The following is a 55,937-nucleotide window of genomic DNA, read 5'->3' on the forward strand; positions in this document are numbered from 1 at the left end:
GATGGCGATCCGGCACGCCCGCGAGCAGGGATCGAAGGTGCTGGCGATCTGCAACACCAACGGCTCCACGATTCCGCGCGAGTCGGACGCGGTGATCTATACCCACGCCGGGCCGGAGATCGGCGTCGCCTCCACCAAGGGGTTCCTCACCCAGGTGCTCGCCTGCTATCTGCTGGGGCTCTATCTGGCCCAGGTCAAGGGCACCAAATATGGCGATGAGATCGCCACGGTGATGGCCGAGCTGGAGAACATGCCGGAGCTGATCCAACGGGTGTTGGACAACCAGCAGCAGGTGCACGACCTCGCCGAGGAACTGGTCGACCAGCCGTCGGTGCTCTTCCTGGGCCGGCACGTCGGCTATCCGGTGGCGCTGGAGGGGGCGCTGAAGCTGAAGGAGCTGGCGTACATCCACGCCGAGGGGTTCGCCGCCGGCGAACTCAAGCACGGCCCGATCGCGGTGATCGACCAGGACCTGCCGGTGTTCGTGGTGGTGCCGCCGCGCGGCCGGGACATGCTGCACGACAAGGTGGTTTCCAACATCCAGGAGATCCGGGCGCGGGGGGCGCGTACCATCGTGCTCGCCGAGTCCGGCGACGACGAGGTGGCGCCGTTCGCCGACGTGCTGATCGGACTGCCCAAGGTGCAGACCCTGCTGCAGCCGCTGCTGGCGACCATTCCGCTGCAGGTGTTCGCCTGCGAGCTGGCGACCCGCAAGGGCCATGACGTGGACCAGCCGCGCAACCTGGCCAAGTCCGTCACGGTGGAGTGAGCGAGGCCGGCTATCTGACCCTCGCCCCCGGGTGTACGCCCGGGGCGGAGATCGAGGTGAAGCGGTCGCGCTTCCTGGCCGTGCTGCGCCGGGTCTCCGACGAGGAGGCGGCGCGTGTGGTGATCGAGGAGGCGCGCCGGGCGCACCGGGATGCGCGGCACCACTGCACCGCGTTCATCCTCGGGCCGGAGCCGGCCATCGAGCGCTCCAACGACGACGGTGAGCCGAGTGGCACAGCCGGGGCGCCGATGCTGGAAGTGCTGCGTGGCAACGAAATCTCCGACGTGGTGGCTGTGGTCACCCGCTGGTTTGGCGGCACCCTGCTGGGCACCGGGGGACTGGCGCGGGCGTACGCCGACGCGGTGCGTGAGGCGCTGGCCGGTGTACGCCTGGTGCGCCGCAGCGAACTGTCGCGGGTGGACTTGGCTCTGCCGCACGCCGACGCCGGCCGGATCGAGACGGACCTGCGCGCGGCCGGGGTGCAGGTGATCGGGGCCGACTACGGAACGCTGGTACGCCTGCGGCTCGCCACCGGTGACCCGGCCGGGCTGGCAGCCCGGATCGCCGAGCTCACCACCGGAGCGGTCGTACCCACCGCGGCCGGCACGGTGTGGGTCGACCTGCCGGTTTGATCGGAATGGGGGCTGAGCCTGTCGGAATGGTGGCTGAGCCTGTCGGAATGGTGGCTGAGCCTGTCGAAGCCACCTCACTCGGTGAAGCGCAGACCGAAGCTGCCGAAGCGGCCCCACTCACCGGTGATCGACTCACCTGGGGCGACCGGCATCGGGTCGATGCACACCCCGGTGGTGACGAATTGTCTTGCCTGGACGCCGATCCCGGCGGCCGACAGCTCGTTGACCAGCCAGGTCAGCGCCACCCGCGGATCACCCATCGCGTTGCCCCCGCGCCCCTGGTGCACGGTGCCGTTGCTGTTGGTGGCGCGCACCTCGGTGCCGGGGAGGTCGGCCTCGCGCCAGCCCTGGTCCGCGGCTGGCGCCAGCGCGAGCTGGTGCGCGCACGCGTTGTCCAGGATCAGCGGCACCGCCCCCACCGTGGCGGGGTCGGCGAAGCGGGTGCTCGGAATTTCCCACGACAGCAGCAGATCCCCGGTCCCGGTCAGCACCTCCTCCAGCGAGTAGTCGCCCTCTCGCGGGGGCAGGTCCTGGATCAGTCGGAACGCGAACTCCAACTCGGCCAGGCGCATCCGGTTGCCGGCCAGGGAGACGGGCTCCCCGGGCTCGAGCAGCATCGCCTCGGTCAAGCACCCCGCCAGTGGCCCGTCCACCCGCAGGTGCCGCTGACCGGCGATCGAGGTTGCGGCGATCTTCCAACCGGCGACCGGCGCGCCGTCCGCCCAGGCGCGTTGCCGGGCGTACGCCCCGACGCGTGAATCCGGCACCGACCCCTCCGGCAGTCGCTCCACCGGTGATTCGTCACGCACCGCGGCACGCAACAGCTGTACAGCGTCCATGCTCCGACTCTAGGCCCGGCCGGGCCGGGGAGAATCCGGTCTCAGCCGCGCCGCGCCAGTCGCCGGCTCGCGCTGTTGGTGTTCCGGGTGACCGGCTCCACACCGAGCGCCCTGCCCAGCCCGAAGGCGGGCATGTTCACATACACCGCCTCGGCCGACCCGGGCTGGATCGTAAAGGTCTCGTGCCAGATGCCGACATCGCCGGAGTTGCCGATCTGCCGGTTGAAGCCGCTCCAGGCGGGGCGGTGGCTGGCGTCGGGGGAGGCGGCGTACCGCATCAGGTGCTGGGGGCTGCGCCAATAGCTGACCAGCATCGTGGTCCGACCGAACCACTGCTGATAACCGAGCAGACCGAGCTCGGGATTGCGGGAGAGCTCGATCAGCATCGGGGGCATCCGGGAGGCGGTCCACAGCACCTTGCCGAGCTTCCACCACCGATTGGCGCGCATGCCGATCAGGAAGACCGTGATCGGCTCCTCGAGGTGTGCGTGCGTGAATCGTCCGGTTACAAAACAGTGTTATGCAATACTGGGGAAATGGCAAGGCGCAAGGTGCACGATGCCGAACTGGCCGACCGGCTGCTCGACGAGGCGGCGGTCCTGGTGTCCCGAGAGGGCCCCGAGGGGCTCGGCCTGCGCGGACTCGCGCGGGCGGCGGGGACCTCGACCACGGCCATCTATTCCCTCTTCGGAAGCAAGGAGGGATTGCTGCATTCCCTGTACGAGAAGGTGTTTCGCAGTTTTGGGGACAGTCAGCTGTTGCAGCCCAGCGATGATCCGGAGGCGGATCTGCTGGTGCTGGGGGAGGGTTATCGGCGCTGGGCCAGGCAGAATCCGCAACTGTTCCCGCTGATGTTCGACTGCTCGGTGCAGCGCACCACCACCGAGGCGGACGCGATCGCGGCCGGCACGCGGGAGCCGCTGCTGGCAGCCGTCGGTCGGGCCCAGGCCTCCGGGGTGATCGACTCGTCCCACGATCCGGAACTGGTGGCGCTCTCGTTGTGGGGTCAGGTCCACGGACTGGTCTCCCTGGAGCTCGGCGGCCTGGGTCTGGACCCCGAAGCCGCCGAAACCGCCTATCGAGCCTGTCTGGCCGCGGTCGTCCGCGGCTGGGCGCCCGGCCGTTCGCAGCAGGGGCGGCGATGATCATCGGGATCGGGGTCGACGTGTGCGAGGTGGCTCGCTTCCAGCGGGCCTGCGAGCGGCGCTCCGGGTTCGCGCGCCGCTTCCTCACTGAAACCGAGGCCGCGCTGCCGGTCGCGTCGATGGCCGCCCGGTACGCCGCCAAGGAGGCGCTCGCCAAGGCGCTGCGGATCGAGCGCGGGCTCGGCTGGCAGGACGCCGAGGTGGTTGTCGACGAGTTCGGCCGTCCCGACTTCCGGATCCGGGGCTCCGTCGCGGCGCGCGCCGACGAACTCGGGGTGCGCGCCATCCACCTGTCGCTGTCCCACGACGCCGGCATTGCCACCGCATTCGTCGTCTGCGAGGGGTGACCTGGCCCGAAGGTTTGATAACGTCGTTTTATAACAACGTTACCAACCCTTGGAGGGGACAAGCACGCCCTGGCTGGCTTCGTCGCCAACCTGCGGGTGGATCTGCACGGCACCGGGGTGAGGGTCACCGAGGTCGCCCCGGGGCCCGTCCGCACCGGCTTCGACGCTGCGGCCGGACTGTCCGACGGAATGGACACCGGGCTGCCCGAGTCCGTGGTGATCGACGCGGAGCAGTGTGCGCGGGAGGCCATGGCCGGACTGGAGGCCGGGGCGCCGCTCGGGTGGCCGGGGAGAGGCTACCGGGCGCTGATGTGGGTCACCCAGTGGCTGCCGCGCCCGCTCGCCCGGGCGATGTTCGCCAGCTCCGGCCGCACTGCGGCGGACCATTGAGCGCGACAGGCGGACCGCGCGACGACGGTCTCGGCTCCTTCGTAGTCTGTTCCGCATGAGGTCTGCCTATTCCGCCCCCGCAATCCGCGCGGCCGAGGAGCGCGCGATGGCCGAGGTCGGTGACGGGGTGCTGATGCAGCGCGCTGCCGCCGGGCTCGCCGTGGTGTGCGCGCGACGGCTCCGAGAGCGTCGGGGTCGGGTCTCCGGGGCCCGCATCCTGGTGGTGACCGGCCCCGGCAACAACGGTGGCGACGGGTTGTACGCCGCCGCGCGGCTCGCCCGGCGCGGCGTGCGGGCGTACGCCTGGCTGGTCACCCAGCAGGTGCACTCCGCCGCCTGGCGCGCCTTCGAGCGCGCCGGCGGTCGCCGGCTCGAGCTGGGCGTGGTCCTGCGCGAACTGGCCGCCGAACGGTTTGATCAGGTGATCGACGCCGGCTTCGGAATCGGTGGCAGGGAAGGGGTTTTCGGAGACCTCGCCCGGATCGCCCGGGGGGCCCGCGGTCACGCCGACGTGGTCGCGGTCGACCTGCCCTCGGGGCTCGGCGTCGACACCGTACGCCCCCGCCACGACGTGTTCACCGCCGATGCCACCGTCACCTTCGGCGCCCGGAAACCGTGTCTGCTCACCGATCCCGGCCGATCAGCCGCCGGCCGGGTGGAACTGGTCGAGATCGGCCTCGAGCTCGGTGAACCCGACCTCGCCCAGTGGCAGGCCAGCGATCTCGCCACTCACTGGCCGTATCCGCACGCCTCCAGCGACAAGTACGCCCGCGGGGTGGTCGGTGTGGATGCCGGCTCGGCGCGCTATCCGGGAGCCGCCGTTCTCGCGGTCGGGGGAGCCGTCCATGCCGGTGCCGGGATGGTCCGGTTCATCGGCGATGAGCAGGCGGGATCCGCTGTGGTGCAACGATTCCCGAACGTCGTCCCGAGCTCGGGGCGCTGCCAGGCATACCTGCTCGGATCAGGCTGGGGAAACCGACCGGACGCCCGCACCACGATCGAGTCGGTGGCCGCCACCGGCCTGCCCGTGGTGGTCGACGCCGACGGCCTGCAGCATCTGCCCGATCGGCTCTCGCCCCGCTTCCTGCTCACCCCGCACGCCGGCGAACTGGCCCGGCTGCTCGGCACCGAGCGCGACCAGGTCGAGGCCGACCCGGTCGCCGCGGTCCGCACGGCGGCCGAGCGCACCGGCGCCACGGTGCTGCTCAAGGGCGCCACCCAATACGTCGCCGAGGCCGGTGAATCGGTTGTCCGGTTGGCCGTCGGAGGTCCCGCCTGGACCGCGCAGGCCGGCTCCGGGGACACCCTGGCGGGGGTCTGTGCGGCCCTGCTCGCGGCCGGGCTGCGGCCGCGGGATGCCGCCCTGGGCGGTGCCAGCCTGCAGGCGGTCACCGCCACCCGACACCCCGGCCCCTTTCCACCGCAGGAGCTCGCAGAGTTCTTCCCTGAAACGATTTCTGCCCTCGAGGAGCTGCTCCGTGGCTGAGCACTCGATGATCGACCCGGCCACCGCGAGCGCCGAGGTGGACCTGGCCGCCTATCGGCACAACCTCACCGCGATCGCCGAGCTGGTCGCCCCGGCCGAGGTGATGGCGGTGATCAAGGCCGACGCCTACGGGCACGGGATGCTTGCCTGCGCCCGGGCCGCCCGCGCAGCAGGCATTGGCTGGCTCGGCGTGGTCACCCTGGCCGAGGCGTCTGCGGTGCGCGGCGACGGCGACTCCGGTCGGTTGCTGGCCTGGATGTTTGGCCCCGATGAGGACCTGGCCCCGGCCGTCGCCGACGACGTCGACCTCGGCGTACACGATGCTGACCAGCTGAACCGGGTGGTGGCCGCCGCCGCGACCTGCGGGAAAACCGCGCGGATCCACCTCAAGGTCGATACCGGACTCTCCCGCAACGGCTGCCCGATCGCGAGGTGGCCGGCCCTGTGCGCCGCGGCCGCCGAGGCCGAACAGGCCGGGGCGGTCGAGGTGGTCGGCGTCTGGTCACACTTCATCGCCTCCGACGACCTCGAGCTGTCCGCCACAGCCGACCAGCTCGTCTGCTTCGAACGAGCCGTCGAACAGGCCCGGCAGGCGGACCTCGAGCCGATCCGGCACCTGGCCAACTCCGCCGGGGCGCTTCAGGTGCCGGAATCCCGGTTCGAGCTGGTCCGCGTCGGCATCGCCTCCTATGGGGTCGATCCGGGCGAGGAGATCGCCGCGGCCCACGGCGTACCCCTGAAGCCGGTGATGCGGCTGCGCGCCCAACTGGTGAACGTCAAGCGGGTGGGAGCCGGCACCGCCGTCTCCTACGGCGCCACCTGGACCGCACCCGCTGACACCGTGCTCGGTCTCGTCCCGCTCGGGTACGCCGACGGCGTACCCCGGCACGCCAGCAACCTCGCCGAGGTCGAGGTGAACGGGCGCCGCTGCCCGATCCGCGGCCGGATCTGCATGGACCAGTTCGTGGTCGACCTGGGGCCGGGGGCGAGTGATCAGGTGGGTGACGAGGTGACGTTGTTCGGCGGGTCGTCGAGCCCCTCCGCCGAGGACTGGGCCGAGGTGTGTGGCACGATCGGCTATGAGATCGTGACCCGGGTCGGGACGCGCGTCCCACGCAATCATCGCGGCGGCGAGCAAGGAGGTTGAGCAGGTGAGTCCGGCACGCCGTGACCCCTCCCGGATGGCGCAGGGCTTCGGCCTGGTCACCGGAATCGCCGCGCTGGCCGCCGGTGCCGTGGCGACCGGCTGGGAGTTGGAGCGGCGGCTGGTGGCCCAGCGGTTCAAGCGCCGTCGCGAGCTCCCCGGTGAGGCGTTCTTCACCCTGCGGGCACCCGGCCCGGAGGTGGTCACCTCCGACGGCGTACGCCTGCACGTCGAGGTGGACCCGCCGCCGAAGAGCGACGCCGGGGTGACCGTGGTGCTGGTGCACGGCTATGTGCTGTCGCTGCACTGCTGGCACTTCCAGCGCAAACACTTCCGTGGTACCCGCAAGGTGGTCCTCTATGACCAGCGCAGCCACGGCCGCTCGGGGCGTTCCAAGGCCCGGTTCTGCCGGATCGACCAACTCGCCAAGGACCTCAAACGGGTCCTCGACGCCACCACCGAACCCGATGAACCGGTGATCCTGGTCGGGCACTCGATGGGCGGGATGACGATCCAGGCGTTCGCCCGGCAGTACCCGAAGCTGATCGGCACCAAGGTCGTCGGCGCGGCCCTGCTGGCCACCTCGTCGGGGGATCTCAAGGACCACTCGATCATCCCCGGGGTGTCGGGCGAGGTGTTCCCGATGCTGGCCCAGCCCGTGCTGTCCGCGGCCAACCGGGTCCCGGCCCTGGTCGAACGATCCCGCCGGGTGTCCACCGACGTGTCCTTCGTGGTGACCAGGCGGATGTCGTTCGGCTCGGATGTACCGGCGGAATATGTGCACTTCATGAGCGAGATGGTGGCGGCCACCCCGATGGAGGTGGTGGGCGACTTCTATCCGACCTTCGCCGAATTCGACGGGAGCCGGGCGATGCCGATCCTGGGCCGGATCGAGATGGCCGTGATCGGCGGGGCGTCGGATTCGATCGTGCCGGTCGAGCACACCCAGGCGATCATCGACCAGCTACCGGGGGCGGACGCGCTGATCGTTCCTGAGTCGGGCCACATGGGGATCATCGAGCACCATCAGGCCTACGACGAGGTGCTGGATCACCTGGTCGAGCGCGTCGAGCGTCACCTCTAGGGCGTACGCCCGGAGGTCCGGCTCAGGCGGCGGCGTAGTAGACCGCGTCGATCGCTTCCTGGTAACGCAGCACCAGGTCGGCGCAGGTGCTCTCCCAGGTGCGGTGCTCCACGGCCTCGCGCGCCTTGCGGGCGAAGATGCTGCGCTTGAAGTCGTCGCCCAGCAGGTCACGGACGTGTGCCCGCATGCCCGCCAGGTTGCCCGGCTCATACAGCCAGCCGGTGTGCGACGGGTCGATCAGGTCGATGGGGCCGCCGCGGGCCGGCGCGATCGCGGGTACGCCGGAGGCCTGGGCCTCCTGGATGGTCTGGCAGAACGTCTCCAGCTCACCCGGTGCGACGAACAGGTCGAAGCTGGCCATCGCCCGCGGCAGGTCGTCGCCGGTGAGCTGGCCGAGGAAGATCGCGTGCGGCAGGATCCGCTGCAGCTCCTCGTGGCGCGGGCCCTTGCCGACGATGACCGTGCGGGTGTTGGGCAGGTCGGCCAGCACCTCGAGGTCGTCCACCTGCTTCTCGGTGGCCAGGCGGCCGACGTAGCCGATCACCTTTTCGCCGTTGGGCGCCCACTGCCGACGCAGCTCCTCGTCGCGCTTGCCGGGGTGGAAGCGGACCGAGTCGACCCCGCGGCCCCACAGCCCGACCCGCTGGACGCCGAGCGAGATCAGCTGCTGGCGGGCGTAGGTCGAGGGGGCGAGGGTCATCGTGGCCAGCTGGTGCACGTTGCGCACCCACTTCCACAACAGCTGTTCGGCCTGCGGGATGCCGTAGCGGGTGACGTAGGTGGGCACCTCGGTCTGATAGATCGCGACCGTCGGCAGGCCCATCCGGTGGGCCGCCAGCCCGGCCCGCTGACCGAGCGCGAACGGGGCGGCCAGGTGCACCACGTCGGGGTTGAAGTCGGCGAAGATCCGCTCGAACCGCCACTGCGGGGTGGTGGCGAGCTGGACGTCGGAATAACCGGGCAGCGCCAGCGAGGTGACCGGGACCACCGGGAACCCCTCGTATTCCCGCGGGGCGCGACCGCCGTGCGCCGGAGCGATCACCAGGGCCTCGTGGCCGGTCGCCCGGAGGTGCTCGAGGACCCGCAGCACGGAGTGGGTGACTCCGTTGATCTGCGGCAGGAAGGACTCGGTCACGATGGCTACCCGCACATCCCCAACGTAGCCGGGCCCGGGCAAAGACTCGTAACCCTCGAGTCGTCGTGTCCGCCAACAGAAGGTGACGAATCGGTGCACACGGGCGAACCCGAGGGGTCAACCGCACAACTCCGGTGTCACGCCGTGACCCCGACGAGGGGACGCGGGCCTGCGCGGCGCCCCCGCCAATGATCAAGGAATTCTGCGGTTGGTGCCCGGTCACGGAGCGGTCTCCGGCTGCTGCGAGTGCCCGGCGGCCCTCCGGGGGAGCGCGAGCATCGCCACCGCGGCCAGGAGATAGGTGGCGATCTGCCACGGCAGCACCTGCATGAGGGCGTGACCGAACACCTGCTCGGCCGTCCCCGGTGGGTGCGGAGCGGCCGACGAGTGCAGCGCCTGGAAGAAGATCGTTGCCAGGACGGCGATCCCGACCGCACCGCCGATCTGGTTCACGGTGGAGAGCACGCCGCCCGCCGAGCCGGCGTCGCCTGCGGGAACCCCGGCCAGGACCACGTTGACCAGGATCGGCGCGCCCAGTCCGAGCCCCAGGCCGCCGAGCAGCAGCACGCCGGCCAGCGGCCAGTAGCCCGGTGTCTCACCGTCGCGCAGAAGCCACCACAGCAGCCCCTGGGAGGCGGCCAGGGTCAATGACCCGGTGATCACCAGCGCGCGACCAGCCTTGGCCGCCAACGCGACGCCGGCACCGGAGGTGATCATGGAACCGATCGCATACGGAAGGATCACCAGTCCGGTTTCCCAGGCCGTTCGCCCGGTCCCGGCCTGCAGGTAGATCGACAGCACGAGGAAGAACGACGCCAGCCCACCGAAGAAGAGGGTGGCGGCGACCAGGCCCGCGGCGAAGGGCCGGATCGACAGCAGCGCGGGATCCAGGATCGGTTGGCCACCTCGCCGGGCGAGTCGCGTCTCGTGCCACAGGAAAACGGTCAACAGGACCACGCCCACGGCCAGCACCACCCACCCCCAGACCGGCCATCCCCAGTCACGGCCCTGGACCAGCGGCAGCAGTATGAACACCACGCCGACGGCGGCCAGGGCCGCGCCGATCACGTCCGGCCGGGCTCGAGTGCCGGCGTGCGACTCCGGCAGCATTCGCACCCCCAGAATGAGCGCGACGGCGGCGACCGGCACGTTCAGCCAGAAGATGGTGCGCCAGCCCAGACCCCCGAGATCGAGATCGACGAGCGCGCCCCCGAGCAGGGGTCCAGCGACCGATGCCAGGCCCTGGACCGCGCCGTAGGCGCCGAAGGCCTTCGCCATGGCCGCGGGCTCGAAGGATGATCGGATGATGCCGAACACCTGCGGGACCATGAAACCGCCGGCGCACCCCTGCAGCACCCGAAGCGCGATCAGTGTGCCCGCGGACGGAGCCAGTGCGCAGGCCGCCGAGGCGAGGGCGAAGGCTGTCAAGGAGATGAGGAACACCCGGCGCCGGCCCGCCTGGTCGCCGACGCGACCGCCGGTGATCAGTCCCGATCCGAGCGCCAGGACATAGGCGGCGAGCATCCACTGCAGCTGCGCCTCGGAGGCCTGCAGATCAGCGGCGATGGCCGGGGCCGCGACCGCGATGATGGTGACGTCGAGCAGGTCCATGAACGAGGCGAACAGCACGACCAGCAGGGCGAGCGAGGCTTGGCGTCCGGCCACCTTCGGCTCGTCGGCCGAGGTGGCGGCTTTTGCGGTTGATGAAGTCATGAAATCACCGTGTCGCAGGTGACGGACACCGAATGGCCGCTATTTCTGACAAAGTCGAAAACGTGGCAGACACCTCGGCACGCGCGCTCCGACTGTTGTCGCTGCTCACCGCGCGCGCGGTGTGGTCCGGCGAGGAGTTGGCCGACCGCCTCGGCGTCTCCGCCCGGACCCTGCGCCGCGACGTCGACACGCTGCGACAGCTGGGTTATCCGGTGCAGGCGATCAAGGGTCCGGCCGGGGGATACTCCATCGGCTCTGGGGGAAAGCTGCCGCCCCTGGTCCTCGACGACGACCAGGCGATCGCCATCGCGTTGGCTCTGCAGACCGCCCCGTCGACGGTGCGAGGCATCGAGGACGCCGTCGGCCGGGCGCTGACCACCCTGCGCCAGGTGATGCCGGCGCGGCTGAGGGCGGCCAGCGAGGCCTTCGTGGTCACCAGCCTGCGCAACTACTGGGAGTTTTCGGCACCCCCGATCGATGTCGCGACCCTGCAGGCAGTCGGGACAGCCATCCGTACCAGCCGCACCCTGAGATTCGACTACGCCTCCATCGACGGGCACGTGCCCGCCCCCGGCGATCCCGACTTCCGAGCACCCCGCGAGGTGGAACCGCACCAGCTCGTCGTCTGGGCCGGCCGGTGGTACCTGATCGCCCGGGAACCGCGTGAGCACTCCTGGCAGACCTTCCGCGTCGATCGCGTGCACCCCAGGAGCCCGACCGGGCGCCCCTTCGTCGCCCGACCGCTGAACCCGGACGACCTGACCCGACTCGTCATCCAGAACCCTGATCGCGGGGACACGCCGGGCCAGTGGCCGTGTGTCGGGTCGGCCACCTTGCCCCTGCCCGCCGACGTGGTCGCCCGATGGGCGCCGGGTGGCTCGGTCGTCACCCCCATCGATACGCGACGCTGTCGGCTGACCATCGGGGGATGGTCGTGGGCCGGTGTCGCGGGACTGTTCATCACCTTCGACTCAGAGCTGGATGACGTCAGCCCGGGGGAGCTGGCCGCCGCCTTCGCCACCATCAGGGAGCGGCTCGGGGGATGACCACCCGCACAACTCCGGTGTGACGCCGTGACCCCGACGAGCGGACGCGGGCCTGCGCGGCGCCCACGCCAATGATCAAGGAATTCTGCGGTTGGCGGTGGCACTGCTAGACTTTCCCCTTGCGATCGGGCGGTACGCCGACCCGGTTCCCCGGCTGCGCAGCGCAGTGCGGGACAGGGGTCACCCCGACACAGCCGTGCGGGGGCCCGAGGTTCGTCTTCCGACACTCTTCCACCAACACGCAGAACTTGTTGGTGCCGCCGGCCAGGTCCGGCGCCAAGGGGCCGCTGACGTACCTGACAGCGGACCACGAGGTCCAGAGATGAGTGTGTCGTGTCCAAGCGCCCAGTCGCCAAGATCCGGAGCAAGGCCGCCCGGCCGAAGAGCTTCAAGTCCGACGGTACGCCGAAGAAGCGGTGGAGCTCCGCCGAGCGCGCCGCCAAGGGGCACTCGCCCCGTCGCAGCGGCGGCCGTGCGCGCACTGAACGCGAGCAGGAGGGCCGGTTCGAGGGCCGCCCCGAGCGCACCGAGCGGCGGACCGATTCCCGTGGTCGTTCGTTCGCCCGCGTCCAGCCCGAGCGGGACGACCGCGACCGCGGTGGTCGCGAGGACCGGTATGAGCGCGGCGGTCGCAACGACCGCTTCGAGCGCAGGGACCGCAACGATCGCAGTGATCGGTTTGAGCGCAAGGACCGTTTCGACCGCAACGATCGCAACGATCGGTTCGAGCGCAACGATCGGTTCGAGCGCAGGGATCGGTTCGAGCGCAGGGATCGGTTCGACCGCCCGCAGCGCGCCGACCGGAATGACCGATTCGACCGCCGCGACCGCGACGACCGCCCCCGCGGTCGCTTCCAGAGCGATGACCGTCCCGAGCGCGGAGACCGGTTCGGCCGGCCCCAGCGCAACGATCGCTACCAGCGCGATGAGCGCCCGCAGCGCAACGATCGCTTCGACCGCAACGATCGCCACAACCGTGAGGACCGCAACGAGCGCCCCCAGCGCGATCGGTTCGAGCGCGATCGGTTCGAGCGCGACCGGTTCGAGCGCGACGACCGTCCCCAGCGCGACGACCGTCCCCAGCGCGACGACCGTCCCCAGCGCAACGACCGGTACGACCGCAACGACCGTCCCCGCGGTGCCGGCCGCAGCACCTCCCGTGGCTCCGATCGCTTCGGCGCCGGCCACCACCGCGAGGATCGGCACCGGGTCGAGCGCCGCGAGCGGGAGCGTCCGGCGTACGCCGAGGACGACTTCGAGCCCGCCGACACCATGGAGTGGCAGGCCGCCGAGCTCACGCCGACCCACGCCGAGCCGGAGCAGACCGCCGCGCACGAAGGACAAGGGCACGAGGGCCCCGGGTTCGCCGAGCTCGGCCTGCCGCAGCCGCTGGTCGACGCGCTGAGCGGGCAGCAGATCACCACCCCGTTCCCGATCCAGGCCGCCACCATCCCCGACGCGCTGAGCGGGCGCGACGTGCTCGGCCGCGGCCGTACCGGCTCGGGCAAGACCCTCGGCTTCGGCCTGCCGCTGCTCAGCCGGCTGGCCGCCGGCGACGCCGACCCCCAGGGCCGCCCCGGCGCGGTCGTGCTGGTTCCGACCCGCGAACTCGCGCTGCAGGTGGCCGACGTGCTGGCCCCGCTCGGCAAGGTGCTCGGCCTCAGCGTCACCCTGGTCGCCGGTGGCATGGCGTTCGGCCCCCAGCTGAAGGCGTTCGACCGCGGTGTCGACGTCGTGGTCGCCACCCCGGGCCGACTGATCGACCTGATGGACCAGGGCGCCGCCGACCTCACCCAGGTGCAGATCACCGTGCTCGACGAGGCCGACCACATGGCCGACCTGGGCTTCCTGCCCGAGGTCACCACCATCCTCGACGCCACCCCGGCCGGCGGGCAGCGGCTGCTCTTCTCCGCCACCCTCGACCGCGGCGTCGACCGGCTGGTCCGGGCCTATCTGAACGACCCGGTCACTCACGAGGTGGACGAGGCGAAGGCGTCGATCACCACGATGGAGCACCAGGTGCTGCACGTGCTGCCGCACGACAAGAACGCCACCACCGCCGCCATCGCCAACCGCGACGGCCGCACCGTGGTGTTCGTCCGCACCCAGCTCGGCGCCGACCGCGTCGCCGAGCAGCTGCGCGAGGCCGGTGTGATGGCCGGTGCCCTGCACGGCGGCCTGACCCAGGGCGCCCGCGCCCGCATCCTGGCCGCGTTCAGGGAGGGCAGCCTGCCCACCCTGGTCGCCACCGACGTCGCCGCCCGCGGTATCCACGTCGACGACGTGTCGCTGGTGCTCCAGGTCGACCCGCCGATGGGCCCCAAGGACTACCTGCACCGCGCCGGGCGGACCGCTCGCGCCGGCGGCAAGGGGGTCGTCGCCTCGATCGTGCTGCCGCACCAGCGCAAGCTGATGCGCCGGATCACCGGCCAGGCCGGGGTCCGGGTGGAACCGGTGGAGGTACGCCCGGAGGCGACCGAGCTCGGTGAGCTGACCGGTGCCCGCACCCCCAGCGGCGAGGCCGTCTCCGAGCAGGCGTACGCCCAGCTCGTCGCCCCCCGCCACGAGGCCAAGGGGCCGCGCAAGCGCAAGCCGGCCTGGGGTCGCGAGGGGGACCGGCACGGCAACCGTGGCCGTCGCCCGCGCGGTAACGGCGGACCCGGCCGCGGCCCGCGGAACCGGAACGAGGGCTGACCTTGGCACGGCCGCAGCAGCCCGACCCCGCCGACCCGGTGCTCGACCTGGCCGTGGTCGAGGTCGCCGACGCCGCCGGGGTGCTCGAGGTGATCCACGCCGCCTTCGGCGCGCGGGCCGAGATCGACCCGCCGCCCCCGGCGCTGTCGGAGACCGCCGAGTCGGTGGCCGCCGAGATCGCCCGTGGGACCGGCGTCGTCGCCCGCGTCGCCGGCCGGGTGGCCGGAGTGATCCTCCTCCCGCCGCCCGACCCGGAACGCCCGGCCACCACCCGGCTGCAGCGGGTGTCGGTGCATCCGGCCTATCAGCGCCACGGGGTCGCCACCGCCATGGTCGAGGCGGTCTGCGAACTGGCCACCGAACTCGGCAACCACCGGGCGGAACTCTTTGCCCGCAAGGAGTTCCCGGAGGTGGTGGCCTGGTGGCAGCGGCGTGGGTTCGCGATCAGCACCGAGCTGGAGCACGGCTTCGACCTCGCCCGCGAGCTGCCGATCCGGTTGCTGGTGCCCGACGCCGGGGCGATGCAGGCCCTTGGCGTACGCCTGGCCGCGGCCCTGCGCCCCGGCGACCTACTGCTGCTGACCGGTGAACTGGGGGCCGGCAAGACCACCCTCACCCAGGGCATCGGCGCCGGCCTCGGGGTCGACGAACCCGTCGTCTCGCCCACCTTCGTGCTCTCCCGGATCTATCCGACCGCCGAGCAGCGCCCGGACCTGGTGCACGTGGACGCCTATCGGCTCGGCAGCGCCGACGAGCTCGACGACCTCGATCTGGACTCCGGCGCCGACCGTTCGGTGACCGTGGTCGAGTGGGGCGCCGGGGTCGCCGAACAGCTCGCCGACGAACGACTCGAGATCGAGATCCGCCGCGGTGCGACCGAGCAGGGGGAGACCGGCGATACCCGCGAGGTCTGGCTGAGCTGGATCGGCGCCCGCTGGTCCGCCCTGCGCGGGCTGCTGGGGGAACCCCGATGACGGGCCACCCTGACCAGGGCCGCGTCCTCGCCATCGACACCTCGACCGACGTCCGGGTCGGGGTCGCCGTCGACGGCACGATCGTCGCCCGCCGCCACGTCGCCGACACCCGCCAGCACGTCGAACAGCTCACCCCGCTCGTCGCCGAGGCGCTGACCGAGGCCGGCCTGCGACCCGATGAGCTCGACCTGGTCTGCGTCGGGCTCGGCCCGGGGCCGTTCACCGGGCTGCGGGTCGGCATCGTCGCGGCCCAGCTGCTGGCCGGGGTGCACGACGTGGCGCTGCACGGCGTGTGCAGCCTCGACGTGCTCGCCGCCCAGGCCCTGCGTACGCCCGGATTCTCCGCCCCGCAGGGATTTCTGGCCGTCACCGACGCGCGCCGCAAGGAGGTCTACTGGGCGGGGTACGCCCCCGACGGCAGCCGCCGCGAGGGCCCCACTGTGAGCGCTCCGGACCAGCTGCCCGCGTTGCCCGCGGTCGGCCCCGGTGCCGCTCTGGTCGGTCGGCAGTCGCCGATCGACCACGTCGACGCTGGTCTGCTCGCCCAGCTCCACCGCGCCATCCCCGACGCCGGTACCGAACCGCTCTATCTGCGCCGCCCCGACGCGGCCGTCGCCACCCGGCGCAAGTCGGCGCTGCCCACCTCGCGGCCCAGGTTGCGACGGCGATGAGCACCTCGCGACCGGCGACAGAGACCGACCTGCCCCGGATCCACGAGCTGGAAGCCGCCTTCGTCGAGCGCGAACGGTGGAGCCGGACCGCGTGGGCCGACGAGCTGGCCGCCGACAACCGGATCGTGCTGGTCGCCGGCGACCCCGTCTCCGCGGTCGCCACCGTGCAGCACGTCGGCGAGGTCGCCGAGCTGAACCGGATCGTGGTCGACCCCGCCGCGCGCCGCCGCGGCCTCGCCTCGACGCTGCTGGAGCAGGGGATCGCCGCCGCCGAACGGCTCGGCTGCACCGAGCTGCTGCTCGAGGTACGCCACGACAACACCACCGCGCTCGGGCTCTATGCCCGGCACGGGTTCACCGAGATCGCCCGCCGCGCCGACTACTACGGTCGGGGCGTGGCCGCGGTGATCCTGCGACGACCACTCGACCAGACACCGGAGGGACCATGACCGAACCGTTGATCCTGGGCATCGAGTCCTCCTGCGACGAGACCGGGGTGGCCCTGGTCCGCGGCCGCGAGCTGCTGGCCAACGAGGTCGCCTCCTCGGTCGAGCAGCACGTCCGCTTCGGCGGGGTGGTGCCCGAGGTGGCCAGCCGGGCGCACCTGCAGGCGATGCTGCCGACGGTACGCCGAGCGGCCGAGACCGCCGGGGTACGCCTGGCCGACGTCGACGCGGTTGCGGTCACCGCCGGCCCCGGGTTGATGGGTGCGCTGGTGGTCGGCATCTCCGCGGCCAAGGCGCTGGCGTTCGCCCTGGACAAGCCGCTCTACGGGGTGAACCACCTCGCCGCCCACTGTGCGGTCGACCTGCTGGAGCACGGCGAGCTGACCCTGCCGACGGTGGCGCTGCTGGTCTCCGGCGGGCACACGTCGCTGCTGCGGGTGGACGGGATCAACGAGATCACCCAGCTCGGCGCCACCATCGACGACGCCGCGGGCGAGGCCTACGACAAGGTGGCCCGGCTGCTCGGCCTCGAATACCCCGGCGGCCCGGTGATCGACCGGCGTGCCCGGGCCGGTGACCCGACCGCGATCCGCTTCCCACGCGGGCTGACCGCCCGGCACGACCTCGAGAAGCACCGCTTCGACTTCTCCTTCTCCGGTCTGAAGACCGCGGTCGCACGCTGGGTGGAGACCGCCGAGCGCGACGGGGTCGAGGTGCCGGTCGACGACGTCTGCGCCAGCTTCCAGGAGGCGGTCTGCGACGTGCTGTCGGCCAAGGCCGTCGACGCCTGCACCCACCTGGGCATCGACAACCTGCTGATCGGCGGGGGAGTGGCCGCCAACTCGCGGCTGCGGGAGCTGCTGGAGCAGCGTTGCGCGGCGACGGGGGTCACCCTGCGGAGGCCGCGGCCGGCCCTGTGCACCGACAACGGGGCGATGATCGCCGCATTGGCGGCCGAACTGGTCCGCCGCGGTGCGCAACCGTCGGGTCTCGGGTTCGGTGCCGACTCCGGGTTGCCGGTCTCCCGCGTCCTGGTCTGAGATGCCCACTCTCACAATCGACCACGCGTGGTCTCGACCCGCCGGTCTGCTGCCGGTCCGCGGTCCGCGGCCGAGCACGCGTGGTCGATCCGGAGAGTCGTTGGTGGGAGCCCGATGATGGACCCCGCCCTGGCTCGGCGGCTGGTCGCGGAAGAGGGTCGCGCGGCGATCGAGGCGGCCACCGCCCAGCCCGATCCCGCCTCGCTCGCCGCGGCCACCGCGCTGCGCCGCCGATTCGACCCCGAGTTGGCCGCCGCCGCGCTCGCCCAGGTGCAGCTGCGCCGCCGGGCCGTCGCCAAGTTCGGCGCCGCCGCCGAAACGATGTGGTTCACCCCGACCGGGCTCGAACAGGCCACCCGCCCGGCGGTCGCGCGCTGGCGGGCCCAGCGGCTCGTCGCCGCCGGCGTCCGCCGGATCGCCGACCTCGGCTGCGGACTGGGCAGCGACGCCCGGGCGTTGACCGAGGCCGGGCTCGAGGTGCTCGCCGTCGACGCCGACGAGGCGACCGCCGTGTTCGCCGCCGCCAACCTGGCCGGGGTCGCGGTGCGGCACGCCCGCGCCGAGCAGGTCGAGCTCGCCGAGGACCAGGCGGTGTTCTGCGACCCGGCCCGTCGCCGCGGCGCCGAACGCAGCTGGCGGGTCGAGGATTTCCAACCCCCGTGGGATTTCGTCACCGGGCTGCTGGATCGTCCCGTGGGGGCGGTGCTCAAGCTCGGCCCCGGGCTGCCGTTTCGGCTGCTGCCGCCGACGGCCGCCGCCGAGTGGGTCTCCCACACCGGTGACGCGGTGGAGGTGTCGCTGTGGTCTTCCCGGTTCGGCGAACCGGGCCGGGCCGCCACCCTGCTGCCCGGCGGAGACCGGATCGTCGCCGACGACCGACCGATCGCCGTGACCGGGGTCGGGGCCCACCTGCTTGAGCCCGACCCGGCGGTGATCCGCAGCGGCGCGGTAGCGGCGCTGGCCGCCCAGCTGGGTGCGACCAGGGTCGCTCCCGACATCGCCTACCTGAGCGTCGACAGACCGGCGCAGACCCCGTTCGCCGAAACCTTCCGGGTGCTGGAATCCCTGCCCTACAAGGAGAAGACGTTGCGGGCCTGGGTGCGCGAACACCGGGTCGGCACCCTGGAGATCAAGAAGCGGGGGGTGGAGCTCGACCCCGCCGCGTTGCGCAAGCGGCTGCGCCCCGGCGGTCCGAACGCCGCCACCCTGGTGATCACCCCCACCCCCGACGGCGCCCGCGTCCTGGTCGTGGCCCGGGTCTGACCTCGGTCCAACGGCCAGTGGATAGGCTGGGCACGTTCTCGGCAAGGAGGGGTCATGGACATCCCGAGCACGATGCGCGCGAGCGTACTGATCGCCCCGCACCAGCTCACCATCGAGGAGCGTCCGGTACCCGAGCCCGGGCCCGGGGAGGTGCTGCTCCGGGTCGAATCGGCGGCCGTTTCCGGTTCCGACGTCAACCTGTGGTCCCGCGGTCGCGGCACCAACGCCGTGCTCAGCGAACCGGTGGTGCTCGGCCGCACCGCCTCGGGGACCGTCGTGGCTAGCGGAGCGGGGATCGACCCCGGCCGGGTCGGTCAACTGGTCGCCATCGAACCCACCCTGTGCTGCCGCCACTGCACCATGTGCCACCAGGGCCGATTCAACCTGTGCGAACAGATCCGCTTCCTGGGTACGCCCGGATCGGACGGCGCCTTCCGGGAATATCTGACCCTGGCTGCCGACTTCGCCCACCCGGTCCCGGGGGAGCTGTCGGCCGATGTGGCCGCCCTGATCGAGCCGATGTCGGTCGGCCTGGCCGCCCTGCGCAAGGCCCACGTCGGCGCCGGCTCCCGCGTGCTGGTCACCGGCGCCGGGCCGATCGGGCTGACCACCGTCGCTGTCGCCAAGGCGCTCGGTGCCACCGACATCACCGTCACCGACCTGTCCGCCGACCGACTCGAACTGGCCCGGGAAGCCGGCGCCACCACCATGCTGGACATGACCTCGATGGGGGTGGTGATCCCCGAGACCCACTTCGACGCGTTCATCGAGTGCTCCGGGTCGCCGGCGGCGATGCGCCGCGGCTTCCCGGCGGTACGCCCGGCCGGGCGGGTGGTGCTGGTCGGCCGCGGGCCCGAGCAGTTCGCCGTCCCGGTCGCGCTGATGCAGAACCGCGAGCTGACCGTGGTCGGTTCCTTCCGGTACGCCAACACGTTCGCGACCGCGATCGACCTGGCCGCGGCCGGCATGGTCGACCTGGCCGGGCTGGTCGGGGAGCACTACGGGTTGGATGAGATCGAGCACTCGCTGGACACCACCCGGCACAGCAGCGGACGCAAGTCGATCGTCCACCCGGGCCGCTGAGGCGTACCAGTTCGGCAGTCTTGGCACTCGGGTTGCCCGAGTGCCAGCCGCACGCTAGATTCGGATTAGCACTCTCCCCGTGAGGGTGCCAACGGCCAGGGACGGCACCCGCGACGACGGCCCGGGCTTTGTGAGCGAATCCGAACCAAGACATTGAAAGGGGCCTGACGTGGCAGTCACGATCAAGCCGCTCGAGGACCGCGTCCTCGTCCAGCCGCTCGAGGCAGAGCAGACCACCGCCTCCGGACTGGTCATTCCGGACACCGCCAAGGAGAAGCCGCAGGAGGGCAAGGTCATCTCCACCGGCCCGGGTCGCGTCGACGACAAGGGTCAGCGCGTCCCGATGGACGTCGCCGAGGGCGACGTCGTCATCTTCTCCAAGTACGGCGGCACCGAGGTGAAGTATGACGGGCAGGAGCTGCTGCTCCTCAACGCCCGCGACATCCTCGCCGTCGTCTCCAAGTGAGCCAGGAGTAATACATGCCCAAGATCCTTCAGTTCGACGAGGAGGCGCGGCGCTCGCTGGAGCGTGGCGTCGACATCCTCGCCAACACCGTGAAGGTGACCCTCGGCCCGAAGGGCCGTTACGTCGTGCTGGACAAGAAGTGGGGCGCCCCCACCATCACCAACGACGGTGTGACCGTCGCGCGTGACGTCGAGCTCGACGATCCCTACGAGAACCTTGGCGCGCAGTTGGCCAAGGAGGTCGCCACCAAGACCAACGACGTCGCCGGTGACGGGACCACCACCGCCACGGTGCTGGCCCAGGCGCTGGTGCACGAGGGCCTGCGGGCGGTCGCCTCCGGCGCCAACCCGGTCGGCCTCAAGCGCGGTATCGACGCCGCGGTGACCGCGGTCACCGAGGAGCTGCACAAGAACGCCCGTGAGGTGCAGTCCACCGACGACATGGCCAAGGTCGCCACCATCTCCTCGCGTGACGAGGAGATCGGCAAGCTGATCGCCGACGCCTTCGACAAGGTGGGCAAGGACGGTGTGATCACCGTCGACGAGTCGCAGACCTTCGGCACCGAGCTCGAGTTCACCGAGGGCATGCAGTTCGACAAGGGTTACCTGTCGCCCTACATGGTGACCGACGCCGACCGCATGGAGGCCGTGCTGGAGGATCCCTACATCCTCATCCACAGCGGCAAGATCTCCTCGATGAACGACCTGCTCCCGCTGTTGGAGAAGGTCATCGGCGCCTCCGGCACCCTGTTCATCGTCGCCGAGGACGTCGAAGGTGAGGCCCTGTCCACCCTTGTGGTGAACAAGATCCGTGGCACCTTCACCTCGGTCGCGGTCAAGGCCCCGGCCTTCGGTGATCGCCGCAAGGCGATGCTCGAGGACATCGCGATCCTCACCGGCGGTCAGGTGATCGCTCCCGAGGTCGGCCTCAAGCTCGATCAGGTCGGTCTCGAGGTGCTCGGTCGGGCCCGTCGTGTCGTGGTGACCAAGGACAACACCACCATCGTCGACGGCGCGGGCGAGGCCAGCGAGGTCGAGGCCCGGGTGTCCCAGCTCCGTCAGGAGATCGAGCGCACCGACTCCGACTGGGACTCCGAGAAGCTCCAGGAGCGGGTCGCCAAGCTCGCCGGCGGGGTCTGCGTGATCAAGGTGGGTGCTGCCACCGAGGTCGAGCTCAAGGAGAAGAAGCACCGCATCGAGGACGCCGTTTCGGCCACTCGTGCGGCCATCGAGGAGGGCATCGTGGCCGGCGGCGGTTCCGCGCTGATCCACGCCGCCAAGGTCCTCGACGGCGGGCTGAACCTCTCCGGTGACGAGAAGACCGGCGTCTCCATCGTCAAGAAGTCGGTGGTGGAGCCGCTGCGCTGGATCGCCGAGAACGGTGGCGAGCAGGGCTATGTGGTCTGCGCCAAGGTGTCCGAGCTGGAGCCCGGCTCCGGCTGGAACGGCGCCACCGGCGAGTACGGCAACCTGATCGACGCCGGGGTCATCGACCCGGTCAAGGTCACCCGGTCGGCTCTCGCCAACGCCGCCTCCATCGCCTCGCTGCTCCTCACCACCGAGACCCTGGTGGTGGAGAAGCCCGAGGAGGAGGACGACGACCACGGTCACAGCCACTGACCTGATCAACGGAAGGGCCGCCCCGGCAACGGGGCGGCCCTTTCCCAATTGCGGGCTCCCCGCGTAGGCGACCACGGCCGGGGAGCGTCCCCTTCTCAATTGCGGGCTCCGCCCGCGAACGGTCGCTCCTCGTCGGATCGCGTCGGTCGAATCCGGGTGCGGTACGCCGACCGGTTGCAGCAGGCGTACGGATCTCTCCCTTCGGCTCCCCGACTCGGCCCAAGGGACGCTCCCCGACCGTGGTGGGTGCGCGCCTTGGGCGGAGCGCGCAGTACAACAACGCGCTAGCATCGGGCTCGCAGTCGGTGGAAGGGAAGTTGTGCAGCAGTCAACATCGGTGGAAGTCCCTGCGACGCGTCCTCCCGGGTTGTTGGCCACCCTGCGCACCCCCGGCGTACTGCTCGGAATCGTGGCCATGATCTGCGTCGGCATCGCGGTGATGACCCCCGGTTTCACCCCCAGCGGTGGCCTGGACCGGATCGGCCCGATCCGCGCGCTGCGCCAGTTGCTCCGCTTCCAGGTCGGCCGGGTGCTGATGGCGATCGGATTGGCCCTGCTGGTCTGGGCCTGGGTGAAGCTGCGCCCGGCACTGCACAAGCGGATCAACCACTCCTGGGTGCTGGTCCTGTGGAGCCTGCCGATCCTGCTGTCGCCGCCCATCTTCTCCACCGACGCGTTCCTGTACGCCGACCAGGGCTGGCTGATCCACCTGGGTCTCGATCCCTATCAGAGCCCGCTGGCCGGATCGGGCGGTCCGTTCGCGGTCAACGTGCACCACGTCTGGCGCGGGACCACCGCCATCTATCCGCCGCTGGCCCTGTTCGTGCAATACCTGGTCGTCGTGGCGACCGGCTTCCAGGGTTACCTGTCGGTGATCGCGATGCGGATTCCCGCGCTGCTCGGGGTGGCCGTGATCGCCATCTTCGTGCCGAAGGTCGCCCGCCTGCTCGGCGCGGACGTGGAGACCGCCAAGTGGTTCGCGGTGATCAACCCGCTGCTGATCATCCACTTCGTCGGCGGCATGCACAACGACACCTGGATGGTGTCCCTGGTGCTCGTCGCGGTCTGGGCGGCTCTGCGGTACGGCACCCCGGGCTCCCTGGTCGGGGCCGCGCTGGTCGGGGTCGGCGCCTCCTTCAAGCAGCCCGGCATCGTCGCCGCCGTGGCGATCGTGCTGATTCCCGTCGCGGCCCAGCTCAAGGAGATGGCGCCGGGCCGCCGCTTCCTGGTCATCGCTGGCCGCGGCCTGATCGGGGCGGTGATCGCGGTGGGCGCCTTCACCGCGGTGTCGCTGGCGATCGGGTTCGAGTTCCTCGGCTGGCGGCACGCCACCAACATCGGCGAACTGACCTGGGGGATGTCCCCGGCCAGCATCATCGAGCAGATCGTCGGCCCCCCGCTGAAGGCGCTCGGGGTCGACCGCAACCTGCTGCCGATCCTGTCCAAGCTGACCACCGCGCTCAGCCTGGTCGGGGTGGCCGTGCTCGCCTGGCGCTACTTCTTCGGTGACGTCGCCTGGCCGGGCGGTCGACCCCGCCACCACTCGGTGCGCCAACTGCCCGGGGGCCAGCAGCACGAGACCGACCGCAGCTGGCGTGACCACCCCGTCCGCTGGCTCGCCTGGGGGTTCTGCTCGATCGCCTTCGGCGGCGCCGGCTATCACGTCTGGTACCTGCTCTGGGGAGGCATCTACCTGGGCATGCTCCGCTATGGCAACCGCGTCTTCCGCGCGCTGATCGGGGTGATCATCCTCTTCCTGGTGGTCGAGGGCGGCCTCGAATACATGGGCCTGCGGCCGATCGCCGGTTATCTGGTGGGTGCGGCGCTGGCGTGGATCTTCTGGGCCAACACCACCGGGCTGCGGATCGTCCCCGAACCGGAGACCGCGACCGATCCGGTCGACGAGGCCGCGCGATGAGTCGGATCGCGATCAGCGGCGCTTCCGGGCTGATCGGCACCGCTCTGGCCACCCGGTTGTCCACCCGGCACGAGGTGGTACGCCTGGTCCGCCGGCCGGCGCGGGACACCACCGAACGCCGCTGGGACCCGGCCGCCGGTTTCGTCGAAGGACTCGGGCTCTCCGACATCGACGTCGTGATCAACCTGTCGGGGGCCGGCATCGCCGATCGCCGCTGGTCGGCCGACCGACGCCGGGAACTGCTCGGCTCCCGCCTCGAGAGCACCCGCACCCTCGCCCATCTGGTGGCCACCGAGGAGCGCCCGAGCGTGCTGCTCTCGGCGTCCGCGGTCGGCTTCTATGGCAACACCGGCGATCGCGAGATCGACGAGTCCGCCCCCGAGGGGGAGGGCTTCCTGGCCGACCTGTGCCACCGCTGGGAGTACGCCACCGCCGAGGCGGTCCGTTCCGGCGTACGCACGGTGCTGCTGCGCACCGGGCTGGTGCTGGACCGGCGCGGTGGGTTCCTGGGTCGCCAGCTGCCGCTGTTCCGCGCCGGGCTCGGCGGGCCGCTGGGTGACGGGCGGCAGTGGCTGCCCTGGATCACCCTGGTCGACCACGTCTCGGCCTGCGAGCACCTGATCGGTGCCGAGGTCAGCGGCCCGGTCAATCTGTCCGCCCCCCACCCGGTCACCAACGCCGAGCTGACCGCCGAGCTCGGCCGGGTGCTGCACCGCCCGACCCGGATCCCGGTCCCGCTGCCGGCGCTGCGGCTCGCCCTCGGCCCCCAGCTGGTCGACGAGGCGCTGCTCACCAGCAACCGGATGCTGCCGCGGGTGCTCACCGACAGCGGGTACGCCTTCCGGCACCCGAGCCTGGCCGAGGCGCTGCCCGCCGTGCTCGCCGCCTGAGCACCATCACGGCGGCGAGGGCCGCGGATTCGGGCGGTAACATGGGTCCGGTACCGCCAGTGGCCGCCCCGTGCAGGCCGCTCCCGACCCGTCGAAAGGGTGCTTCGCGTGGCCCAGGATCTGATCGCCGCCTTTGACTCGATTGCCGCTGCCAACTCCGGCAGCGACCCGCTCCAGCGGGAGCTGAGCGGTGGCGTACCGCCGAAATTCGCCGAGATCGGGCTGACCTTCGACGACGTGCTGCTGCAGCCCAACGAGTCCGACGTGATCCCCTCGGGAGCCGACACCGGCTCACGGGTCTCCCGCAACGTGAGCGTCCGGATCCCGCTGCTGTCCTCGGCGATGGACACCGTCACCGAGTCGCGGATGGCGATCGCGATGGCCCGCGAGGGCGGCCTGGGCATCCTCCACCGGAACATGTCGATCAGCGAGCAGGCGTCGATGGTGGACCAGGTGAAGCGCTCCGAGGCGGGGATGATCGACGAGCCGATCACCATCTCCCCGGACGCCACGATCGGCGAGGTGGACGAGATGTGCGGGCACTTCCGGATCTCCGGGGTACCCGTGGTGGACAGCGACCTCAAGCTGCTCGGCATCGTCACCAACCGCGACATGCGCTTCGAGACCGACCCGAAGCGCCTCGTCCGCGACGTGATGACCAAGATGCCGCTGATCACCGGCAAGGTCGGTATCAGCGGCGAGGACGCCATGTCACTGCTCGCCGCCAACAAGATCGAGAAGCTGCCCCTGGTCGACGACGACGGCCGGCTGCGCGGGCTGATCACCCTGAAGGACTTCGTGAAGTCCGACAAATATCCGAACGCCTCCAAGGACTCCCAGGGTCGGCTGCTGGTCGGTGCCGCGGTCGGCTTCTTCGGTGATTCCTGGGAGCGCGCGATGGCGCTGGTCGAGGAGGGCGTGGACGTGATCGTGGTGGACACCGCGCACGGGCACTCCCACGGGGTGACCGAGATGATCCGCCGGCTGAAGGCCGAGAAGGCGGCCGAGGGGGTCGACATCATCGGCGGCAACGTGGCGACGTACGCCGGGGCGAAGGCGCTGTGCGAGGCCGGTGCCGACGGGGTCAAGGTCGGTGTCGGCCCGGGCTCGATCTGCACCACCCGCGTGGTCGCCGGGGTCGGCGTACCGCAGGTGTCTGCGATCTATCACGCCGCCCGCGCCGCCAAGGAATACGGCGTACCGGTGATCGGTGACGGCGGCCTGCAATATTCCGGTGACATCGCCAAGGCGCTGGTCGCCGGGGCTGACACCGTGATGCTCGGCTCCCTGCTGGCCGGCTGTGAGGAGTCGCCGGGGGAGCTCACCTTCATCAACGGCAAGCAGTACAAGACCTATCGCGGAATGGGTTCGCTGGGTGCGATGGCCGCCCGCGGGCGCAAGGCGTCCTACTCCAAGGACCGCTACTTCCAGGGCGACGTCACCTCCGACGACAAGCTGGTGCCGGAGGGCATCGAGGGGCAGGTCGCCTATCGCGGCCCGCTGGCCGCCGTGGCGTACCAGCTCGTCGGCGGCCTGCGGCAGTCGATGTTCTATACCGGCGCCTCGACGATCGCCGAGCTGCACGAGCGCGGCCGGTTCGTCCGGATCACCTCGGCCGGGTTGCGCGAGTCGCACCCGCACGACATCCAGATGACCGTCGAGGCCCCCAACTACTCCACCAACTGAGCGCTCGGCGCCACCCGAGACCCGGACGAGGGACACATCCATGTATGACATCGGTCGCAGCAAGCGTGCCCAGCGCGCCTTCTCCTTCGACGACATCACCATCGTCCCCTCCCGGCGGACCCGGGGCACCGAAGAGGTGTCGCTGCGCTGGAAGATCGACGCCGTCGCGTGCGACTTCCCGATCCTTGCCGCGCCGATGGACTCCATCATGTCGCCCGAGACCGCGATCGAGATGGGCCGGCTCGGCGGGCTCGGCGTGCTCAACCTCGAGGGTGTGTGGACCCGGTACGCCGACCCGCGGCCGATGCTGGCGGAGATCGCCGGCATCGACGACCCGATCAAGGCGACCCGGCGGATGCAGCAGGTGTACGCCGAGCCGATAAAGGCCGAGCTGATCACCGAGCGGATGAAGCAGATCCGGGCGGCCGGGGTGCCGGTGGCCGGATCGCTGTCCCCGCAGAACACCGCCGAGTTCGCCGAGACCGTCGAGGCGGCCGGGGTGGACTTCTTCGTGATCCGCGGCACCACGGTGTCGGCCGAGCACGTGTCCAGCGTGCACGAGCCGCTGAACCTGAAGGAGTTCATCGGCACGCTCGACGTGCCGGTGATCGTCGGCGGCTGCGCCACCTATCAGGCGGCGCTGCACCTGATGCGCACCGGTGCCGCCGGCGTGCTGGTCGGCTTCGGCGGCGGCGCCACCCACACCACCCGCGACGTGCTCGGCATCTCGGTGCCGATGGCGACTGCCGTCGCCGACGTCGCCGAGGCGCGGCGGGACTACATGGACGAGTCGGGCGGGCGCTACGTGCACGTGATCGCCGACGGTGCGGTCGGGCGCTCCGGTGACATCGCCAAGGCCATCGCCTGCGGGTCGGACGCGGTGATGGTCGGCTCCCCGCTGGCCCGCGCCAGCGAGGCGCCCGGCAACGGCTGGCACTGGGGGGCCGAGGCGTGGCACGCCGACCTGCCGCGCGGTGAGCGGGTGCACTTCGGCACCCTGGGCAGCCTGGCCGAGATCCTGCACGGCCCGTCCACGGTGGCCGACGGTTCGATGAACCTGGTGGGGGCGCTGCGGCGTACCCTCGCGACCACCGGTTATACCGAGGTCAAGGAGTTCCAGCGGGTCGAGGTCGTCGTCAACTGACGCGGCTCACCCGACACGCTCGCAGGTGAGGGTGAATCCGTTCGCCCGCAGCCGCTCGACGAGCGCGTCGCCGAGGGCGGTGGCGGGGGTGAGTACGCCGGCCCGCTCGGCCCGACCGGTGGCCAGCAGGCGGCCGGCCTCGCCGATCATCACCGCGGTCGAGTCATAGCCGGGGTCGCGGTCGTCGGCCGCCACGCTGCGATAGCGGGCCCCGGTCGAGGTGGTCACCTCGGTCTCCATCCGGAACCTCCCGCGCTCCCGCTGCTCGGGTGACGGCCCGTCTCCGGGGGCCGGCAGCACCCGATCCAGCGCCGGGGAGAGGGCCCTGGTCGAGAAGCCGACGGTGGCCGCACCGAGGGCGGCGATCATCCCGGCGGCCCGGACCAACCCCTGCGGGCCGCGGCCGGTCGCCAGCCGCTCCCGGTGCTGCAGCCGCACGGTGCCGTCGCTCGCCAGTTGGTCGCTGCGGTGCACGAGCTGGCGGTTGTAGGGGCCCATCACGAACGGCCCGGTGTAGCCGTGGTTGCTGCTCTCCAGCAGCACCTCGCCGCGCCGCGGCGGCGTACCGGGGCAGAGGGCGTACTCGTTGCCGACCAGCCGGGCGCGTTCCGGGTCGGCGGCGGCCGCGGCGAACTGCCCGCGCATGCTGGCCAGGGTGCCGCCGGAGAACCCGCCGGCGAGCTTGGTCACGGTGAGCACCGAGCCGACCGGGTGCCCGGCGCCGTCGGCGTCGGCCAGGCCGCGGGCCAGGTGCACCGACAGGTCGGAGGGCACCGAGTCGAAGCCGCAGGAGTGCACGATCGCCGCGCCGGTGTCGTGGGCCAGCTCGTCGAAGGCGGCAATGCTGTCGGCGACGAAGATCGCTTCACCGGTCAGGTCGCAGTAATGCGTACCCGCCTCGGCGCACGCCCCGACCAGCGCCATCCCGGAGTCGGTGTAGGGCCCGACCGTGCTGAGCACCGCGGTCGTGTCACGCGCCATCGCGGCCAGCGTCGTCGGTTGGGCGGTGTCGGCGACCACCAGCGGCCAGTCCACGGCGAGCTCGCGGCGCAGCGCCTCCAGCCGGTCTCGGGAGCGGCCGGCCAGGGCGATCCGCAACTCGCCGGGGTCCGTGGCCAGGTGGGCGGCGATCAGCCGGCCGACGAAGCCGGTGGCGCCGAAGATGGTCAGGTCGTGGGTACGCTGCATGACCCCAGCCAACCACGCCCCGCTCTCGGCCGCCGGTCAACCCTTGGGCGGCAGCCGGTACCCCGGGCGCCCGGCCGTCCCGGCGGCGCGGAGCGCCGCCGCGCCGACCGCGCGCCCGAACCGGGCCAACCCCGACTCGGGCTGCTCGGTGATCGAGGGCGGCATCACCACCACCGGACAGTCGGCCGCATAGAGCAACCGGTGGGCGAACATCGGCCCGGCGATCAGCTGCCGCGGTGCGTCCACCACCAACAGGTCGGCCTCCCGCGACGCCTCCAGCAGCACCTCGAAGGTGCCCCCACGCCGGGCCACGATCTCCACCCCGTGGTCAGGCCCGAGCACCTCGGCCACGTCGGCGGCCAACTGCTGCTCGGCCGCATCCCCGACCTCGGCGGCGTTCTCCAACAGCCCCGACGGGGGACCGGACGGGGTCGCCATCGGGCTGTGCACCCGCCACGCCCGCACGGCGAGCACCCGCCCGCCGGCTGACGCCGCCTGGGCCGTGGCCCACTGCAGCGCCTGCGCCGATTTGGAGGTGGCGCTCACCCCGACGACGACCAGATAGGTGTGTTCACGCATGGAAGACTCCTGCCGGTGTTGGGTTTCCGGGATTCGATACGGGGCCGTCAGACCGGCAGCCGCGTCGACTCGTTGCCGTGTTCGTCATAGGAGCTGAGCGGGGGAGCGATCTCCTCCAGCGCCTTGCCCTCGGCGTCCACCCCCCACTTGAAGGCCACCAGTGATCCGATCAGGGTGATCACCGCCGCGGCGATGTAGCCCCAGAACATCGGGGTGCGCGAGTTCGCCTCCTTGGACGCGGTGATCAGCGCACCGAAGATCGCCGGTCCGGTCGCACCCACGCACTGGGCGATCGAGAAAAAGTAGGAGATCGCCTGGCCGCGGCACTCCAGCGGGAAGATCTCCGACACGGTGAGATAGCCGGCCGAGGCGCCCGCGGATGCGAAGAAGAACGACACGCACCACAGCGCCACGTGGCTGGTCGCGGTGAGCAGCTCGGCGCGGAACAGGAAGGCCGAGAGCAGCAGCACCACGGCCGCGATGCCATAGCAACCGCCGATCATCTTGCGGCGCCCGATGGTGTCGAAGAAGTGCCCGAGCAGCAGCGGACCGAGCAGGTTGCCGGCGGCGAACGGCAGGAAGAAGATCGCCACCACGTGCTCGGGCTTGCCATAGAAGTGCCCGAGAACCCCTTCGTAGGTGAAGAAGAACGCGTTGTACAAGAACGACTGGGTGATCATCAGCGTCACGCCGAGAACGGTCCGGGTCGGGTACATCTTGAAGAACACGTACGCCAGCTGCTTGGCGTTCAGGCCCTCCCGCCCCTTGATCCATTCAGCCTTGGAGTCGTCGAGCTTGGGCAGCTGCTTGCCCTGTGCGGTGACCTGCTCCTCGATCTCCTGCACGATGCCCTCGGCCTGCTCGGGGTGCCCGTGGGTGAGGGCCCAGCGCGGGCTCTCGGGGATGTGTCGACGCATGAAGATGATCGCGATGCCGAGCACGGGGCCGATGAAGAAGCCGATCCGCCAGCCGAGGTTGGTGTCGATCAGGTCGTGGTTGAGCAGGAAGAAGCTGGCCGCCCCGGCCAGGAAGGCGCCGCCCCAGTAGGTGCCGTTGATCGCCAGGTCGACCCGGCCGCGGTACTTGCCGGGGATCAGTTCATCGACGGCGGCGTTGATCGCGGAATATTCACCGCCGATGCCGGCGCCGGCGACGAAGCGGCAGATCAGGAAGACGACGATGCCAGGGTGCAGTCCGCCGTCGTGACCCTGGGGTGCGCTCGGTGCGAAGGCGGCCGCGCCCGAGCCGATCAGATAGATGGCCAGCGTGAGCACGAACAGCTTCTTGCGGCCGAGGGTGTCGGAGAGCCGGCCGAAGAAGAGTGCCCCGCTGACCTGGCCGAGCAGATAGACCGTGCCGGCGATGCCGACCCAGGCCTCGTCCATGCCGAGGGAGTCCTTGTAGCCGGCCAGCGAGACGAACTGAACCTCGAGCCCGTCGAGGATCCAGGCGGTGCCGAGACCGAGAATCACCATCCAGTGGAATCTCGACCACGGCATCTTGTCCATCCGTGCCGGGATCATGCTCTTGATCGGTTTGTCCTGGTTCTGCGTCGTTGCTTTCGACGACATCCGCACGTCCGGGTCAGGGTGTGACGGACGTCACTCCCGGGAAAGGTTCATTGGCTACCGGTCGACAGCCGTCGTCGTTCTGGGCATCGCGCCGCCAGCGGCGGGCCGCGGCTTAGAGTTGTGTCATGAGCAGTGACCCGTACGCCGAACTGGAGCGATTGCGCGGCAGCATCGACAACATGGACTCCGCGCTGGTGCACCTGCTGGCCGAGCGGTTCAAGGTGACCCAGCGGGTGGGGGAGCTGAAGGCCGAGCACGGGCTGCCGCCCGCCGACCCGGCCCGCGAGCAGCGCCAGATCGAACGGCTGCGGGCGCTCGCCGAGGAGTCCCGACTCGACCCGGAGTTCGCCGAGAAGGTGCTCGGGTTCATCGTCCGCGAGGTGGTACGCCATCACGAGGCGATCGCCGCCGGTAGGCGGCCGGGATCCGTTGCTGGGCGAGAGATCAGCCAGCAGCCGGCTGACAGCTCGGGCACCAGTAGCTGAGTCGTTCCTGCCCGGTGGGCCCGAACCGCTCGGTGCGCACCAGGGTTCCGCAGCGACGACAGGGTTTCCCGGGACGTTCGAACACCCAGGCCCGTTCGCCGGGTCGGGTGTTGCCGGTGGTCACCTGATAGGGCCGGGTCAGATTCGCCCGCAGCAGCTGGCCGGCCCGGGCCACCAGCCGCGGCAGGTCGCCGACCGCCGCAACCGGCGTACGCGGATGGATTCCCTGCAGGAAAAGGACTTCCGCGCGATAGAAGGTGCCGATACCGGCCAGATTGCGCTGGTCCAACAGCGCTTCGCCGATCGTGCGATCGGCCTGGGCGCGCAGCCGCCGCAGCGCCTCGTCGGCGTCGAACTCCGTCGCCAGCAGGTCGGGGCCGAGGTGACCGACCGCCTCGTCCTCGCGGCTGCTCTCCAGCAGCTCGGTGATCCCAAGCCGCAGCCCGAAGGCTGTCTGGGCAGGGTTTCCGAGGATCACCCGGATCTGGTGCGCCGGACCCGGGGACCGCTGGCCGGAACCCGTGATCCGCCAGGTCCCCTCCATCTTCAGGTGGGTGTGCAGGGTGAGCCCGTTGTCGAGGCGGGTCAGCTGGTGCTTGCCGCGGGCGACGACCTCCAGCACGGTCGCGCCGGCCAGCCGCACGGTGGCGTACGCCGGGACGCGCAGTTCGGCGCGGGTCAGCGTACGCCCGGCCAGAGCGGTGTGCAGGGCGGCGCAGGAGCGGTGGACGGTGTCTCCCTCGGGCACACTCGCAGCCTAGACCGAGCCGCGACACACCCCTAAAGAGATAGATGATTGCATCTATTGAACTAGCTGATCGAAGTTGTTACATTCGTACCCAAGCCAGGCGGAGCCATGGGTCCGTACGAGACTCAACGATGAGGAGTGAATCCCGTGTCCAAGCAACTCGACTTCCCGGTGTTCGACGCTGACAACCACATGTACGAGACCACCGACGCGTTCACCAAGTACCTGCCCAAGGAGTACGCGGGGCTGGTCAAGTACGTGCAGGTCAACGGACGGACCAAGATCGCGCTCCGCAACGTGATCAGCGAGTACATCCCGAACCCGACTTTCAACAAGGTGGCCCCTCCGGGTGCCCAGGAGCTGGAGTTCCGCGCCAAGAACCCCTCGTCGAAGCACGCCGTGGGCATGGGCGCGTTCGATCAGCGGGCCACCGACGAGGAGCGCAAACAGAACAAGGCGCTGCCACCGAAGTACATCGAGTCGCCGCCGGCGTTCTTCAACCCGGCTGAGCGGCTGGATCTGATGAACGAGTTGCAGCTCGACCGGGCCATCATGTGGCCGACCTTGGCGAGCCTGCTCGAGGAGCGCCTGGCCGACGACCCGGAGGCCACCCACGTGATGGTGCACGCACGTCCCGCTTCCCGGACATCCGGTTCATGCCGGTCGAGAACGGCTCCTCCTGGCTGAAGTCGCTGATGGGCACCATGGAGAAGGTGTACTCGCGCAACCAGAGCGCCTTCGAGGAGGACCCGCTTGTCGCGCTGAAGCGGTCGATCACTGATCCATCCGTTCTTCGGGGAGAACATCATGGGCGTGGTGGAGGCCATCGGGGTGGACAACGTGGTCTTCGGTTCGGACTATCCGCACCCGGAGGGCCTGCACGACCCCGTCTCCATCATCGACGAGATCGACACGCTGTCGAGGGAGGATCAGGCCAAGATCATGGGCGGCAACCTGAACCAGCTGATGGGTTTCCCCGCCGATGATCGGGCGCTGGTCGGCTGAGCGGCACTGACCCCGACATGACCGATCACGAGTTCATCACCACCGAGCTCCTCGACGACGGGGCGATCTGCCGGATCATGCTCAACCGGCAGCGGAACGCGCAGAACCGCGGCCTGCTGGTCGAGCTGGACGAGGCCTTCCTGGCCGCCGAACGCGACGACCAGGTCAAGGAGATCATCCTCGGCGCCGAGGGCTCGGTGTTCTCCGCCGGACACGACACGGGATCGAAGCAGTCGATCGCCGAGTTCATGCCCGGCCCGGACCAGCACCCCAGCATGACCATCAACGGCGGCACCCGACAGGCGGCGGAAAAGCTGTTCCTGCAGGAGTGGCACTACTACTTCCAGAACACGCGGCGGTGGCGCGACCTGCGCAAGATCACCATCGCCCAGGTGCAGGGGCACGTGATCTCGGCCGGGCTGATGTTGATGTGGGCCTGCGACCGGATCGTGGCGGCGCAGGACACTCGGTTCTCCGACGTGGTGGGGCAGCGACTGGGGATGTGCGGGGTCGAATACTTCGCCCACCCGTGGGAGTTCGGTCCGCGCCGGACCAAACAGCTGCTGCTCACCGGCGACTCGATCGACGCCGAGGAGGCGTACCGGCTGGGCATGCCGGCCGAGATCGCCCCCGAGGCCGAGCTGGCCGACAAGACGTTGGAGCTGGCGCGACGGGTCGCGAAAATGCCGACCATGGCCGCCATGCTGATCAAGGAGTCGGTCAACCAGTCGGTGGACAACATGGGCTTCCAGAACGCGCTGAAGGCCTGCTTCACGCTGCATGAGTTGAACCACGCGCATTGGGCCTGGGTGCACGAGGACCACTTCCCGGTGGGTCGCGCCGAGGACGGGATCATGGGCGCGGTCACCCCGCCCCACCCCGGCTATGGCACCAAGGACAAGAAGGAGTCGACCGAGTGAGCGAGCACACCCGCGCCAAGGTGTCGGTCGAACAGGTGCTGGAGGTGCTGCAACTCGAGCAGGCCGGTGAGACCACCTTCACCGGCAACTCGGTGGGCTCCGAGGGCCCGGTGATCTTCGCCGGACAGCTGATCGGGCAGTTCATCGCCGCAGCGGCAGCCGTTTGCCCGGGCAAGCACGTCACCTCGGCGCACAGCACCTTCGCCCGCGCCGGCAAGCTGGAGACGCCGGTCGAGTTCGTGGTCGACACGCTGCACGAGGGCCGTTCGTTGGCCAGCGTGTCGGTGACCGCCCAGCAGGGGGAGCGACGGCTGGCCCGTTCGCTGCTGCTGCTCGGCAACGACGAACCCGACCTGGCCCAGCACTGCAGCGACGCCCCGTCGGTGCCGGGCCCCGACGAGTTGGAATCCCTGCATCCCTTGCAGGGTTGGGAACAGCGCAAGATCGGTGACGCCGACATCATGAGCGTCGACCACGTGGGGCCGGCCGAGCAGGTGTTCTGGTCCCGCTTCGACGCCGAGGGTGCCTCGACCGAGGTGCCGCAGGCGTTGGTCAACTGGGCCAGCGTGGCCGCCTTCCTCGGCGCCTCGGTGCTCCCGCACGAGGGGCTCGGGTTGTCGCGGGCGCACCGCGACATCTCCACCGGCGTGCTCAGCCACACAGTGTTCTTCCACCGCCCGTTCGACCCGAGCGAGTGGGCGCTCTACAACGTGCAGAGCACCTTCACCGGCGCCGGCCGCGCGTTCGGTCGCGCCGAGGTGTTCGGCGGGGGTCAGCTGATCGCCAGCATCACCCAGGAGTCCATGCTCCGCCCGCTCACCGGCGGAGTCCTCTGAGCCTCTCCCGACGGCATCGCCGGGCGCGACTGGCCAGGTGGCCGAGGGTGTGTGCGCCCACCAGCACGCCGAGGGTTTGTGCGACGGCTCGGCCACGCCGCGGGCGCTGGGGTACGCCGGCGCGTTCCAGAGTGCGGGTGGCCCACCACCAGAACGGGATCACCACGGTCGGCGCCGTCACCACCCCGGTGGTATAGCCGCGGGTCAGTCCGGCCTGGCCAAGGTGACCGAAGCCGTGCATTCCGAACGCCCACAGGGAATCCTGGAAGAACTGTGAGCGGCCGCCGGAGCGTACCCCGGCCACGGCCGCCGCGGCCACTGTCACCCCGACCGCCGCGATGGCCACGGTGACGTGGGTCTGGTCCGGAGGTGGGGGAGTCGGCACCCACCCGGGCAATCGGGATCGCATCCGGCGGACGCTGTCGGTATAGGTGAGCAGCTCCTCGAGGTCGTTGGCCAGCCAGGCGAGGAGCAGCCCGCCGGTGGCGAGGGTGGTGCGATCCATCGGACGGCCTTTCGTCGGCTAGTTTCGATACCAATGGTAGCGTAACAGACCGGCGTCACAATCGCCCCCAGATCGAGGTCGTTTTCGCACTGTGCAAAGAGAGCCCCGATCTGGTCATGATCATTTCGTTGGGTGGGGTCGGGTGACGTGGCTCTAGGGTGGGGGAGTGACTTCTGCCGGTGGCCGTCCCCGTGACTCCGCGCTCGACGGCCGTGTGGTCGAGGCGACCGTGGAACTGCTGCGGGAGAAAGGATTCCGCGGGCTGCGCGTGGCTGAGGTCGCGGCACGGGCCGGCGTACCGAAGTCGAGCATCTATCGCCGCTGGCCCTCGCTCACCGAGCTGGCCGTCGACGCGATGGCCCAGACGGTGGACCATCCGGAGCAGTCGCCCGGGGACGACCCGGCGGCCGATCTCGATGCGCTGCTCGTGGCCGTGCACGCGACCATGACCGCCCCGCTGGGCCGCGCCCTGCTCCAGGTCGGGCTCGACCTGCTGGACCAGCCCGAGGTCGCGGCCGATTATCGCCGCCGGTTGGTGGATCCGTTGCGGACGTCGGCCATCACCGCGGTACGCCGCGGCAACGACCTGGGCCGATGGCAGGTGGCCGATCCCGCGCTGGCCGTGGACATGGTGGTGGGCGCGCTGGTCTATCGGCTGCTGGTGCTGCGCAGTACGCCCAGCCTGACCGAACTGCGGGCCGCGGTCCGCCAGCTCACCGACACCTGAGCGCGCGGCCAGCGGCCCGGCTCAGATAAAGTATTCGGGCTCGGCCAGCGCCATCTGGGCCCGGCTGCGCGCGGTGGCGGGTACGCCGACGGCGGTGTGCTCGGCCGGTACATCACGGGTCACCACCGCGTTCGCGCCGACCGCGGCGCCCCGGCCGACCACGACGGGCCCCAGGATCCGGGCCCCCGCGCCGACGACCACTCCGTCCTCCAGGGTGGGGTGCCGCTTCACCTTCTGCAGGGTGCGACCGCCCAGGTTGACCCCGTTGTAGAGCATCACGTCGTCACCGATTTCGGCGGTCTCGCCGATCACCACGCCCATTCCGTGGTCGATGAAGAAGCGCCGTCCGATGGTGGCACCGGGGTGGATCTCGATCCCGGTCAGCCCACGGTTCACGTGGGAAAGCACCCGCGCGGGCAGTTTGCCTCGCTCGCCGGAATGCCACAGCGCGTTGGCCGCGCGGTGCATCCAGATCGCATGCAGCCCCGGATAGGCGAGCACCAGCTCGGCGGTGGAGCGGGCCGCCGGGTCGTTGCGGCGAGCGGAATCGAGGTCCTCGGTGAAGCGGTCGGCAACCCGACGGAACAGGCCGCCGAGGCCGGGCCGAGGGCTGTCGCCCCCCGCGCCGGCCCGATCCCGGTCAGTGCGGACCCGGTTGCGGGCGGCGCTGCCGGGCTGCTTGTGCATGGTCACTCCACCAGACCCTCGAAGAGCACGGTGGACAGATAGCGCTCGCCGAAGTCGGGCACGATCACCACGATGGTCTTGCCGGCGTTCTCGGGGCGCTGGGCGACCTCGACGGCCGAGGCGACGGCGGCGCCGCCGGACAGCCCGGCGAGGATGCCCTCCTCGGTGGCGAGCTTGCGGGCATACTCCTTGGCGGCCGCCACGTCCTGCGGCACGACCTCGTCGAACACCTCGGTGTCGAGCACCTCGGGCACGAAGTTGGCGCCGATACCCTGGATCTTGTGCGGGCCGGGCTGGCCGCCGGAGAGGATCGGCGACTCCTTCGGCTCGACGGCGACGATCTGCACCTCGGGCTTGCGCTGCTTCAACACCTGGCCGACGCCGGTGATGGTGCCGCCGGTGCCGATGCCGGCGACGAAAATGTCGACCTTGCCGTCGGTGTCGTTCCAGATCTCCTCGGCGGTGGTCTTGCGGTGGATCTCGGCGTTCGCCTCGTTGGCGAACTGACGGACCAGCACCGCGCCGTCCTGCGAACCGATCTCCTCGGCCTTGTTGACCGCACCCTTCATGCCCTCGGAGCCGGGGGTCTGCACCAGTTCGGCGCCGTAGGCCCGGAGCAGCGCCTTGCGCTCGGCGGACATGGTCTCCGGCATCGCCAGCACCACCTTGTAGCCGCGGGCGGCGCCCACCATCGCCAACGCGATACCGGTGTTGCCGGAGGTGGCCTCCACGATGGTGCCACCGGGCTTCAGCTGACCGGACGCCTCGGCGGCGTCGATCATCGCCACCCCGATCCGGTCCTTAACGCTGTTGGCGGGGTTGTAGAACTCCAGCTTGGCCAGCACGGTGGCCTGGCTATCGCCGACCACTCGGTTCAGCTTCACCAGCGGGGTCCGGCCGGTCAGCTTGGTCACATCGTCAAAGATCGTCATGGCTCCATAAACAACAGCAATGGGCGGGCTATTCCGGCCCTGTCCATCATCCGGACAGTTCTCCAGGGTTGGGGCATGGCGACCTGGCAGGAACTGACCGTTGCGGCCCCGCGGATCACCGAGGGTGTCCGAGGGGGACGCGAAGGTGTGGGGCACCGTCGCCGACGTGCCGGACCGCGACCTGCACCAGCGGTTCGCCGGCGACCTGTTCGAGCGGACCGGCTTCGACCTGCGCGGTGAGTTGTTCGACCACTTCTCCCGCGCCGAACTCACCGGCGCGTCCTCGGTCGAGGTGGTCGACGATCACCTGGACGTCACGGTCTGGCGCTCCGGCGAGGCCGCCGAGCGGGTGATCCAGAAGCGCTGAGCCGCAATCGCCACGGCAGCGCTTCGCCGGTTTGCTTGACTGGGTGCGTGTCCGCCCGCCCCTCCCGCCTGCTGTTCGTGCTGCTCGCGATGGTTCTGCTGGTGGTGGCGTGCACCCCGAGCCAGCCGCCCGTTCCGCCGGATCACGGGTTGGTCGACCAGGCCACCTGGCACGCCCGGCAACGGGCGTACCTGCAGCACGCCACCCGCACGTTGACCCGTGGCAACCCGGAGAGCCTGATCGCCAACCTGAGCCGCTCCGCCGCCGAGCCGGATTTCCGGATCGACGCCCGCGAATTCACCGCCGCCGACCTGCGCGTGCAGTTGCAGCGGATCGACACCCACGTCGACACCAGCGACTTCGACCTGATGCGGTTGTTCCTGCTGTGGCGTACCCAGTCCGAACGACTCGACCCGAAGCTGTCCTTCGCGCTGCGCCAGCGACTGCTCGGATTCCGTTACTGGTATGACGATCCGCGCCCCGGGGGGATGATCGACCACAAGTGGTTCTGGTCGGAGAACCACCGGATCATCGTGCACACGCTGGAATACCTGGCCGGTGGCGCGCTGCCGGACGAGCGGTTCACCATTACCGGGCAGCCGGGCCGCGCGCACGCCGAGCGAGGCCGGCAGCGGGTGCTCGGTTGGTTGGACGAGAAGGCGCGCTGGGGGTTCAGCGAGTGGCACTCCGACGTCTACTACCCCGAGGACATCCAGGCGCTGCTGCTGCTCACCGAGTTCGCCGAGCCCGAGGTGGCCGACCGGGCGACGGCGATGCTGGACGTGTTCTTCGCCGACCTCGCCACCCACCAGCTGCGCGGCAACTTCGGCGCCACCCACGGGCGCTCCTACATGAAGGACAAGTCCCGCGCCGCCGACCAGAACACCCGCGACCTGGTGCACTTCCTGTTCGACAGCAACCCCGCCGGCTATTCCGAGCACGTCGACTTCGGCACCCTGATGCTCGCCACCGGTACCCGTTACCGGCTGCCGGTGGCGATTCAGCGGCTGGCGCACACGCCGACCGAGTTCACCGATCGCCAGCGGATGGGAGTGCCGATCGACCCGACGCTGCCGGTCAGCGCAGACCCGGTCGCACCGCCGGGCACCAGCTTCGCCAAACCCGAGGATGTCGCCTTCTGGTGGGATCGCGGGGCGATGACCGCCTGGCAGGTGGTGCCGATCTCGCTGCGGCTGATCCGGGAGCAGGAGCTGTGGCGGACCCAGCTGTTCGAGCAGTTGCGCCCGTTGTTCCGGCAACAGGGCACCGCCGACACCGAGGGGGCCCAGCACGTGGCGTACGCCCTCGGCTGTCAGGTGAACGCCGGGCTGCTCAGCGAGGTGAACACCGTCACCTGGCGCGGCCCGCGGGCGATGCTGTCCTCGGTGCAGGACTATCGCCCCGGCTGTGTCGGGCGGCAGTATCACGCCTGGCAGGCGACGCTGTCGCCGGACGCGGTGGTGTTCACCACCCACCCGGGCAACCCGGATCGCGCCCGCGCCAACGGTGGTCGCTGGGTCGATGACGACCTCTACTGGAACGGCGGGCTGACGATGCCTCGCACGGCCCAGTCGGGGCGGGCGCTGATCAGCATCTATGCGCCCCGCTTCCCGGCCGGCCGGGAAGCCGATCAGGCCGAGGCGAACTATCTGCCGATGACCCACGCCTTCCTGCCCACCCAGCACTTCGACGAGGTACGCCAGGTCGGTGGCTGGACCGTCGCGCGCTCCGGCGACGGTTACGTCGGGCTGTGGTCACAGCGCCCCACGCGGTGGGCGCCGGTCGCGCCCAACCCGGCCGGGCTGAACCGCCCCTACGACCTGGTGGCCGACGGCGGGGCGGACAACGTGTGGATCACCGAGGTCGGTTCGCGCGAGCAGTACGGATCCTTCGACGCGTTCGTGCGGGCGCTGGAGCGGGCCCGGGTCGAGGCCGTTCCGCGCGGGGTGGCCAACGGGGTCGCGCAGGGGTTCGACGTGACGTACCACTCCCCGGCCGAAGGGCGGTTGGCGTTCGGCTCCAGCGGGCTGTTCACCGTGGACGGCCGGATGGTGGACCAGCACAGCGGGCCGCGGGCCGCGAACCCGTTCGTGCGCGCCGAATCCGGCACCGGGCAGTGGCGGATCGACATCGACGGCGCCCAACTGGAGCTCGACCTGTTCCGTGGCACACGGGTCGCGCGGCTCAACTAGCGGCAATGCCCGTGACGTCTGACCTGCAGTGTGTCGGAACAGGTGTCTGCGAAACCCAGTCCCACTGGGTTTGATCATGGTCGCTCACGGAGACTGCAGGTCGCACGCCCCGCTCCACCGAGGGCATTCAGCCGCGCAGCGCGTCGCCCAGCGCCTCGCCGACCTGGCGTCCGGTGAACAGGCAGCCGCCGAGGAAGGTGCCCTCCAGGGCCCGATAGCCGTGCATCCCGCCGCCCCCGAAGCCGGCCGCCTCGCCGACGGCGTACACCCCGGGCAGCGGCGTGCCGTCGGCCCGCAGCACCTGCCCGGACAGGTTGGTGGCCAGGCCGCCGAGGGTTTTGCGGGTCAGCACGTGCAGCCGCACCGCGACCAGTGGGGAGCGGTTGGCGCGACCGTTCCGGTCGCACAGCGGGTGCGGCGGGACGATCCGCATCAGCCGATCGACCAGATAGCTGCGCGCGGCCCGGGTGGCGACCACCTGCGGGTCCTTGCCCAGCCCGCTGCGCACCTGGTCGTCGCGGGCCAGCACCAGCCGGTGCAGCCCGCCGGGATCGATCTGGTCGGTGCCGGTGAGCCGGTTCATCTTCTCGGCCAGCTCGGTCAGCGTGCCGGCGGTGAGGAAATCGGCCCCGCGGTCGAGGAACGCCTGCACCTCCTCGGTCGGCCCCGGCCGGACCCGGGTGAGCAGCTCCTTCACGTCCTTGTCGGTCATGTCGTGGTTCTGCTCCGACCCGGACAGCGCGAACTCCTTGGCGACGGTCTCCAGGTCGCACACGAACCAGGACCAGTCGTGTCCGCGGCTGGTGATCGCGCGCAGCGTGCCGAGGGAGTCGAAACCGGGATAGTTGGGGGCGGGCAGGCGTACGCCGTCGGCGTCCAGCCACAGCGAGCTCGGCCCGGGCAGGATCCGGATGCCGTGCTGGGACCACAGCGGCGAGTGGTTCTGGATCCCCTCGGGGTAGTGCCACATCCGGTCGGAGTTGATCAGCTCGCCACCGGCGGCCGCGGTGGTCTGCAGCATCCGGCCGTCCACATGGTCGGGTACGCCGGCGATCAGGTGCTCCGGCGCCGCCCCCCAGGCGGTCGGCCAGTTCTGGCGTACCAGGTCGAAATTGCCGCCGATGCCGCCGCTCGCCACCACCACCGCCTGAGCGGTCAGCTGGAAGCCGGCCACCCGGTCCCGGTTGGTCCGCCGCCCCCGCTCGGCGGCGTCGGGGGCGAGCACGTGACCGCCGACCCGCACCCCGGATTCGTTGCTGGACAGCGAATCCACGTAGTGGCGGTACCGCAGTTCGATCCGCGGCGAGTCCTGCACGTCGGCGGCGAACGGGGCGACCAGCCCGGGGCCGGTGCCCCAGGTGATGTGGAATCGCGGCACCGAGTTGCCGTGCCCACCGACCGGCTGGCCGCCGCGCTCGGCCCACTGCACCAGGGGCAGCAGTCCCACCCCGAGCTGGCGCAGCCAGGCTCGCTTCTCGCCGGCGGCGAAGTGCACGTACGCCTCCGCCCAGCGCCGCGGCCACTCGTCGCAGGGTCGGTCGAACCCGGCCGAGCCGAGCCAGTCGGCCAGGGCCAGCTCGACCGAGTCCTTGACCCCGAGTCGTCGCTGTTCGGGGGAGTTGACCAGGAACAGCCCGCCGAAGGACCAGAACGCCTGCCCGCCGAGGGATTGCTCCCCTTCGGCGTCCAGCACGAGCACCCGCAGCCCGCGCCGGGCGGCGGTGCTGGCGGCGACCAGGCCGGAGAGTCCGGCTCCGATGACGATGACGTCGGCGTCCATGGCGGCAGCCTGCCACGAGTCGGGCCGCGGCGGAAGCGAATCTGGGTCAGTCGACCAGTCCAAGCTCGGGGGCGAGCTCGTCGACGAGCCAGTCCCAGTAGGCGGAATGGGGTTCGGCGGTGCCGACCAGGTGTCCCGACAGCTCGAGGCTGAGTGTGCCCACCAGGCGGGTGAACGCCGAGACCAGGGCCAGCATGGCCGGGCCGTCGGCGGCGCCGAAGTCGGGGGCGACCCGCGCCAGATTCGCCATCAGCCGCCTGGCCGGTGCGGCCCGCGGGGCCTGGGGTCGGGCGTCGCAATCGCTCACCACCGACACCAGCGCCACGGCCACCCGGCCGGCTGGCGCCAGGGTCTCCTCCGGTGCCTGATAGCCCGGGACCGGCGAGCCGTAGAGCAGGGCCCACTGCTGCGGGTGGGTGTGTGCCCAGTCGCGCATCGCGGCGCACGCCCGACGCCACCGGGCCAGCGGTTTGCCACGAGCGGTGCGGACCGCCTCCTCCACCGCCGCGCCCACGGCGTCGTAGCTGTCCACGATCAACCGGGTCAGCAGCTCGTCACGACTGGCCACATAGCGATAGACCGCGGAGGAGGAGACGCCCAGCTCGCGGGTCAGTGCCCGCACGGACAGGCCGGCCGCGCCGACGTCGGCGAGCTGTTTCCTGCCCAGCTGGAGGATCCGCTCGTTCATCTGCTCGCGGGCGAGCTCGCGTGGTGTCGCCATGGAGCCACTCTGCCGGACCGGGAGCAGGCGACGCAATCGTGAGCAGTGCTCTTGCTCTTTCCTGGACCGGGTGCGATCGTGGAAACAGAGAGCGGTGCTCTCGAATCTTTGGAAGAGAGGCGAATGTGGTGGAGAAGCTGATCAACGACCTGCTGGCTTTCCTGGTCCGGCACGGTTTCCCGATGGGTGGAGCGGCCTGGTTCGAGGTGCGCGGGCGGCGCAGCGGTGAGCTGCGCGGGGTGGTGGTCAACCCGCTGACCCACCTTGGCCGCACCTATCTGGTCGCCCCGCGCGGGGAGACCCAGTGGGTGCGCAACCTGCGGGCGGCCGGTCAGGGTGAGCTGCGCGGGCAGACCTGGACCGCGCGCGAGCTGCCGGTCGCCGAACGCGGTCCGGTGCACCGGGCCTACCTCGCGCGCTGGTCGTGGCAGGTCAAGCGCTGGTTCACCGCGGACTCCGACCCGGCGGCCCACCCCGTCTTCGAGCTGGTTCCGGCGTGGTGCTCGGCACCGCCGCCGCGCTCGCCCGCACCGGGTCGCCGCGCACCGCTGCGGCTCACGCAATCGCCGGCTGTCTGACGATGCTGATCGCCCAACCCGCCCTCGATGCCCTCGACTGAGCCCGGTTAGGCTCAAGGCATGGCGACGATCTTCACCCGCATCATCAACGGCGAACTGCCTGGCCGCTTCGTCTACCGCGATGACCAGGTGGTGGCGTTCCTGTCCGTCGCACCGATGTCGCTCGGGCACACCCTGGTCGTCCCGGTGGCCGAGGTGGATCACTGGATCGACTGCGACCCCGAGCTGTGGCAGCACCTCAACCGGGTGGCGCTGCAGGTGGGCCGGGCGGTCCAGCCGGTGGCCGGCACCGCACGGGTCGCCACGCTGATCGCCGGGTTCGAGGTGCCGCACCTGCACCTGCACGTGTTCGGCGCCGACGACATGTCCGGATTCCAGCTCAGTCCGCAGGCCGCCAAGGAGTTCAGCGATGAGGAGCTGGACGCCGCCGCAGCGCGGATTCGAGAGGCGATCGAGTCACTAGACTGACCGCCATGTCCGTTGCTGAGCAGAACCACGACCTGGTGGTCGTGGTTGATTTCGGGGCGCAGTACGCCCAGTTGATCGCCCGTCGCGTCCGTGAGGCGCGGGTCTATTCCGAGGTGATGCCGTCCACGGCGTCGGTCGCGGAAATCATGGCCCGCAAGCCCAAGGCGGTGATCCTCTCCGGCGGACCCAGCTCGGTGTACGCCCCCGGCGCACCCCAGGTCGACCCCGACCTGTTCACCGCCGGGGTCCCGGCCTTCGGCATCTGCTACGGCTTCCAGGCCATGGCCGCGGCGCTCGGTGGGGAGGTCGCCCACACCGGACGACGCGAGTTCGGGCGTACCCCGGCCACCGTCGCCGAACCCGGCCGTCTGCTGGCCGACGCTCCGGCCGAGCTGAACATCTGGATGAGTCACGGTGACTCGGTTTCCGTTGCACCGCAGGGATTCCGCACGCTCGCCTCGACCGCCGGGGCGCCCGTCGCCGCCTTCGAGGACGTCGACCGCCGGCTCGCCGGGGTGCAGTGGCACCCCGAGGTCGGGCACAGCCAGTGCGGCCAGCTGGTGCTGGAATCCTTCCTGTTCGACATCGCCGGTTGCACCCCCGACTGGACCCCGGCCAATATCGTCGCCGACACCGTCGCCGAGATCCGCCAGCAGGTCGGTGACCGGCACGTGCTGTGCGCACTCTCCGGCGGCGTCGACTCGGCGGTCGCCGCCGCCCTGGTGCACAAGGCGATCGGCGACCAGCTCACCTGCGTCTTCGTCGACCACGGCCTGCTGCGCAAGGGGGAGGCCGAGCAGGTCGAGAACGACTACGTCGCCGCGACCGGCGTACGCCTGATCGTGAAGGAGGTCGCCGACCAGTTCCTCGGCCACCTGAGCGGCGTGTCCGACCCGGAGACCAAGCGCAAGATCATCGGCCGCGAGTTCATCCGCACCTTCGAGGCCACCGCCCGCGAGGTCGACCAGGACGCCGGGATCGACTTCCTGGTCCAGGGGACCCTCTATCCCGACGTGGTCGAATCCGGCGGTGGTGAGGGTGCGGCCAACATCAAGTCGCACCACAACGTCGGCGGGCTGCCCGACGACCTGAAGTTCCAGCTGATCGAACCGCTGCGCACCCTGTTCAAGGACGAGGTGCGCGCGGTCGGCGCCGAGCTCGGGTTGCCGGAGGCGATGGTCTGGCGGCAGCCGTTCCCCGGGCCGGGGTTGGCCATCCGCATCATCGGCGAGGTCACCCGGGAGCGGCTCGACCTGCTCCGCGAGGCCGATGCGATCGCCCGCGAGGAGCTCACCCGCGCCGGGCTGGACCGTGACGTGTGGCAGTTCCCGGTGGTGCTGCTCGCCGACGTCCGCTCGGTCGGGGTGCAGGGCGACGGGCGCACCTACGGTCACCCGGTGGTGCTCCGCCCGGTCAGCTCGGAGGACGCGATGACCGCCGACTGGAGCCGGCTGCCCTATGAGCTGCTGGAGCGGATCTCCACCCGGATCACCAACGAGGTGCGTGAGATCAACCGGGTCGTCCTCGACGTCACCTCCAAGCCGCCGGGCACCATCGAGTGGGAGTGACCCGCTCGCCCCGCTGCTGAGCGGCCCCCGGCCCCTTCCCGCCCCCTCCTCGCTCACGCTTATCGGTCAATTGTCCCGCGCACCCACTTGGGGACGCGGGACAATTGACCGATAAGCGTGAGCGGTAGGCACTGGGAGGGGGAGGGGGAGAGGAGGATGGGTCAGCGCAGGTCGTCGCGGTTGTGCAGGCCCTGGCTCTGGTTCTGGGTGCCGTAGGGCTGGCCGGCGCCGTTCTTCTTGGCCTGCTGCTCCGAATACCAGTCGCCGGCCTTCTTGCCCCAGTCCTCGGCGAGTGCCTTGCCGCCGTCGGTCGGCATCAGGATCCAGCCGAGCAGATAGGCGATCGGGCCGACTCCGGTGAACAGGATCACCGCCGCGGTGACCAGACGGACGATGGTGGCGTCCACGCCGAAATACTGGGCCAGCCCGCCGCAGACGCCTCCCAGCATCTTGTCGGACGAGCTGCGGGTGAGTCGCTTACCGGTGGTGTTCATCTTGTTCCCTTTCTGGGTGGGGTTTGGTGAGGTCTCGGGTCAGTGTCCGCGGCCGCGGATCACCAGTACGCCGGCGCCGAGCAGCACCAGCAGGACGGGAATGGCGACCCGGAGTACGCTCACGTCGAGTCGGCCGCCATAGGCGCTCCACAGCACCAGTCCGGCGACCGCGGTGCACAACGCTCCCGCCACGAAGGCGACGAGATCGGGGGTACGCCTGGCTGCCTCTGGACGGCTCATGGCCGCACCTCCAATTCTCCGACGTCGACGTGGGTCACCAGGGTCAGGGTGGGAGCGTCCGGTGGGCCCTGCTGCACCGTCACCCCGGCCAGGTCGAAACCTTCCTGGGCGCCGTCTGGCAGGTGGGCCGAGCCGACGTCGACCGACCACTCGAGCCGCACCGTGGTCCCGGGCGGCGGCAGGATCAGCAGCCTCCCGGCGTCCATGCTCACCTCGTGGCGAGTGTCGCCGCTCAGCTGCAACCGGGACAGGTCGAGCACCAGGGCACCGACATCGGTCCGGGTACCACCGGCCGGCAGTTCGGCCGCGCTCTGATAGGCGATCGTCTGCTCGGTTGGGCCGCCCACCCGCTCGTGGGTGGCGCCGCCCAGCGTCACCAGGGCGAGGAGCAGCCCCAGGGCCACCAGGCCGCGGGGACGGGGGCGCCAGGTGCCGACCAGCAGCGCTGCACCCACCCCGAGCAGGGCAGCCGCCGGATAGGCGTGTCCGGGCACCGACAACCAGATGTCGCTCACTCCCACCGCGGCCACCGGCAGCAGCACCAGGGCCGCGGTCCGCAACCGTCCACGACGGCGCGCGGCCGGGCTGGGCCGACCGCTCGGCACCACGGTGGCCGCTGCGGGTTCCGGGGCGGGCGGGTCATAGAGGCCGACCGGGTCCGGATGGGCCAGGAAGGCCTCCAGCGAATAGCCGGGGTCACCGACCGCCGACTGCCCCGCCGGCACCGACGGCTCCGCGGCGCGCGCGTGATGCTCCTGCACGCGGCGCTGCCAGGCGGCGGCCGCGTCGGTGAACCGGGTGCTCTCGGTGAACGGCGCGGGCGGGATCGGTCGGGCCGGGGCCGCCTCGGCGGCAGAGGGCTGGTCGCCGCGCGGCAACCGACCGGAGTGCTGCAGCCCCAGATAGCACATGCCGCCGACCACGATCGCCGGTCCGATCCCGAACGGCAGGATGCCGGCGAGCAGCGCGGAGGAGAGCAACGAGGCGACGATCAGCCCGACCACCCACACCGGGCGGGGCAAGCGGCGTACCTCCGGCAGGAAACCGTCGATCGGAGCACTGTCGCCACCCTGCCGCGGAACCGCCAACCACGCGGCCGCATAGAGCACCAGGCCGACCCCCCCGGACAGGGCGAGCAGCACCGCCAGCAGCCTGACCAGCAGCGGGTCGACCCGCCAACGGTCGGCCAGGGCGACACAGACACCGGCCACCTTGGCCTCTGTCGTGCCGCGGCGCAGCGTGCTCAGTTCCATGCCTCCATCGTTGCCGCTCGCCGGGAGCGCGACCATCGGGGATGTCCCCGAGAAGGGGCCCATCCTGTCCCCGAAGTCAGGGGTCGCCTCGGGGGGTTCCCGGTTGGCACCGGCCCGGGCGCGTGTGAGGCTTGAGTCATCATGACGACCGAATCGCCCGACACCGTCCCGGGCCGCCCCGGGCCGCCGGCGCCCGCGGTGCGGCCCGAACCGGGCGGCGGCGACGGACTCGACACCACCGAGGCGGCGACCCGCCCCCGCGCCACCCGGGTCACCGACGGCGCCTGGCTTGGCGGCGTGTGCTCGGGACTGGCCGCCCACCTCGGCTGGCCGGTGATGGTGCTGCGGGTCGGGTTCGTCGCGCTGGCCCTGTTGCAGTTCATCGGCGCGGTGGTCTATGCCGTGCTCTGGATCACCCTGCCCCCCGCCCAGGCCGAGCAGACCGCCCCCGGGCTGGAGTCGGCCAGCCGCAGCAACATGCGCCCCGACCAGCACAGGGGTCGCGGCCGCGGGGGCGACATCGGCGCGGTGATCGCCCTCGGGTTGTTCGGGATCGGCATGCTGTGGCTGGTCCAGGGCAGCGGGCTGGGCGTGTCCCAGAAGGTGTTCTGGCCGATCGCGTTCGCCGGCGCCGGCCTGGCGCTGGTCTGGCGTACCGCCGACAACCCGAGCCGCGGCGACTGGCGCCGGGAGACCGAGGGACGGGTCTGGCTGGCCCCGCTGGTGGCCCGCGGCCGGTTGCTGTCGGTGGCCCGGATCATCTTCGGGATGGCGATGGTCGGGGCCGCGGTCGGCATGGTGATCGCCTCCCAGGCCGGACTGTCCGAGATCCCGCGGATCCTGGCGATGGCGGGCCTGGCGCTCGCCGGCATCGGGCTGGTGCTGGCGCCCTGGGCGTACCGGTCGCGGCTGGCCCTGCAGACCGCCCGCGAGGAGAAGGTACGCGCCGACGCCCGCGCCGACATGGCCGCGCACCTGCACGACTCGGTGCTGCAGACCCTGGCGCTGATCCAGAAGCGGTCCGACGACCCCAAGACCGTCGCCACCCTGGCCCGCAAGCAGGAGCGCGAGCTGCGCACCTGGCTCTATGGCGACACGATCCGGGAACAGACGATCAAGTCCGGGCTGACCGCCGCGGCCGCCGAGGTCGAGGACGAGCGCGAGGTCCCCGTCGAACTGGTCTGTGTCGGCGATGCCGAGCTGGACGAACCGCTCGAGGCGATGCTGCGGGCGGCCCGTGAGGCCATGCTGAACGCGGCCAAGCACTCCGGCGCCCCCAAGATCGACGTGTACGCCGAGGTCGACGACGAGCGGGTGGAGATCTTCGTCCGGGACCGGGGGCGTGGCTTCGACATGGACGAGATCGGGGATGATCGGATGGGTGTGAAGGGCAGCATCATCGCCCGCATGCAGCGGCACGGCGGGACGGCCCGGATCAGGTCATCCGCCGAGGACGGTACGGAAGTGAAACTGGAGATGAGCAGATGAGCGAGCAGGCGCAACCGGACGGACTCGGCCAGGGAGGCACCGCGGCCTCACCCACCCCGAGCGGCACCGAGAAACCGCACCAGGGCCCGCTGCGGGTGGTGGTGGTCGACGATCACGGGATGTTCCGGGCCGGGGTGAAGCACGAGATCGGCCAGCACGTCGAGGTCGTCGGCGAGGGGGAGGACGTCGCCACCGCGGTCGCGGCGATTCGGCGTACCCAACCGGACGTGGTGCTGCTCGACGTGCACCTGCCCGGGGGCGGCGGGGCCGAGGTGATCAAGCAGGTGCACGCGACCGATCCGGAGCTGAAGTTCCTGGCGCTGTCGGTCTCCGACGCTGCCGAGGACGTGATCGGGGTGATCCGGGCCGGGGCCCGCGGCTATGTCACGAAGTCGATCAGCGCCGAGGAGCTGATCGACGCGATCCGACGGGTGGCCGACGGGGATGCGGTGTTCTCGCCGCGGCTGGCCGGCTTCGTGCTGGACGCGTTCTCCGGCTCGATCGACATCGCCGCTGTGGACGAGGACCTGGACCGGCTCTCCCAGCGCGAGCGGGAGGTGCTGCGGCTGATCGCGCGCGGGTACGCGTACAAGGAGATCGCCCGCGAGCTGTTCATCTCGATCAAGACCGTGGAGACCCACGTCTCCTCGGTGCTGCGCAAGCTGCAGCTGTCCAACCGGCATCAGCTCACCCGCTGGGCGACCGACCGCAGACTCGTCTGATCGGATTCCCGGTTCGGACGCGAGAAGGGCCTGCTCCCTCGGGGGAGCAGGCCCTTCTCGTTCGGGTCAGGTCAGGCGGCGGATCGGCCGCGTCCAGCAACTCGCGTGTAGATGAACAGCACGATCAATGCCCCGACGACAGAGATCAACAGTGACACCCAGAATCCGCTGTTGATCGCGAACGAGAGGGTTCCGTTCATGATGAGGTTGGTGAGGAGTCCGCCGACAAGTGCCCCGATGATGCCGAGGACCATGGTCATGAGGATGCCGCCGCCCTGTTTGCCGGGCATGATGGCCTTTGCAATGGCTCCGGCCAGCAGGCCGACGATGATGTATCCGAGAATTCCCATGCTCGAACGGTACCCATGTGTGCCGTGGGATATCCGTGTGACCCCTGTGAATAGGCCCAGAAATGGATGAGTGTTCACTTATCGACAGGTCGAGCACTGCCCGGGCGGATCAGAAGAAGGGGCTCAGCGGCCTCAGCACGGCCTCGGAGAACTTCACCATCATCGGGCGGGTGACCCACTCGTCGAGGGTGAGCTCGCGGCAGTTGGTCAGGTCGAGCGCGAACACCTCGGCCAGCTTTCCGTTCACGTCGGCGTCGGTGATCTCGAGGTTGACCTCGTAGTTGCCGATCAGCGACAGGTTGTCGAGGTTGGCCGTGCCGATGGTGGCCCAGGCGTCATCGACCAGCGCGGTCTTGGCGTGCACCATCGCGCCCTGATAGAGGAACAGGCGTACGCCACCGGCCAGCAGGCGGCGGTAGTAGCCGCGGCTGATCCAGTCGGCGACGATGTGGTTGGAGCGCTCGGGGACGATGATCCGCACGTCGACGCCGCGCTCGACCGCGCTGACCAGAGCGCGGATCATGTCCTCGTCGGGGATCAGGTAGGCGTGGGTGAGCCAGATCCGTTCGCTGGCTCGATCGATCGCCTCCAGGTACATGTAGCGGATCGGATAGATCATCTGCCGGGGCACGTTGCGGTGCACCTTCACCGGGCTGTACCAGGAGCGGGGGGCGCTGGATTCCAGGGCCGGGCGGCTGCGTCCCTTGACCAGGTTCCAGTAGTCGACGAACGCGTTGTCCAGCTCGCCCACGGCCTCACCAGTCACCCGGCAGTGCGTGTCGCGCCAGTCTGTGGCGTACAGGGCGCCGATGTTGTAGCCGCCGATGAAACCGACCTTGGAGTCGACCACCATCAACTTGCGGTGGTTGCGCCCGGAGTTGCGCGGGTGCCAGAAGTCCCAGCTGGCGGTGACCAGCGGGTGCTGCAGCACCTGCACGTGCGGTCCGAACCGGAAGAAGCGACGCGGGACGACCAGGTTGGCGAACTCGTCCACGACCAGGTGGACCTCCACCCCGCGGGTGGCCGCTCGCAGCAGGGCCCGCTTGAACTGACGCCCGACGCGATCACCCTTGAAGATGAACGTCTCCAGATAGATCGTGTGCTGCGCCTGGTCGATGGCGGCGAGCATGTCGTCGTAGAGGTCCTGACCGTAGGTGTAGACGGTCAGCCTGGAGTCGCCGACGGTCACCGGGACCGGCGCCAACTTGGGGAAGCGGACCGGCTTGCGGTCCCGCTTGCGGTGGGTGTCGATCAGCAGCAGGACCAGCATCGTGCCGAGTTGTACGCCGAAGACGGCGAGGATGGCGCGGCGTACCGCTGTGCTCAACCGGCGCCACCACATGCCCCCAATGTAGGGGGGCGCGGCAAGGCGGCTGCGGGTGGGTGTCGCCCGGGCCGCGTATCCTGCCGGTGAGATGGATGCTGCCGAAATCGATTCCCTGTTTCCCGACCTGCCCGCCGCGGGTACGCCTGCGTCGGCCGTCCCCGAGGGGGAGGGGCGTGTCGCCGCGCCAGGAAAGCGGCGTCGACCGTCGAAGGCCGAACGCGAGGCGGAGCTGTTGGAGGGGTTGAACGACCCGCAGCGGGAGGCGGTGCTGCACCACGGGGCGCCGGTGCTGGTGGTCGCCGGCGCGGGGTCGGGCAAGACACGGGTGCTGACCCGGCGGATCGCCCACCTGGTCTCGGTCCGCGACGTGCACCCGGGCTCGATCCTGGCGATCACGTTCACCAACAAGGCGGCCGCCGAGATGCGGCATCGGGTCGCCGAGATCGTCGGCAACCGGGCCAGGCTGATGTGGGTGTCCACCTTCCACTCGGCCTGTGTGCGCATCCTGCGGGCCGAGATCGCCCGGTTCGGCTATGCGCGGCAGTTCTCGATCTATGACGACACCGACTCCAAGCGGCTGGTTCAGCTGGTGTGTTCCGACCTGGAGCTGGATCCGAAGCGGTTCCCGGTGCGCACGGTGATGAACTGGATCTCCGACTGCAAGAACGACCTGGTCGACCACGAGTCCACCGGCCCGCGGGTGAACACCACCGACGACCAGTCCTTCGCGGAGGCGTACGCCGAATATCAGCGGCGGCTGCGCGCGGCCAACGCCGTCGACTTCGACGACCTGATCATGCTCACCGTGCACCTGCTGCAGGCGTTCCCGGAGGTGCGCGAGCAGTATCGGCGACGGTTCCGGCATGTGCTGGTCGACGAATACCAGGACACCAATCACGCGCAGTATGTGCTGATCCGGGAGCTGTGCGGGCAGAGTGAGGGCGTACCCGCCCCGGTTGGGGAGGCTGCGAGCGGAGTGAGTGCGGGGGTGCGCGGGTCTTCCCCCGAATTGCTCCCGATCGAGCCCGGTGAGCTGATGGTGGTCGGTGACTCGGACCAGTCGATCTATGCGTTCCGCGGGGCGACGATCCGCAACATCCTCGACTTCGAGGCCGATTTCCCCGGCGCGCGGACGATCCTGCTGGAGCAGAACTACCGCTCCACCCAGACCGTGCTGACGGCCGCCAACGCGGTGATCGCACACAACCCGAACCGGCCGGCCAAGAACCTGTGGTCCGAGGCGGGCGACGGCGACCGGGTGGTCGGCTACGTCGCCGACACCGAGCACGACGAGGCCACCTTCATCGCCTCCGAGATCGACAAGCTGGCCGACGAGGGCGCCTCGCGCTATGGCGACACGGCGGTGTTCTATCGCACCAACAACCAGTCCCGGGCACTGGAGGAGGTGTTCATCCGGGTCGGCCTGCCCTACCGCGTCGTCGGCGGCGTACGTTTCTATGAGCGCAAGGAGATCCGCGATGCAATCTCCTATCTGCGGGCGATCGCGAACCGTGCCGACGACGTGTCGGTACGCCGGATCCTGAACGTGCCGAAGCGGGGGATCGGGGACCGGGCCGAGGCGACCATCGAGGCGCTGGCGCAGCGGGAGCGGATCCCCTTCGCGGACGCGTTGCGGCGCTATGAGGAGACGCCGTTGGCGACGCGGTCGGCGAACCAGATCGCCGGGTTCGTGGAGTTGATGGAGGAGCACGAACAGCTGGTCGCCGACGGGGCGCCGGCCAACGAGGTGCTCGCCTCGATCCTGGACCGCTCCGGCTATCTGGCCGAGCTTCAGGCCTCGGAGGACCCGCAGGCCGAGACCCGGTTGGAGAACCTGGCCGAGCTGTTGTCGGTCGCCGAGGAGTTCGTGCGCAGTGCCGCCACGGTCGACCTGGCGCCGGCCGCCGGGGATCGCGCCGACGAGCTGCTGGGCGCGCCGGAGCCGGACCCGACGCTGCCGGCGTTCCTGGAGCGGATCGCGCTGGTCGCCGACTCCGACCAGATCCCCGACTCACCGGAGGGGGAGAGCGCCGGCACGGTCACGCTGATGACCCTGCACACCGCGAAGGGGTTGGAGTTCGACACGGTCTTCCTGACCGGCTGCGAGGACGGGGTGTTTCCGCACCAACGCGCGTTGGGGGACAGCAGGGAACTGGAGGAGGAGCGGCGGCTGGCCTACGTCGGGATCACCCGCGCGCGCAAGAGGCTCTATCTGTCCCGGGCGATGACCCGGACCGTGTGGGGGGCGCCGCAGCAGAACCCGGGCAGCCGCTTCCTGAACGAGATCCCGCAGCACCTGCTCGACTGGCGTCGGCTGCCGTCGGCGGTGACCAGCTGGAACAACACCTCGGCCACCTCGCAGTGGCGGGGTCGGCGGCGGGAACGGAGCGGCGCCGGTGCGGGCACCTTCGCCCAGCGCGTCGACAGCACCCGGCGCCCCAAGGAGGTGGGCAGCTTCACCGCCGGGGAAAAGGTGGTGCACGACGTCTTCGGCCTGGGCACCGTGGTCGCGGTGCACGGCACCGGTGACGCGACGCGGATCGACGTCGACTTCGGTTCCGCCGGGCTCAAGCGGCTGGCCCCGCGCTTCGCCCCGCTCGAGAAGCTCTAGGCCGGGCGAGCGGCTGGCGGCGCGCCCCCGATCTGGCGCGCTGCGCGAGCCCGGCGCATCAAAGGCGCACTCCCAGGGTGAGCAGCCAGCGGTAGGGGTCGTCGGTGACGTGGGGGTTGGTGGTGCTGGCCCCGGCGGGGTAGTGCTCGAGGTGCAGGTGCGGGCTGAAGGTGCGCCCGGTGAGGCCGACCTGGCCGATCAGCTGACCGAGGGCGACGCCGCTCGCCACGGACCGCACCGCGCTGCCGAGCGGGGCGGAGAGGTCCTGGCCGGTGTGATAGCGGGACCAGCTGCCGATCTCACCCCCGGCGGATGGCGGCTCCCTGGTTGAGCAGCGCGGTGGCGCGCGTGTCGGTGACTGCCTGCCGGGAGAACGTGTCGGTGGCGGCGGCGACCGCGTCGAGACCGGTGCTGCGGCGACTGGCGGACAGGCCGACCACCTCGCGTTCCACCGCGGCCAGCACGGAATGGCTGGTGTCCCCGCCCGCGGCTCCGAAGTCACGCTAGCACTACCCCCAGTAACTAGACGGGCTCCAGTGGCGAATGTTGCAGATGTTGCAATTGAGCAGAAACGGACAGATGAGTCTTGCCGCGGCCGGCGTTCACCCGTATGCCGAGGTGGGCCCGGACCGCGCCCAGCCTCAGAGGCGTACGCCCATCCGCAGCAGCCAGCTGTAGGGGTCGTCGGTGGAGTACACGTCGCCCGGACGAGCGCCGGAGGGGTAGTGCTCGAAGTGCAGGTGAGCACCGAAGGTACGCCCGGTCATGCCGACCGCGCCGATGCCCTGACCCGGGGTGACCATCTGGCCGGGACGCACGGAGGTGGTGGACATGTGCGCGTACAGGGTGGACGAACCGTCGGCGTGCTTGATCACCACGTGGGTGCCGGCCCAGCCGGCACCGGCGGCCGAACCCATCACGATGCCACCGGCGGCCGCGCGGATCGGGGTGCCGACGGGAGCGGGCAGGTCCTGCCCGGTGTGGTAGCGGGCCCAGGAACCCACCGCACCCCAGCGGGCGCCAAGGGTGTAGCGGCCGGGGGCGATCGGGGTGGCGCCACCGCCGGAGACGCCACCGCCGCCGCCGTCGCCGACCTGGGGGGCCGGGCCGGGGGCCGGGGCCGGGGGAGCCTCGAGGGTGCCGGCGGGCTGGCCGCCGTTGGCCTGGGCGCGCTTCAGGGCCTCTTCGGCCTTGCGCTTCTCCTCGGCCAGGCGGGCCTGTTCGCGCTTGGTGGCCTGGGCGTTGTTGACCAGGTTGGTGGAGCGGGCGTCCGCGATGGCGGCACCGGAGGTCTCGGTGGCCTTCTCACCGGTGGCGACCAGCTGGGCGCCGCGTTCCTTGGCGATCTGGTCGGCGACGGCGCCGTCGATGGCGGCGCGGACCGCGTTGCGGGAGGTGCCGTCGGCCTGCCGGGCGAAGACGTCCAGGGCGCCGTCGACGGCGTCGTTCTTGTGCTCGGTGTCCTTGGCGTCGTTGACCGCTGCGGGCTGGTTCTTCTGCTGCTGGACGGCGGCGGGCTGGGCCTGGGTCAGGTCCTGGCCGGTGGCCGCGGTTGCGCTGGCTGAGGTCTCCAGGGACTGGGCGGAGGCGGTGAGGGCAATGGAGCCGGCTACCGCGAGTCCCAGGGCCGAGATGGCCAGGGCGGCCAGGCCGTGCGTGACGAGACCCTTGACGCTCAGGTCCTCGTCGATGGTCGAGCGGTTTGCGGCGAGCGCCCCCTCGGGGGACTCGACACCCAGTGCCCGACGGGCCTTGGCCCTGCGGAACGAGCGTTGTGACACCTTGTGACTCCTAGAACCCAACTCGGTCTACGTCCAACGGACGGGACGCCTGAAGAAACATAACGGATGGATAACCGGCACTCAACCTGAACTTGGGGAATTTCCTGAAGAAATCTCAGGCACCCCCGCCCTGACTGGGCCTGTAGCCCATCCTTGTGAGAAAGCTCACTCAGTTTTTGCTTGGACTTCC

The 55,937-nt window shown here is 70.6% G+C and carries 57 protein-coding genes (1 of these 57 cut by a window edge); 36 read left to right on the forward strand and 21 right to left on the reverse strand.

From position 1 onward, the window contains the following. A protein-coding gene (gene glmS, locus CGZ93_RS05370; protein WP_094363123.1) for a glutamine--fructose-6-phosphate transaminase (isomerizing) crosses the window boundary here: on the forward strand, positions 1-769 show its 3' portion. The gene continues 1,076 nt to the left of window position 1, outside the view; the window shows 769 of its 1,845 coding nt (coding positions 1,077-1,845); the start codon falls outside the window, past its left edge; the stop codon is at positions 767-769. Then, on the forward strand, positions 766-1,401 hold the full coding sequence (locus CGZ93_RS05375) for an IMPACT family protein (protein ID WP_176451640.1): 636 nt from the start codon (positions 766-768) through the stop codon (positions 1,399-1,401). Before glmS ends, CGZ93_RS05375 begins: the two co-directional genes overlap by 4 nt. Positions 1,402-1,475: 74 nt before the next feature. Here the strand turns inward: CGZ93_RS05375 and CGZ93_RS05380 are convergent, their stop codons facing one another. Further along, on the reverse strand, positions 1,476-2,240 hold the full coding sequence (locus CGZ93_RS05380; RefSeq protein ID WP_094363124.1) for a 2-keto-4-pentenoate hydratase: 765 nt from the start codon (positions 2,238-2,240) through the stop codon (positions 1,476-1,478). Positions 2,241-2,281: 41 nt separating this feature from the next. Then, a complete protein-coding gene (locus CGZ93_RS05385; RefSeq protein WP_324252434.1) occupies positions 2,282-2,710 on the reverse strand; it encodes a DUF4188 domain-containing protein in 429 nt (142 codons plus the stop codon). 66 nt (positions 2,711-2,776) lie between these two features. Between CGZ93_RS05385 and CGZ93_RS05390 the strand changes: the two genes are divergently transcribed. The 6 genes from CGZ93_RS05390 to CGZ93_RS05415 all read left to right on the forward strand — a co-directional run bounded on the left by CGZ93_RS05390 (position 2,777) and on the right by CGZ93_RS05415 (position 7,836). Further along, positions 2,777-3,385, forward strand: coding sequence for a TetR/AcrR family transcriptional regulator (locus CGZ93_RS05390; RefSeq protein WP_229117216.1), 609 nt, complete (start codon positions 2,777-2,779; stop codon positions 3,383-3,385). After that, a complete protein-coding gene (locus CGZ93_RS05395) occupies positions 3,382-3,732 on the forward strand; it encodes a holo-ACP synthase (RefSeq protein WP_094363126.1) in 351 nt (116 codons plus the stop codon). Before CGZ93_RS05390 ends, CGZ93_RS05395 begins: the two co-directional genes overlap by 4 nt. A gap of 96 nt (positions 3,733-3,828) precedes the next feature. Further along, on the forward strand, positions 3,829-4,122 hold the full coding sequence (locus CGZ93_RS05400) for an SDR family oxidoreductase (RefSeq protein WP_094363127.1): 294 nt from the start codon (positions 3,829-3,831) through the stop codon (positions 4,120-4,122). A 55-nt stretch (positions 4,123-4,177) separates the two neighbouring features. Then, a complete protein-coding gene (locus CGZ93_RS05405) occupies positions 4,178-5,608 on the forward strand; it encodes a bifunctional ADP-dependent NAD(P)H-hydrate dehydratase/NAD(P)H-hydrate epimerase (protein WP_094363128.1) in 1,431 nt (476 codons plus the stop codon). Then, positions 5,601-6,755 (forward strand): alanine racemase, encoded by a 1,155-nt coding sequence (gene alr / locus CGZ93_RS05410; protein WP_229117217.1) that lies wholly within the window; start codon positions 5,601-5,603, stop codon positions 6,753-6,755. The genes CGZ93_RS05405 and alr overlap by 8 nt, the downstream gene beginning before the upstream one ends. A 4-nt stretch (positions 6,756-6,759) precedes the next feature. Continuing rightward, the gene (locus CGZ93_RS05415; protein ID WP_094363129.1) at positions 6,760-7,836 is read left to right on the forward strand and encodes an alpha/beta fold hydrolase; all 1,077 of its coding nucleotides are present in this window, start codon (positions 6,760-6,762) and stop codon (positions 7,834-7,836) included. Positions 7,837-7,858: 22 nt separating this feature from the next. Here the strand turns inward: CGZ93_RS05415 and CGZ93_RS05420 are convergent, their stop codons facing one another. Together CGZ93_RS05420 and CGZ93_RS05425 are read right to left on the reverse strand one after the other, a co-directional pair. After that, positions 7,859-8,986: a glycosyltransferase family 4 protein gene (locus CGZ93_RS05420; protein WP_094363130.1), complete on the reverse strand. Its 1,128-nt coding sequence runs from the start codon at positions 8,984-8,986 to the stop codon at positions 7,859-7,861. A gap of 204 nt (positions 8,987-9,190) precedes the next feature. Continuing rightward, positions 9,191-10,684: an MFS transporter gene (locus CGZ93_RS05425; protein WP_094363131.1), complete on the reverse strand. Its 1,494-nt coding sequence runs from the start codon at positions 10,682-10,684 to the stop codon at positions 9,191-9,193. A 62-nt stretch (positions 10,685-10,746) separates the two neighbouring features. Here CGZ93_RS05425 and CGZ93_RS05430 point away from each other — a divergent pair, with 62 nt between their 5' ends. The 14 genes from CGZ93_RS05430 to CGZ93_RS05495 all read left to right on the forward strand — a co-directional run bounded on the left by CGZ93_RS05430 (position 10,747) and on the right by CGZ93_RS05495 (position 27,624). After that, positions 10,747-11,730, forward strand: coding sequence for a helix-turn-helix transcriptional regulator (locus CGZ93_RS05430; protein ID WP_094363132.1), 984 nt, complete (start codon positions 10,747-10,749; stop codon positions 11,728-11,730). A 333-nt stretch (positions 11,731-12,063) separates the two neighbouring features. Then, a complete protein-coding gene (locus tag CGZ93_RS05435; RefSeq protein ID WP_229117218.1) occupies positions 12,064-14,424 on the forward strand; it encodes a DEAD/DEAH box helicase in 2,361 nt (786 codons plus the stop codon). A gap of 2 nt (positions 14,425-14,426) precedes the next feature. Next, a complete protein-coding gene (gene tsaE / locus CGZ93_RS05440; protein ID WP_229117219.1) occupies positions 14,427-15,398 on the forward strand; it encodes a tRNA (adenosine(37)-N6)-threonylcarbamoyltransferase complex ATPase subunit type 1 TsaE in 972 nt (323 codons plus the stop codon). After that, positions 15,395-16,069, forward strand: a complete 675-nt coding sequence (gene tsaB, locus CGZ93_RS05445) for a tRNA (adenosine(37)-N6)-threonylcarbamoyltransferase complex dimerization subunit type 1 TsaB (RefSeq protein WP_094363133.1) — start codon at positions 15,395-15,397, stop codon at positions 16,067-16,069. The genes tsaE and tsaB overlap by 4 nt, the downstream gene beginning before the upstream one ends. Further along, on the forward strand, positions 16,066-16,518 hold the full coding sequence (locus CGZ93_RS05450) for a GNAT family N-acetyltransferase (protein WP_094363134.1): 453 nt from the start codon (positions 16,066-16,068) through the stop codon (positions 16,516-16,518). The genes tsaB and CGZ93_RS05450 overlap by 4 nt, the downstream gene beginning before the upstream one ends. Beyond that, positions 16,515-17,555: a tRNA (adenosine(37)-N6)-threonylcarbamoyltransferase complex transferase subunit TsaD gene (gene tsaD / locus CGZ93_RS05455; RefSeq protein ID WP_094363135.1), complete on the forward strand. Its 1,041-nt coding sequence runs from the start codon at positions 16,515-16,517 to the stop codon at positions 17,553-17,555. The genes CGZ93_RS05450 and tsaD overlap by 4 nt, the downstream gene beginning before the upstream one ends. A 117-nt stretch (positions 17,556-17,672) precedes the next feature. Then, the gene (locus tag CGZ93_RS05460) at positions 17,673-18,818 is read left to right on the forward strand and encodes a class I SAM-dependent methyltransferase (RefSeq protein ID WP_094363190.1); all 1,146 of its coding nucleotides are present in this window, start codon (positions 17,673-17,675) and stop codon (positions 18,816-18,818) included. A 54-nt stretch (positions 18,819-18,872) separates the two neighbouring features. Further along, the gene (locus CGZ93_RS05465; protein WP_171195007.1) at positions 18,873-19,901 is read left to right on the forward strand and encodes a zinc-binding dehydrogenase; all 1,029 of its coding nucleotides are present in this window, start codon (positions 18,873-18,875) and stop codon (positions 19,899-19,901) included. Positions 19,902-20,070: 169 nt separating this feature from the next. Beyond that, positions 20,071-20,367, forward strand: coding sequence for a co-chaperone GroES (groES, locus tag CGZ93_RS05470; protein ID WP_094363136.1), 297 nt, complete (start codon positions 20,071-20,073; stop codon positions 20,365-20,367). Between the two features lie 14 nt (positions 20,368-20,381). After that, the gene (groL, locus tag CGZ93_RS05475; RefSeq protein ID WP_094363137.1) at positions 20,382-21,986 is read left to right on the forward strand and encodes a chaperonin GroEL; all 1,605 of its coding nucleotides are present in this window, start codon (positions 20,382-20,384) and stop codon (positions 21,984-21,986) included. A 367-nt stretch (positions 21,987-22,353) separates the two neighbouring features. Then, the gene (mptB, locus tag CGZ93_RS05480) at positions 22,354-23,904 is read left to right on the forward strand and encodes a polyprenol phosphomannose-dependent alpha 1,6 mannosyltransferase MptB (protein WP_094363138.1); all 1,551 of its coding nucleotides are present in this window, start codon (positions 22,354-22,356) and stop codon (positions 23,902-23,904) included. After that, on the forward strand, positions 23,901-24,794 hold the full coding sequence (locus CGZ93_RS05485) for a TIGR01777 family oxidoreductase (RefSeq protein ID WP_094363139.1): 894 nt from the start codon (positions 23,901-23,903) through the stop codon (positions 24,792-24,794). The genes mptB and CGZ93_RS05485 overlap by 4 nt, the downstream gene beginning before the upstream one ends. 183 nt (positions 24,795-24,977) lie before the next feature. Next, positions 24,978-26,480, forward strand: a complete 1,503-nt coding sequence (gene guaB, locus CGZ93_RS05490; RefSeq protein ID WP_094363192.1) for an IMP dehydrogenase — start codon at positions 24,978-24,980, stop codon at positions 26,478-26,480. A gap of 40 nt (positions 26,481-26,520) precedes the next feature. Then, positions 26,521-27,624 (forward strand): GuaB3 family IMP dehydrogenase-related protein, encoded by a 1,104-nt coding sequence (locus CGZ93_RS05495; RefSeq protein WP_094363140.1) that lies wholly within the window; start codon positions 26,521-26,523, stop codon positions 27,622-27,624. A gap of 6 nt (positions 27,625-27,630) precedes the next feature. Here the strand turns inward: CGZ93_RS05495 and CGZ93_RS05500 are convergent, their stop codons facing one another. Genes CGZ93_RS05500 through CGZ93_RS05510 form a run of 3 tightly spaced genes read right to left on the reverse strand, consistent with a single transcriptional unit; the run spans position 27,631 to position 30,962 of the window. After that, positions 27,631-28,812: a saccharopine dehydrogenase family protein gene (locus CGZ93_RS05500; RefSeq protein WP_094363141.1), complete on the reverse strand. Its 1,182-nt coding sequence runs from the start codon at positions 28,810-28,812 to the stop codon at positions 27,631-27,633. A 36-nt stretch (positions 28,813-28,848) separates the two neighbouring features. Continuing rightward, positions 28,849-29,391 carry a universal stress protein gene (locus CGZ93_RS05505; RefSeq protein ID WP_094363142.1) on the reverse strand — a complete coding sequence of 181 codons (543 nt, stop codon included), beginning with the start codon at positions 29,389-29,391 and terminating at the stop codon, positions 28,849-28,851. A gap of 47 nt (positions 29,392-29,438) precedes the next feature. After that, positions 29,439-30,962: an MFS transporter gene (locus CGZ93_RS05510; RefSeq protein ID WP_094363143.1), complete on the reverse strand. Its 1,524-nt coding sequence runs from the start codon at positions 30,960-30,962 to the stop codon at positions 29,439-29,441. Positions 30,963-31,087: 125 nt separating this feature from the next. Between CGZ93_RS05510 and CGZ93_RS05515 the strand changes: the two genes are divergently transcribed. Beyond that, complete coding sequence (locus tag CGZ93_RS05515; protein WP_094363144.1) at positions 31,088-31,447, forward strand: chorismate mutase; 360 nt, start codon at positions 31,088-31,090, stop codon at positions 31,445-31,447. Here CGZ93_RS05515 and CGZ93_RS05520 read toward each other — a convergent pair. Beyond that, positions 31,407-32,195, reverse strand: coding sequence for an Fpg/Nei family DNA glycosylase (locus CGZ93_RS05520; RefSeq protein ID WP_094363145.1), 789 nt, complete (start codon positions 32,193-32,195; stop codon positions 31,407-31,409). The two genes, CGZ93_RS05515 and CGZ93_RS05520, sit on opposite strands and share 41 nt — an antisense overlap. 147 nt (positions 32,196-32,342) lie before the next feature. Between CGZ93_RS05520 and CGZ93_RS19305 the strand changes: the two genes are divergently transcribed. The 4 genes from CGZ93_RS19305 (at position 32,343) to CGZ93_RS05535 (ending at position 34,956) form a co-directional block, all read left to right on the forward strand. Continuing rightward, positions 32,343-32,882: a hypothetical protein gene (locus tag CGZ93_RS19305; protein WP_229117221.1), complete on the forward strand. Its 540-nt coding sequence runs from the start codon at positions 32,343-32,345 to the stop codon at positions 32,880-32,882. Between the two features lie 120 nt (positions 32,883-33,002). After that, positions 33,003-33,200 (forward strand): amidohydrolase family protein, encoded by a 198-nt coding sequence (locus CGZ93_RS19310; protein WP_229117222.1) that lies wholly within the window; start codon positions 33,003-33,005, stop codon positions 33,198-33,200. Between the two features lie 17 nt (positions 33,201-33,217). Further along, positions 33,218-34,120: an enoyl-CoA hydratase gene (locus tag CGZ93_RS05530; protein WP_094363146.1), complete on the forward strand. Its 903-nt coding sequence runs from the start codon at positions 33,218-33,220 to the stop codon at positions 34,118-34,120. Continuing rightward, positions 34,117-34,956 carry an acyl-CoA thioesterase gene (locus tag CGZ93_RS05535; RefSeq protein ID WP_176451641.1) on the forward strand — a complete coding sequence of 280 codons (840 nt, stop codon included), beginning with the start codon at positions 34,117-34,119 and terminating at the stop codon, positions 34,954-34,956. The genes CGZ93_RS05530 and CGZ93_RS05535 overlap by 4 nt, the downstream gene beginning before the upstream one ends. On the opposite strand, the gene CGZ93_RS05540 is transcribed toward CGZ93_RS05535, so the two are convergent. Further along, positions 34,937-35,461 (reverse strand): HXXEE domain-containing protein, encoded by a 525-nt coding sequence (locus CGZ93_RS05540; RefSeq protein WP_094363148.1) that lies wholly within the window; start codon positions 35,459-35,461, stop codon positions 34,937-34,939. The genes CGZ93_RS05535 and CGZ93_RS05540 overlap by 20 nt on opposite strands. Positions 35,462-35,627: 166 nt before the next feature. On the opposite strand from CGZ93_RS05540, the gene CGZ93_RS05545 reads away from it, so the two are divergent. Then, positions 35,628-36,188 (forward strand): TetR/AcrR family transcriptional regulator, encoded by a 561-nt coding sequence (locus CGZ93_RS05545; protein ID WP_094363149.1) that lies wholly within the window; start codon positions 35,628-35,630, stop codon positions 36,186-36,188. A 21-nt stretch (positions 36,189-36,209) separates the two neighbouring features. Here the strand turns inward: CGZ93_RS05545 and epsC are convergent, their stop codons facing one another. Beyond that, on the reverse strand, positions 36,210-36,875 hold the full coding sequence (epsC, locus tag CGZ93_RS05550) for a serine O-acetyltransferase EpsC (protein WP_094363193.1): 666 nt from the start codon (positions 36,873-36,875) through the stop codon (positions 36,210-36,212). Between the two features lie 2 nt (positions 36,876-36,877). Continuing rightward, positions 36,878-37,807 (reverse strand): cysteine synthase A, encoded by a 930-nt coding sequence (cysK, locus tag CGZ93_RS05555; protein ID WP_094363150.1) that lies wholly within the window; start codon positions 37,805-37,807, stop codon positions 36,878-36,880. Positions 37,808-37,931: 124 nt separating this feature from the next. On the opposite strand from cysK, the gene CGZ93_RS05560 reads away from it, so the two are divergent. Further along, positions 37,932-38,174, forward strand: a complete 243-nt coding sequence (locus tag CGZ93_RS05560) for a hypothetical protein (RefSeq protein WP_094363151.1) — start codon at positions 37,932-37,934, stop codon at positions 38,172-38,174. A 47-nt stretch (positions 38,175-38,221) separates the two neighbouring features. Then, positions 38,222-40,366 carry a hypothetical protein gene (locus CGZ93_RS05565; protein ID WP_094363152.1) on the forward strand — a complete coding sequence of 715 codons (2,145 nt, stop codon included), beginning with the start codon at positions 38,222-38,224 and terminating at the stop codon, positions 40,364-40,366. A 127-nt stretch (positions 40,367-40,493) separates the two neighbouring features. Here CGZ93_RS05565 and CGZ93_RS05570 read toward each other — a convergent pair whose 3' ends face one another. Both CGZ93_RS05570 and CGZ93_RS05575 read right to left on the reverse strand, forming a co-directional pair. Further along, on the reverse strand, positions 40,494-42,146 hold the full coding sequence (locus CGZ93_RS05570) for an FAD-binding dehydrogenase (protein WP_094363153.1): 1,653 nt from the start codon (positions 42,144-42,146) through the stop codon (positions 40,494-40,496). A 46-nt stretch (positions 42,147-42,192) separates the two neighbouring features. Then, positions 42,193-42,867: a TetR/AcrR family transcriptional regulator gene (locus CGZ93_RS05575; RefSeq protein WP_094363154.1), complete on the reverse strand. Its 675-nt coding sequence runs from the start codon at positions 42,865-42,867 to the stop codon at positions 42,193-42,195. A 128-nt stretch (positions 42,868-42,995) separates the two neighbouring features. On the opposite strand from CGZ93_RS05575, the gene CGZ93_RS05580 reads away from it, so the two are divergent. The 3 genes from CGZ93_RS05580 to guaA are packed head-to-tail and all read left to right on the forward strand — an operon-like array spanning position 42,996 to position 45,481. After that, positions 42,996-43,445 carry a PNPOx family protein gene (locus CGZ93_RS05580; RefSeq protein WP_094363155.1) on the forward strand — a complete coding sequence of 150 codons (450 nt, stop codon included), beginning with the start codon at positions 42,996-42,998 and terminating at the stop codon, positions 43,443-43,445. 60 nt (positions 43,446-43,505) lie between these two features. Next, positions 43,506-43,913 carry an HIT family protein gene (locus CGZ93_RS05585; RefSeq protein WP_094363156.1) on the forward strand — a complete coding sequence of 136 codons (408 nt, stop codon included), beginning with the start codon at positions 43,506-43,508 and terminating at the stop codon, positions 43,911-43,913. 5 nt (positions 43,914-43,918) lie between these two features. Beyond that, positions 43,919-45,481, forward strand: a complete 1,563-nt coding sequence (gene guaA, locus CGZ93_RS05590) for a glutamine-hydrolyzing GMP synthase (protein WP_094363157.1) — start codon at positions 43,919-43,921, stop codon at positions 45,479-45,481. Positions 45,482-45,642: 161 nt separating this feature from the next. Here guaA and CGZ93_RS05595 read toward each other — a convergent pair whose 3' ends face one another. From CGZ93_RS05595 to CGZ93_RS05605, 3 genes are read right to left on the reverse strand one after another with little or no spacing between them, the layout of a single operon-like run. Further along, complete coding sequence (locus CGZ93_RS05595) at positions 45,643-45,975, reverse strand: PspC domain-containing protein (protein ID WP_094363158.1); 333 nt, start codon at positions 45,973-45,975, stop codon at positions 45,643-45,645. A 39-nt stretch (positions 45,976-46,014) separates the two neighbouring features. Next, on the reverse strand, positions 46,015-46,215 hold the full coding sequence (locus tag CGZ93_RS05600) for a hypothetical protein (protein ID WP_094363159.1): 201 nt from the start codon (positions 46,213-46,215) through the stop codon (positions 46,015-46,017). Continuing rightward, positions 46,212-47,468 carry a PspC domain-containing protein gene (locus CGZ93_RS05605; protein WP_176451642.1) on the reverse strand — a complete coding sequence of 419 codons (1,257 nt, stop codon included), beginning with the start codon at positions 47,466-47,468 and terminating at the stop codon, positions 46,212-46,214. The genes CGZ93_RS05600 and CGZ93_RS05605 overlap by 4 nt, the downstream gene beginning before the upstream one ends. Positions 47,469-47,609: 141 nt before the next feature. On the opposite strand from CGZ93_RS05605, the gene CGZ93_RS05610 reads away from it, so the two are divergent. Together CGZ93_RS05610 and CGZ93_RS05615 are read left to right on the forward strand one after the other, a co-directional pair. Next, the gene (locus tag CGZ93_RS05610) at positions 47,610-48,956 is read left to right on the forward strand and encodes an ATP-binding protein (RefSeq protein ID WP_094363161.1); all 1,347 of its coding nucleotides are present in this window, start codon (positions 47,610-47,612) and stop codon (positions 48,954-48,956) included. Between the two features lie 119 nt (positions 48,957-49,075). Continuing rightward, entirely contained in the window at positions 49,076-49,678 is a 603-nt protein-coding gene (locus tag CGZ93_RS05615) for a LuxR C-terminal-related transcriptional regulator (RefSeq protein WP_229117227.1), read from the forward strand. Between the two features lie 71 nt (positions 49,679-49,749). Here CGZ93_RS05615 and CGZ93_RS05620 read toward each other — a convergent pair whose 3' ends face one another. After that, positions 49,750-50,028, reverse strand: coding sequence for a GlsB/YeaQ/YmgE family stress response membrane protein (locus CGZ93_RS05620; RefSeq protein WP_094363163.1), 279 nt, complete (start codon positions 50,026-50,028; stop codon positions 49,750-49,752). Positions 50,029-50,137: 109 nt separating this feature from the next. Further along, positions 50,138-51,370 carry a phospholipase D-like domain-containing protein gene (locus CGZ93_RS05625; protein WP_094363164.1) on the reverse strand — a complete coding sequence of 411 codons (1,233 nt, stop codon included), beginning with the start codon at positions 51,368-51,370 and terminating at the stop codon, positions 50,138-50,140. Between the two features lie 73 nt (positions 51,371-51,443). Here CGZ93_RS05625 and pcrA point away from each other — a divergent pair, with 73 nt between their 5' ends. Beyond that, entirely contained in the window at positions 51,444-53,966 is a 2,523-nt protein-coding gene (pcrA, locus tag CGZ93_RS05630) for a DNA helicase PcrA (RefSeq protein ID WP_094363194.1), read from the forward strand. Positions 53,967-54,024: 58 nt separating this feature from the next. Here the strand turns inward: pcrA and CGZ93_RS18775 are convergent, their stop codons facing one another. The 3 genes from CGZ93_RS18775 to CGZ93_RS05640 form a co-directional block, all read right to left on the reverse strand. Further along, positions 54,025-54,195, reverse strand: coding sequence for a hypothetical protein (locus CGZ93_RS18775; protein WP_176451643.1), 171 nt, complete (start codon positions 54,193-54,195; stop codon positions 54,025-54,027). A gap of 70 nt (positions 54,196-54,265) precedes the next feature. Next, entirely contained in the window at positions 54,266-54,430 is a 165-nt protein-coding gene (locus tag CGZ93_RS18780) for a hypothetical protein (protein WP_176451644.1), read from the reverse strand. Between the two features lie 177 nt (positions 54,431-54,607). Then, positions 54,608-55,747 (reverse strand): M23 family metallopeptidase, encoded by a 1,140-nt coding sequence (locus tag CGZ93_RS05640; protein WP_094363166.1) that lies wholly within the window; start codon positions 55,745-55,747, stop codon positions 54,608-54,610. Positions 55,748-55,937: the final 190 nt, after the last annotated feature.

This window comes from Enemella dayhoffiae, from assembly GCF_002250625.1.
Classification (GTDB): domain Bacteria; phylum Actinomycetota; class Actinomycetes; order Propionibacteriales; family Propionibacteriaceae; genus Enemella; species Enemella dayhoffiae.

Excerpts from the sequence above, each read along its gene's own strand:
- CGZ93_RS05380 (WP_094363124.1), bottom strand. The coding sequence starts at position 2,240 with ATGGACGCTGTACAGCTGTTGCGTGCCGCGGTGCGTGACGAATCACCG.
- CGZ93_RS05390 (WP_229117216.1), top strand. The coding sequence starts at position 2,777 with ATGGCAAGGCGCAAGGTGCACGATGCCGAACTGGCCGACCGGCTGCTC.
- CGZ93_RS05395 (WP_094363126.1), top strand. The coding sequence starts at position 3,382 with ATGATCATCGGGATCGGGGTCGACGTGTGCGAGGTGGCTCGCTTCCAG.
- CGZ93_RS05405 (WP_094363128.1), top strand. The coding sequence starts at position 4,178 with ATGAGGTCTGCCTATTCCGCCCCCGCAATCCGCGCGGCCGAGGAGCGC.
- CGZ93_RS05425 (WP_094363131.1), bottom strand. The coding sequence starts at position 10,684 with ATGACTTCATCAACCGCAAAAGCCGCCACCTCGGCCGACGAGCCGAAG.
- tsaB (WP_094363133.1), top strand. The coding sequence starts at position 15,395 with ATGACGGGCCACCCTGACCAGGGCCGCGTCCTCGCCATCGACACCTCG.
- CGZ93_RS05450 (WP_094363134.1), top strand. The coding sequence starts at position 16,066 with ATGAGCACCTCGCGACCGGCGACAGAGACCGACCTGCCCCGGATCCAC.
- tsaD (WP_094363135.1), top strand. The coding sequence starts at position 16,515 with ATGACCGAACCGTTGATCCTGGGCATCGAGTCCTCCTGCGACGAGACC.
- CGZ93_RS05460 (WP_094363190.1), top strand. The coding sequence starts at position 17,673 with ATGGACCCCGCCCTGGCTCGGCGGCTGGTCGCGGAAGAGGGTCGCGCG.
- CGZ93_RS05465 (WP_171195007.1), top strand. The coding sequence starts at position 18,873 with ATGGACATCCCGAGCACGATGCGCGCGAGCGTACTGATCGCCCCGCAC.
- groL (WP_094363137.1), top strand. The coding sequence starts at position 20,382 with ATGCCCAAGATCCTTCAGTTCGACGAGGAGGCGCGGCGCTCGCTGGAG.
- CGZ93_RS05485 (WP_094363139.1), top strand. The coding sequence starts at position 23,901 with ATGAGTCGGATCGCGATCAGCGGCGCTTCCGGGCTGATCGGCACCGCT.
- CGZ93_RS05495 (WP_094363140.1), top strand. The coding sequence starts at position 26,521 with ATGTATGACATCGGTCGCAGCAAGCGTGCCCAGCGCGCCTTCTCCTTC.
- CGZ93_RS05500 (WP_094363141.1), bottom strand. The coding sequence starts at position 28,812 with ATGCAGCGTACCCACGACCTGACCATCTTCGGCGCCACCGGCTTCGTC.
- CGZ93_RS05505 (WP_094363142.1), bottom strand. The coding sequence starts at position 29,391 with ATGCGTGAACACACCTATCTGGTCGTCGTCGGGGTGAGCGCCACCTCC.
- CGZ93_RS05510 (WP_094363143.1), bottom strand. The coding sequence starts at position 30,962 with ATGTCGTCGAAAGCAACGACGCAGAACCAGGACAAACCGATCAAGAGC.
- CGZ93_RS05515 (WP_094363144.1), top strand. The coding sequence starts at position 31,088 with ATGAGCAGTGACCCGTACGCCGAACTGGAGCGATTGCGCGGCAGCATC.
- CGZ93_RS19310 (WP_229117222.1), top strand. The coding sequence starts at position 33,003 with ATGGGCGTGGTGGAGGCCATCGGGGTGGACAACGTGGTCTTCGGTTCG.
- CGZ93_RS05530 (WP_094363146.1), top strand. The coding sequence starts at position 33,218 with ATGACCGATCACGAGTTCATCACCACCGAGCTCCTCGACGACGGGGCG.
- CGZ93_RS05540 (WP_094363148.1), bottom strand. The coding sequence starts at position 35,461 with ATGGATCGCACCACCCTCGCCACCGGCGGGCTGCTCCTCGCCTGGCTG.
- epsC (WP_094363193.1), bottom strand. The coding sequence starts at position 36,875 with ATGCACAAGCAGCCCGGCAGCGCCGCCCGCAACCGGGTCCGCACTGAC.
- cysK (WP_094363150.1), bottom strand. The coding sequence starts at position 37,807 with ATGACGATCTTTGACGATGTGACCAAGCTGACCGGCCGGACCCCGCTG.
- CGZ93_RS05570 (WP_094363153.1), bottom strand. The coding sequence starts at position 42,146 with ATGGACGCCGACGTCATCGTCATCGGAGCCGGACTCTCCGGCCTGGTC.
- CGZ93_RS05575 (WP_094363154.1), bottom strand. The coding sequence starts at position 42,867 with ATGGCGACACCACGCGAGCTCGCCCGCGAGCAGATGAACGAGCGGATC.
- CGZ93_RS05585 (WP_094363156.1), top strand. The coding sequence starts at position 43,506 with ATGGCGACGATCTTCACCCGCATCATCAACGGCGAACTGCCTGGCCGC.
- guaA (WP_094363157.1), top strand. The coding sequence starts at position 43,919 with ATGTCCGTTGCTGAGCAGAACCACGACCTGGTGGTCGTGGTTGATTTC.
- CGZ93_RS05595 (WP_094363158.1), bottom strand. The coding sequence starts at position 45,975 with ATGAACACCACCGGTAAGCGACTCACCCGCAGCTCGTCCGACAAGATG.
- CGZ93_RS05600 (WP_094363159.1), bottom strand. The coding sequence starts at position 46,215 with ATGAGCCGTCCAGAGGCAGCCAGGCGTACCCCCGATCTCGTCGCCTTC.
- CGZ93_RS05605 (WP_176451642.1), bottom strand. The coding sequence starts at position 47,468 with ATGGAACTGAGCACGCTGCGCCGCGGCACGACAGAGGCCAAGGTGGCC.
- CGZ93_RS05610 (WP_094363161.1), top strand. The coding sequence starts at position 47,610 with ATGACGACCGAATCGCCCGACACCGTCCCGGGCCGCCCCGGGCCGCCG.
- CGZ93_RS05615 (WP_229117227.1), top strand. The coding sequence starts at position 49,076 with ATGTTCCGGGCCGGGGTGAAGCACGAGATCGGCCAGCACGTCGAGGTC.
- CGZ93_RS05620 (WP_094363163.1), bottom strand. The coding sequence starts at position 50,028 with ATGGGAATTCTCGGATACATCATCGTCGGCCTGCTGGCCGGAGCCATT.
- CGZ93_RS05625 (WP_094363164.1), bottom strand. The coding sequence starts at position 51,370 with ATGTGGTGGCGCCGGTTGAGCACAGCGGTACGCCGCGCCATCCTCGCC.
- pcrA (WP_094363194.1), top strand. The coding sequence starts at position 51,444 with ATGGATGCTGCCGAAATCGATTCCCTGTTTCCCGACCTGCCCGCCGCG.